Genomic DNA, 57,277 nt, shown 5'->3' with positions numbered 1-57,277 from the left:
AACTGATCGGCAACACGCCGCTGGTGAAGCTGAATAACGCTTCGAACGAAACGGAAACGACGCTGCTGGGCAAGTGTGAGTTCATGAACCCTTCGGGGTCGGTCAAGGACCGTATCGGGAAGAACATGATTACGCGGGCGCTGGAGAGCGGCCTTTTGAATAAACAGAGTGTGATCATCGAGCCGACCAGCGGCAATACGGGAATCGCGCTCGCGTCGATCGCGGCGGGGCTGGGTCTGAAGCTGATCCTTACGATGCCGAGCTCCATGAGCATCGAGCGCCGGAAACTGCTCTTGGCACTCGGGGCGGAACTCGAACTGACCGACCCCGCTGCCGGAATGGCCGGCGCGGTGGCACGGGCCAACACGCTTGCGGCCACGATCGAGAACGGGGTGGTGCTGCAGCAGTTTGAGAACCCGGCCAATCCGGTCGCGCATATGGTGACGACGGCGGAGGAGATCTGGCGGGACACCGCCGGGAAGGTCGATATCTTCGTCGCCGCCGTGGGCACCGGCGGTACGATCACCGGGGTGGGATCGATCCTTAAAGCGTACAACCCGAACATCGAGATCATCGCGGTGGAACCCGAGGACTCGGCGGTCCTATCCGGCGGCCAGCCCGGGCCGCACAAAATCCAGGGGATCGGGGCAGGTTTCGTGCCCAAGGTACTCGACACCTGGGCCTACGGCGAGGTATTGACCGTGGGCAACGACGAGGCCATGGCGTCGTCGCGGAAGCTGGCGCGTGACGAAGGGCTGCTTGTGGGTATCTCTTCAGGCGCGAACGTGCTTGCCGCCCGCAGGGTGGCGGCCCGGCGGGAGAACCGGGGAAAGATGATCGTGACGATGCTGTGCGATACCGGCGAGCGCTATCTCTCGACGCCGCTGTATGACATTGCGGAAGCCGAGTAGCGGCGATAACAACAGAAGGGCCGATATACGACGGCCCCACGAAAAGCGTGGTGACATTATGCAAGAAAAAGCCTATCGGAGTGCGGTGAAAACCCTCTCCTGGCGCGCCGTCGGCACCCTGGACACGATGGTGATCTCGTTCCTGATTACGGGCAGCCTGGCGATGGCCGCCTCGATCGGTTCGATCGAGGTCTTCACGAAAATGGTCCTGTACTACCTGCACGAGCGGGCCTGGACGAGGGTCGGCATCGGCCTACACCGGCCGACCGGCGACGATTATCAGATTTAGGAGATCGCATGCAAAAGCACATTGAAACATTGAACCGCCGTCTGGCGGGAAGCAGCGCCGATGAGGTGCTGGCGTATTTCGCGCAGCAGTACGGCGGACAGATCGCGCTGGCATCGAGTTTCGGGGCGGAGGACCAGGTGCTGACGCATCTGCTGCAGCCGCACCGCGAGCAGATCGGGGTTTTTACGATCGACACGGGCCGGCTGCCGTATGAGACCTACGACGTCATGGACAGAACGAACCAGAAGTACGGGATGAACATCGACGTCTATTTCCCCGACCCCACCGATGTGGAGGTGCTCTACAAAGCGCAGGGGATCAACGGCTTTTACGACAGCGTCGACAACCGAAAACGCTGCTGCCATGCCCGGAAAATCGCGCCGTTGAAACGCGCGCTTCAGGGGATGGAGGTCTGGATCACGGGGCTGCGGCGGGAGCAGTCCCCGACCCGCGAGTCGATGCGCCTGGTCGAACACGACGAGGCCAACGGCCTGCTGAAACTCAACCCGCTCATCGAATGGAGCGAAGCGGAAGTGTGGGCGCATCTCCAGGCCAACGGCGTGCCCTACAACCGGCTGCACGACCACGGGTACCCGAGTATCGGCTGTGCGCCGTGTACCCGGGCCGTCGTCCCGGGCGACGATATCCGCTCGGGACGCTGGTGGTGGGAGTCACCCGAACACAAAGAGTGCGGACTGCACCGAAAGGAGTAAACAATGATTGACAGACAACGTCGCACCCACCTGAGGAAACTGGAGGCAGAGGCGATCCACATCATGCGCGAAGTCGCAGCCGAGTTCGACAACCCGGCCATGCTCTACAGCATCGGGAAGGACTCTTCGGTGATGCTGCACCTGGCGCTCAAGGCGTTTTACCCGGCCAAGCTGCCTTTCCCGCTGCTGCATGTGGATACGACCTGGAAGTTCAGGGAGATGATTGCGTTCCGCGACAGCCGGATCGACGCGCTGGGGCTGGAGCTGCTGGTCCACGTCAACGAAGAGGGCGTTGCCCGCGGCATCGGCCCCTTTACCCACGGCAGCGCGGTACACACGGACGTGATGAAGACCGAGGGGCTGAAGCAGGCGCTTGAGAAGTACGGGTTCGATGCCGTCTTCGGCGGCGCGCGCCGCGACGAGGAGAAGAGCCGCGCGAAGGAGCGGATCTACTCCTTCCGCGACGCGAATCACCGCTGGGACCCGAAAAACCAGCGCCCCGAACTGTGGAACGTCTACAACGGCAGTATCCGCAGGGGCGAGAGCATCCGGGTCTTCCCGCTGTCGAACTGGACGGAGCTGGATATCTGGCAGTACATCTACCTTGAACAGATTCCCATCGTCCCGCTCTATTTTGCGCAGGAGCGCCCCGTCGTGGAGCGCGACGGCGTGAAAATCATGGTCGACGACGACCGGATGCCGCTGCAGGAGGGGGAAGAACCCCGCCTGGAGAGCGTGCGCTTCCGGACGCTCGGCTGCTACCCGCTGACCGGCGCGGTCGCTTCGACGGCGACGACGCTGCCGGAGATCATTCAGGAGATGCTGCTGGCGAAGACCAGCGAACGCCAGGGGCGGGTGATCGACAGCGATCAGGCCGGTTCCATGGAGAAGAAGAAAATGGAAGGATATTTCTAATGGAAGCACAAGAGAGACTGATAGCCTCGGACATCGAGCGCTACCTGCGTGAACACGAAAACAAGGAGCTGCTCCGGTTCATCACCTGCGGCAGCGTGGACGACGGGAAAAGCACCCTCATCGGCCGCCTGCTGCACGATACGAAGATGATCTTCGAAGACCAGCTCGCGGCGATCACGAAGGAGAGCCGCAAGTCCGGAACGACGGGCGAGCGGGTCGACCTGGCCCTGCTCGTCGACGGCCTGCAGAGCGAACGCGAGCAGGGGATTACCATCGACGTCGCGTACCGCTACTTTGCCACCGACAAGCGCAAGTTCATCATTGCCGACACCCCGGGGCATGAGCAGTACACGCGGAACATGGCGACGGGCGCGTCGACCGCCGACCTGGCGATCATCCTGATCGACGCCCGTTACGGTATCCAGACGCAGACACGGCGCCATTCATTCATTGTACGGCTGCTGGGGATCACCCGGGTGATCGTCGCGGTGAACAAGATGGACCTCGTCGATTGCTCCGAGGGGCGCTTCGAAGCGATCCGGCAGGAGTATATGGCCTTCGCGGCGGGCCTGGACATCGCCGAGGTGTCGGTGATCCCGCTCTCGGCGCTGGAGGGGGACAACGTCGTGGAACGTTCGGCACGCATGCCGTGGTACGAGGGCGCGACGCTGCTCGAACTGCTTGAGACGGCTGAACTGGACACGCAGGTCGACGGGGCGCCTTTCCGGTTCCCGGTGCAGTACGTTAACCGGCCGAACTCCGACTTCCGCGGCTTTGCCGGGACCGTGGCCTCCGGATCGATCCGCAAGGGCGACACCGTCAGGGTAGTGCCGTCGGGCAAGCGGTCGCGGGTGCATTCGATCGTCACCTATGACGGCGAACTGGCGGTCGCAGAGGCGGACAACGCCGTAACGCTGACCCTTGAAGACGAGATCGACATCAGCCGCGGCGACATCCTCATCGGCGGCGACGCCGAGATCGCGCTTGCCGGGAAGCTCATTGCGGAGCTGGTCTGGATGGACGAGACGCCGCTCGAGATCGGCAGGACCTACACGCTCAAGCGCGCGGCGACAACGGTGGCTGCACGGGTGGAGGCGATCGACCACCAGTACGATGTCAACACCCTTACAGAGCATGAAGCATCCGCCCTCGGGCTCAATGGGATCGCACGGGTGCGGCTCGCCCTGGGGGCCCCGATCGCATTCGATCCGTACGAAGCGAACCGCTGCACGGGCAGTTTCATTTTGATCGACCGCGTCAGTAACAACACGTCGGGTGCCGGCATGATCGTTGCGGCGGCGGAGGAGCAGGCACTGCCGGAAACGGCGGCTGCATCGTTCGAGGTGGAACTCAACGCCCTGATACGCAGACACTTCCCGCACTGGGAAGCCAAAGCGATTGCATAGGGGGTGATGCATGGTATCCGAAACGAAAGCGCAGCGCGTGGAGCGCATCAAGCGCGAGAAAGACGGCCTGGACGTCATCGGCGCGATAGCAGAGTATGCCCGAAGCGGCAGCGATCTGCATCCCGACGATATCGACCGGTTCAAATGGTATGGGCTTTACACCCAGAACAGGAACCTCCAGGACGAGGAGGACCCGACGCTCTATTTCATGCTGCGGGTCAAGCTCGAGGCGGGAGAGGTGACGACCGAACAGCTCAAAACGCTGGGGTACATCTCAAACAGCTATGCGCGGAGCACCGCCGATATCACGACGCGCCAGGATCTGCAGTTCCACTGGATCGAGGTGCGGCATCTGCCGGTGATATTCGCCCTGCTCGAGCATGTCGGCCTCAGTACGAAGATGGCCGCGGGCGACTGCCCGCGCAACGTCGTGAGCTGCCCGGTGGACGGCATCGACCACGGGGCGGTCTCAGACGTGCGCCCGCTGGTTAGAGCGGTCAACGCGCTGTTCCGCGACAACCGTGATTTTTCGAACCTGCCGCGCAAGTTCAAGATCGGTATCAGCGGCTGCCGCAACCACTGTATCTCCCACGAGATACAGGACCTGAGCTTTACGGCGGTCGACCATCCGTCGGGCCGCGTGCTCTTCGACGTCAGCGTCGGGGGCGGGCTGGCAAAGAACCGGCGCATCGCCTCGCATATCGGGTATGCGACGGCGGAGCAGGTCGTCCCCATCGCCGAAGCGGTGGCGACCCTGTACCGCGACGAGGGGAACCGCGAAAACCGTTCCAAGGCCCGTCTGGGGCACCTTGTCGACGCCTGGGGGCTCGACGCCTTCGTCGCGCAGCTGCATGCGCTGCTGGGATTCGAGCTGCTGCCGCCGCAAGTACAGGCCTATACGCCCTACGCCCTGCGGGGCCATTTCGGCGCCCATGCGAGCAGCGTCGAGGGCAGGAGCTATATCGGCTGTGCCGTGACATCGGGGCGCATCGGCGGGGGCGGGCTGCTGCGGCTGGCCAAGGCGATGCAGCGCCACCGTGCCGAAAGGGCAAAGTTCACGACGACGCAGAACCTCGTCGTGCTTGACGTCCCCGAGAGCCGGGTCGGCGCCATGACCGGGGAGCTGGAACTGGCCGGGCTGTCGCCCAACCCGACCCCTTTCAAAGCGCGAACGCTGGCGTGTACGGGGCTGAACTTCTGCAAGTTCGCCATCAGCGAAACGAAGGAGCTGGCGCGGGAGATCGTCGACTACCTGAATGCACGGTTCCCCGACTTCACCGAGCCCGTCTCGATCAGCGTCAACGGCTGTCCGAACGCCTGTGCGCATCCGCACATCGTCGACATCGGGTTCGTCGGGACGGTGCTCAAGCGCGGGGAGCGGCGGATCAGCGGTTTCGAGCTGATCTTCGGCGGCCACCTGGAGGGGGAACGCAGTGCGTTCGGCGAAAAGAGCGGCATCAAGGTGGCGCCCGAAGAGGCGGCCGGGATCATAGAACGCCTGCTGCTGCAGTATCTGGACAGCGGGTACGAAACATTCGGAGCATTTTTACGGGAGCAGGCTTATGACACAAGCGCTATTTCGGCCGTTGCTTAAGCGGGGGAACCGCAAGACCTTCGTGGGAGAGCAGACCATCGGCCGCCACAAGAGACACTATTTTGACTACACCGCGTCGGGGCTGGCGTTCGAACCGATCGAGTCCCGGCTGCGGGAGGTCCTGGAGACCTATGCGAACACCCATTCCAAAGAGGCGTCGATGGCGGCGGTGACGGAACACTATTACAGCGGGGCCCGGGAGCAGCTCAAAACGCTGCTGGGACTGGACGACGCCTTCGCTGTCCTGCCCTGCGGCTGCGGTGCGACGTCGGCGATCAAGCGCCTGCAGGAGATCCTGGGGGTCTATATCCCGCCCGCGACGCGAAAGCGCTGCATCGTGCGGGTACGGCCCCAGAAGCGGCCGCTGGTCATCGTCGGCCCCTACGAGCACCACTCGAACGAGATCAGCTACCGCGAAGGGATCTGCGACACCGTGCGCATCGGCTTCAACGCCGAGGGGGAGATCGACCTGGAGTACATGGAGATGCTGCTGAAGGCGAACCGCCACCGGGAGGTGATCGGGGCGTTCTGCATCGCGTCGAACGTGACGGGGATCATCACCCCCTATCAGCACATCTCGCGTCTGCTGCGCCGTTACGGTGCCATGGTCTGTTTCGACGCGGCCGCATCGTCGCCGTATATGAACGTGCCCAGCAAACTCTACGACGCCATGTTCCTCTCCCCGCACAAGCTGCTCGGGGGGCCGGGATCGTGCGGGCTGCTGGTCATACGGAAGTCGTTCATCGACGAGGAGGTCGCGCCGACGTTCGCCGGCGGGGGTACCGTGACGTACGTGAACCGCAGCGAGCACCGTTTCATCGGCGAGAAGGAGGCCCGTGAGGATGCGGGGACGCCGGGGATCCTGCAGCTCATCCGCGCCGCGCTCGCCTACCAGCTGCGCAACGAACTGGGGTTTGCCTGGATCAAAAACCGCAAAAAGCAGCTGACGGACTATCTGCTCTCCGGGCTGACGGCGGTTCCGGGCTGTACGGTATACGGGGACCTTGAAAAAGAGAACCTGGGGATCGTCTCTTTCAATATAGAGGGGATCGACCCGTATGCACTGTGCGCCGGGCTCTCGGAAACGTGGGGGGTCCAGACCCGTGCGGGCTGTTCGTGCGCGGGCCCATACGGGCACGACCTGCTCGGGCTGCCGGATGATGCGGAGCTGGAGACACGCCCGGGATGGGTGCGCATCAGCATTCACTATTCGCAGGAGATCGCCGATATCGACTACCTGCTTGCATCGATCCGAAAAACAGTTCGGAGTTTGGGAGAGAAACATGAAAACGGCATCGCTTCCGGTACTGCTTAAACCGAAGGAGGGCGGGGTCGTCCTCGTCGGTGCGGGAAAAGTGGGGCTGCACAAAGCGGAAGTCCTGGCGGCCAACGGGATTGTGGCGACGGTGATTGCACCCTCCGTCCATGCCGGCTTTGCAGGAGTGCCTTTGCACAGAGTGTTACGCAAAAAAGTGACAGCAGGCGATTTGAAGAGGGCATCGGTGGTCATTGACGCTACCGGCAACAACGCCGTGACGAAGATGCTGACCGATCTGAAAGCTGCAAGGGGCTTTTTACTTAACGTTGTCGACGTCCCGTCGCTGTGTGACTTCTACTTCGCTTCCCTACTGCACTACGGGCCGCTCAAGATCGCCGTCTCGAGTGACGGGGCGAGCCCGACGCTGACGCAGTGTGTCCGGGACAAGATACGGCGCGTGCTGCCGCTGCAGCTTGAACAGCTCGCACGGGAGAAAGCCGGTGAACGTTCCGGGGGGATGGTCGATGCCGTTGCGACGCGCAAAGCAGCCGGCCGTCTGCTCGCCGGCGTCTCCCTGGTAGGGTGCGGTCCCGGGGATGTGGAACTGTTGACGCTCAAGGCGTACCATATTATAAAAGAGGCTGATGTTGTCCTGTATGATCATCTGATCAGCGAGGAGATCCTGGCACTGATCCCGACAAAGAGCATTAAGATCTATGTGGGCAAGCGTAAGGGGTGCCACAGCCGTACGCAGGATGAGATCAACCAGATGATCGTGCAGTATGCGGAGAAGGGGTGCAGCGTTGCCAGGTTGAAAAGCGGCGACCCCTATATCTTCGGACGCGGGGCGGAGGAGGCAACCTACCTGGCCGAAAAAGGCTTCCGCGTCAGTGTGGTGCCGGGCGTATCATCCGCAGTCGCGGGACCGGCGGGGGCGGGCATCCCCGTGACCGCCCGGGGGCATGCCTCCGGCTTTTCGGTCGTGTCGGCCCATGTGGAAGGGGGAGGGACGGAGCTGTCGTGGATCGGACTGCTTGGACTGCCCGGCCACACCACCGTGGTTCTGATGGGCTTGACGCTGGCGGGGGCCATACGCGATGCCGCATTGGCGCGCGGGCTTGATCCGGCATTGCCGACGGCGATTGTCTCCAATGCGACACGTCCGAACCAGCAGACACGCGTGACGACCCTCGGCGGACTTGCCGAAGCCGCCGAGGCGATAGAAGGTCCGGCCATCATCGTTTTCGGCAGTGTCGTGGCGCTTCAGGCGCTTCTGCCGGGCTATCCGGAGGCTTTAGAGAAAATGGTGCCCGAAGAAGCGCACGTCGCCTGACCCGGCGGGAATGCCGTACGGCAGGGCCTTTTCGAGGGTTTATGGCGGTCGGGATCAGTCCGTAAAATATATAGGAAATTCGGCGGGAAGGGCGCTATAGCCCAACTTTAGATAAGTTTAAGTTATTGACACATAGAATGGTGAATGATCATTCACTTATGAGGAGGAAATGATGGCGGAACGAATTGATGGGGTGCGGAAGCTCTTCACCTCGAAAAGTGCCAGGGTAGATACGAACAGAGGGGATCTCTATTATCAGCAGCTGTTCGATACGTGTCGGGCGCGTCTGGACGCGCTCCGGGAACAGCCGGCGGTCAACCGGCTCGACTTCGATTCACTGCTCACGGACGAGGGGCAGGATCGCCGTGAATTCATGAAGTGGGTCAGTGCGGTGACGGCGATGCTGATGCTCCCGCCGATGTTCACCCCGCTCGTCGCGGAAGCCGCCGAACTGATGAACCGTCTGCCGGTCGTCTGGCTCGAGCTCCAGGACTGCGCGGGCAACTCCGAGGCGCTGCTTCGCAGCGATGGGCCGAAGATCGACGAGATTGTTCTCGACATCATTTCCCTGGAGTTCCACGAGTCGCTGATGGCGCCGTCGGGACACCAGGCGGAAAAGCAGCTCGAAGACGCGATGGAGCACTTCAAAGGGAACTACCTTCTCTTTGTCGAGGGCTCCATCCCGGTCGGTGCGGGGAGAGACTGGTGTACCATCGGTGCTTCAGGTGAGACTTTCCTGGATCACCTCAACCGTGTCGCGGAAAATGCCGCCGCCGTCGTGGCGGTCGGTGCCTGTGCGACCTTCGGCGGTATTCCCGCCGCAGCGCCGAACCCGACGGGTGCCGTCGGGGTGATGGATGTCGTCAAAGGCAAACCGGTCATCAATATCCCGGCCTGCCCGGCGAACCCGGCGAACATGGTCGGTGTCGTCCTGCACTATGCCCTCACCGGGCAGGTGCCGGAACTTGATTCCCTGCTGCGTCCGAAATTCGCATTCGGATACCGCATCCACGACAACTGTGAACGCCGCGCGCATTTCGACGCGGGCGAGTATGTCGAAGAGTGGGGCGATGAAGGCGCGAAGAACAACTTCTGTCTCTATAAGATGGGATGTAAAGGACCGATGACTTTCAACAACTGTTCCATTGTCCGCTACAACGAAGGGGTCAACTGGCCGATCGGTGTCGGTCGCGGCTGTATCGGCTGTTCCGAACCGGACTTCTGGGACAAATATGCGTACGAACGGCCGATGGCCAACGCGAACATCAAGGCACCGACCGGCGGTGTCGAAAAGACCGTGGACCAGTTCGGTCTGGGTCTCCTGACGGCGGCGGGTATCGGTATCGGTATCCATGCGGTCGCCAGTGCAGTAGCCGGTAAGAGAGAAGAGGGAGGAGAAGGATAATGAGCAAGAGACATATTGTAGTCGACCCGATCACAAGGATCGAGGGGCACCTGCGTATCGAGGCGGTGATCGACGAGAATAACACTATCGTGGATGCCTACAGCTCCTCGACCATGTTCCGCGGGATCGAAACGATCCTCCAGGGGCGCGACCCGCGTGACTGCGGTCTGCTGGCCATGCGTATCTGCGGTGTCTGTACCGGTACCCACTATCAGCGTTCCATCGAGGCCGTTGAGGATGCTTTTGACATCACTATCCCGAAAAATGCACGGATTGTACGCAACCTGATTCAGGGTGCGCTCTATGTGCATGACCACCTCGTGCACTTCTATCACCTGCACGCGCTGGACTTCGTCGATGTCGTCTCTGCGCTGTCGGCCGATCCGGCCAAAACGGCGGAAGAGGCGCGCAAATGGGCCGGTGTGGCCGGCGTTTCCCCCTATACGGACGGGGAGAGCGAGTTCAAGGCGATCCAGGAGCGTGTCGCGAAGTTTGTCAAACAGGGACGCCTGGGGATCTTCGGTAACGGTTACTGGGGCAACAAGCACTACAAGCTGACCCCGGAGCAGAACCTGATCGGTGTGGCACACTACCTCCAGGCGCTGGATATCCAGCGCGACCTGGCGAAGATGCAGGCGATCTTCGGCGGGAAGAACCCGCACCCGCAATCCATCGTCGTCGGCGGGGTCACCTGTGTCCAGGACATTCAGAACCCGGCGCGTATCGCACTGTTCAAGCAGCTGCTCAGCGACGGAACGAAGTTTGTCAAGCAGGCGTATCTGCCGGACGTCTACATGGCCGGTACGATGTACGCCGACGAGGCGACGGACTCCAAAGCGACGTTTACGGAACTCATCGGCGGCAAAGGCGTCGGCGGGACCGGCGGCGGACTGCTCAACTACATGAGCTACGGTGACTTCCGCCTGGATGATACCGGTTTCTACAAAGCGAAAACCCTCTTCCCGAGCGGGATTGTCTACGGGGGCGACCTGAGCAAGGTTGAAGCGGTCGACCATGAGAAGATCGCCGAGGACGTCACGCACTCCTGGTACGAGGGGAGCGAACCGCTGCACCCGTACAACGGGCAGACGATCCCGAAATATACGGGCCTCGACAAGCGTGATGACGGCATCGCCTACCTGAAGACCGGCGAAAAATACAGCTGGATCAAGACGCCTATCTACAACGATACCCGTGTCGAAGTCGGGCCGCTGGCACGGATGATCGTCGGGGTCGCGAGCAAGGATGAACGTATCACGAAGTACGTGACGAACTTCCTCAAGCGCGGTAACCTGCCGGTATCGGTGCTCTTCAGTACGGTCGGTCGTACGGCGGGCCGGGCCATCGAGACCGAGCTGATGGCGGATGTGATGATGGAGTGGGTCGACGAACTTGCCGCCAACGCGGCGGCCGGCGACCTGCGCACCTGGACGGAGTTCGACTTCGACCAAGTCAGTGTCAAAACCAAGGGGATGGGCCTGGCCGAAGCGCCGCGCGGTTCCCTGGGGCACTGGGTACGTGTCGAAAACGGCAAGGTGGCAAACTACCAGGCCGTCGTCCCCTCCACCTGGAATGCCGGTCCGCGGGACTACAAAGGACGGATGGGTGCCTATGAGGCGAGCCTGATCGGGACGAAAGTGGCCGATCCTGAGCAGCCGCTTGAGATCATCCGTACCATCCATAGTTTCGACCCCTGTATCGCCTGTGCGGTGCACGTGGTCGACACCAAGGGCAAATCGCTGGGAGTTTACAAGCTCGACAGCCAGTGCAGTATCTAAGGAGGTCCCATGAAATCCGGACGTAAACAGGTAAAGCGGATGACCGGCGCGATGCGCATCATCCACTGGGCCAACGCGATTTCGATGGTGGCTGCCGTGATCACCGGGCTCTATATCGGACACCCGTACTACCAGACGCTGATCGCGGACGGTGCGGTGGACAAATACGTGATGGCGTGGAACCGCTGGGGACACTTTATCGTGGCGATCATCTTTGACGTCACCTCCATCGTTGTCGCCTATCTCTATTTTTTCAGCCGTTTCGAGAAGCCGTACAAGAAGCTGATCCCTACCGGCAAAAACGTTGCCGAGTTCGGCGAGGTTCTTTTGAACCTGGTCACGCTCAACCGTCGTAAGAAATTCGACTCGACGCACAGTGACAGTTTCAATACGGTCTATTTCACGATCTTCCACGTGCTGCTTGTGTGGATGCTCTTTACCGGACTGCAGCTGTATGTCCACGGACTTGAATCCGGCGAGAGCTCGATCGGGGCATGGTGGCCGGCACTGCTGCACCTTGCCACCGACTGGACCATCCCGGTGACGGGCGGAACATTGATGGACGTGCGCATTTCGCACCACGAGACGATGTGGCTCATCGTCACCTGGGTCGCTTTCCATATCTACTACCAGATATGGCGGACGATCTTCTGGAAAGAGGGCGACATCGCCATTGTCTTCGGCGGCAGCAAGTTCGCCAAAGAACAGGAATCCTGAACCGCGGGTTTCCCCACGCGTTCCGGGGACCCCGGGACGTTTTCAACCTCCCAAACTATGCTAAGATAACAAGGTTTCAGCCCCGCAGCGGGTATGACAACCGTTCAAAGGACCCCGATCATGGCCTTCGTATTGGAACTGCAGAGCAGCTCGTCCCAGTTTTACCTTCGCAACTGTATCGCCGGCATCGCCCGGGAATTCGGCATACCGGCCGACATCGTTCAGTCCAGAGGGACGCTCTCCTGTGCATTTGCATCGGACCACCCTGATCTGGAGGCCTGTATCGCTGCCATCGCGGAGCGGCTGCCCGCCTCGTGGCACCTCAGCGGCAGCCGGCATTATGAAAAAGAGGGTGAGCCGCGTGCTCTCCCGGAGCTCATCGACGCGCCGCCGCTGGGCCTCGGGCTCTGCCCCTCGTGCCAAAAAGAGCTGTTCGACCCCTCGTCGCGCCGCTACTACTACCCCTTCACCCATTGCGCGCAGTGCGGCGGGCAGTACGCTTTTTTCGAAGCCTCTCCCTATACCCGTGCCAACAGCGCCTTCTCCTACGTACGTCCCTGTGCGGCGTGCGAATCGGAGCAGGAAACGCACGGGCGCCGGGAGAAGGACCACCTCAACAGCTGCCACGCCTGCGGCGTCCCGGTGCGGCTGGAGAGCGGCGGGCACGAACGCTATGCCAATGACGCCGGAAGTTTCCGCACCATGTTCGAAGTGGCGGCCAAAGCCGTCAAAGACGACAAGTCCCTTCTGGTCAAGACGACGATGGGCTACCGCCGGTTCCAACAAAGCGCAGCGGGGCTGCAAAACCCGGTCATGCTGATGATCGATGCGGGGAAGATCACTGACAACCTCGCGCTGATCGGCGAAGAGTTCAACGCGCTGTTGGGCATCGAACGCCCCGTGCTGCACGTCGCGGTCAAATCGGCGGCGCTGCAGTCGGTTGTAGGCCGGACAGCGGACGTCAAGTACCCTGATGAGGGGTTTACGATCCTGCTGGCGACGGAGCTGCAGCGCCTCGGTGTGGCGTACGTCTTCTACGAGGAGACGGATGCGCAGTGCGAAGCGGAGCTGCGGATGGAGTACGACCTGGAGCTCTCCGCCCAGAGCGACCAGCGCCTCTTTATCAACAAGGATGTGCGTTTCGTCGCCGCCGGCGAACGGGTGAGTTTCCCGTTGCGCATGATGCCGGCGTCGCAGACCCTCGGCATGGCGCACGGCCTGGTCGGCGTCCCCGAAGGGGGGAGCGTGCTGTTCGATCGGCCGGAGCACTTTGACAGCGTGACGGTCGAGAATGCCGTCGTCCTGGAAGGGGAGACCGAGGAGCAGTGGCACACGCACCAGCGCCCCGCGGCGCAGGACGAGGCATCCTTCATGTCCGTCGTCGCAGAGCATGGGCTTTTCGGGCATAAATGCGTCGGGGCCCACTTCGACGAAGAGCCCTCCTTTCTCTATTACGACGGGCGCAGGGTGATCCGCATCGTCCCGCCCATCGCGTTTACGCCCGAGGGGCTGCTGGCGAAGATCGCGTCCCTGCGCGAGGGCTCCGACAGACTGGTCCAGAACTTCCAGAGTCGTCTGCCGGGTGCCTATGAACGCCTCGAAGCGCTGCAGGCCCGTTCAGCGCCGACGCTTTTCGAAGCCGCGGCCGCCGTTTTGGAGCTGGAAGAGGAGAGTTTTGCGGGCATCAGCAAAGCGGCGCTTGGCTATTACGGGAAGGGCGGGGTACAGGTCGATACGCACGTCAAGGACAACCGTTTCGACCATGCGGCGTTCCTCGCCAGTCTGGTCAGCTACCGCCTGGCCGGAGTGGAGACAGAGATGATCGCCTACTCCATCTTCGAGTCTTTCGGCGACTATTTCAACGACCTGATGCAGCAGATCAAAGAGAAGACGAAGTCGGAGCACTTCATTCTCTGCGGGACGGGCTTTGCCCAGCAGTCGCTCTTCAGCCGCATGCAGCGCAACCTGAAAGCCACGCCCCCGCGGATGAATATCAACTACCCCATTGGCAGAGAGAATGCCGTTGTCGGCTGCGTCTACCTCTAAACGCTTCCGGTTTCGGATACGCGGAATCGTTCAGGGCGTCGGTTTCCGCCCCTTCGTCTACCAGCTCGCCGTGCGCGAAGGGCTGGGCGGGCACGTCCTCAACGACGGGGACGGCGTCGTCATCGAGGTCGAGGGGGCGCCGGCAGCACTGGAGACCTTTGAACGGGCGTTGAGGGGGGCACCGCCCCCGCTGGCACGGATCGACGAGGTCGCGTGCGAGCCCCTTGCGCCGCAGGGGGAGGGCGCATTTGTTATCCGTGGATCGGAGAGCACGTCGGCGAAGACGATGGTGTCTCCGGACATGGCCGTGTGCGACGCCTGCGCCGCAGAACTCCGCGACCCCGCCAACCGGCGCTACGGCTACCCGCTGATCAACTGCACTGACTGCGGCCCGCGCTACAGCATTATCCGCGCGCTTCCCTATGACCGGCCGCAGACCTCGATGGCGCCTTTTGCAATGTGCCCCCGGTGTGCGGCCGAGTATAACGACCCGGCTAACAGGCGTTATCATGCCCAGCCGATCAGCTGTTTTGAGTGCGGCCCGACGCTTTCGCTGACCGACCCCTCGGGCGCGGCAATCGCCGAAGAGGAAGCGTGTGTTGAAAAAGCCTCGGCACTGCTCGCCGAAGGCCGGATCGTCGCCGTCAAGGGGATGGGGGGCTTTCACCTGATGTGCGACGCGACGGACGGCGACGCCGTCCAGCGCCTGCGCGACCGCAAAAGGCGCCCCAGCAAACCGCTGGCCGTGATGTTCCCCTCGCTGACGATGATCAGGGAGGCGGCGGAGCTGAGCGAGGCGGAGGAGCGGCTCATCCTCTCCAACAGGCGCCCGATCGTCGTCGTGAAAAAAAAGGCGGATGCCCTGTGCGCGGAAGCCGTCGCCCCGGGCATCGACCGGATCGGCGTTTTTCTCCCCTATACGCCGCTGCACCTGCTCATGATGGAACAGTTGCAGCGTCCCGTCGTCGCGACGAGCGCCAACATCAGCGAAGAGCCGATTCTCACGGATGCCCGGCAGGTGCGTGCGAAACTGGCGCATGTCGTGGACGCCGTCCTGGATTTTGACCGGGAGATCGTCAACGCCTGCGACGACAGCGTGGCGACCGTGGCCGGAGATCGGACGCTGATGCTGCGGATGGCGCGGGGGTATGCCCCCCGAAGTATGCCGCTGCCCTTCGAAGCACCTGGCAGGATCCTCGCCGTCGGGGCCAACCAGAAGAGTACGATCGCACTGGGTTTCGACAAAAATATCGTGCTCTCGCCGCATATCGGGGACCTCGTCTCTCTTGATGCCTTCGAGTACTTTGAACGCACCCTCGAAACCTTCAAACGTTTTTACGCCTTTGAACCCGATATCGTCGTCTGCGACCTACATCCGGGGTATGAAACGACCAAGTGGGCGGAAGCGTTCCACGCGGCGCACCCCGACACGGCGCTGGTAGGGGTACAGCACCACTATGCCCACGCCCTGGCCTGCATGGCAGAGTATGGCCTGGAGGAGCAGGTGCTGGCGTTCTGTTTTGACGGCACCGGTTACGGGAGCGACGGGACACTGTGGGGCGGGGAGGTGCTCCTGGCCGATCCGCAGTCGTATGAGCGGGCCTACCATCTCCGCCCTTTCCGGTTGCTCGGCGGGGAGCAGGCTGTGAGGGAGCCGCGGCGGGTTGCGTTATCACTGTTATTCGAATGTTATAGCTTTGACGAGGTGCTTTCCATGGCGCATCCCGCCGTCCAAAGCTTCAGCGCCGCGGAGCTTAAAACGCTTCACACCATGTGGCAGCGCGAGCTGAATGCGCCCGTGAGCAGTTCCGTCGGCCGGCTCTTTGACGCGGTGGCTTCGCTGACGGACACGGCGCAGATGCTGGGATACGAAGGGGAGAGCGGGCTGCTGCTGGAGGCGGCTGCGGCAGCACAGACGCCGGAGCCGTTTGCGTTTGACCTGCACGACGGGGTGATCGACTGGGAACCGCTGCTGCGCCGGATGTTGGAGGCGCCCACTGGCGCGGCGGCCGGGTTCCACGCGGCGCTCACGGAGCTTATCGTGACGATCGCCGCCCGTCATCCCGGCGTGCCGGTGGTGCTCAGCGGCGGGGTCTTTCAAAACAGGACATTGACGGCCATGGCCTGTGCGGCCTTTGAACGCCGGGGAATCCGCTATTATGTCCAGCGTGAAACACCCGTCAACGACGGCAGTGTCGCGCTGGGTCAGCTTTACCATGCATTGTACCGACAAGGAGGGAGAAAATGAACCGAATTGCACTGATCGGCTCGGGGAACGCGTTTTTCAAAGATGAGGGGATCGGGCTTTATGCCGCCAAATACCTCAAAGAGAACTTTACGTTCGAACCGGGCGTCGACATCGTCGACGGCGGGACGCTGGGGTTCGGCCTGATGCCGCTGCTTCAGGAGTATGATGAGGTGCTGATCGTCAATACCGCTTCGGACGACGATCTTCCTGCCGGCACGGTCACCGTGCGTGACTGCGACACCTTCCTGGAGGGGTCGCTCATCAAAAAAACGGCCAACGAGGTGGAAATCGCGGAGATGCTGCAGATCTGTTCGCTGACGGGGAATATGGCCGAAACGGCCGTCATCAGTATCGTTCCCGAAGACATCATCTCCGTCGAGGTCGGGATTTCAGCCCCGCTGCAAGCCGGCTGGGACCGTTTTATCGAGACGATCACGGCACGTCTGGCCGCTGCTGGGGTCGTCTGCCAAAGGCGCGAAAACGGCATGACGCTGGAGACGATCCTCGAGAACTTCGCGGCACCCAGCATGGCGCTCGGACGCGGTTTCTAGGAGATGCCCGGGGCCTGAAAGGCGCCGATAACCTCCTGCAGTGTACGCCCCGGCTCACGCCGGCTGGTCCGGATGCCCGCGCCCTGTAATATGTTGAGCGCGCTCTCCACATAGCGTTCAAAGGCCCCCTCGAGGGGTTCTGAAAGCCCGATACGCACCTCCACGCGTTCGGGAACGATCCCCAGTACACTCGATTCGGGCTGGGGTTTTCCCATCAGTTCAAGCATATCGAGGCACTGGATCACCCCCACTTCATGCGCCCCCCCGTTGCCCAGGCCGTAGCCGGTCAGTTCGCAGGCGGGGATATGGTAGATGCTTCCCGCCTCATCCTCGATATCGATCGCATCAAGGATCAGGACGCGCTCGTGCTCGATGAAGACGTCGAGGAGATTGATCCCCTCGACGCCGCCGTTGATGATCCGCACCGGCGGCTCGAAAGCGTAGTTGGCGTCAAGGTAGGCCGCGGCGTAAACGGCGATGCCGTCGTCATTTTCGAGAATGTTGCCGACCCCCAGGACGGCGGTAGTAGGTTGAATCATGCAAGTTCCTTGAAGTAATAGTCGGCTAACAGCCGTTCCCGCTCGGGGACGGCGTGGTTGAATTTGAACTCCATCTCTTTGAGATAGAGGGGGAAGCTTTCACTGCTGACCCCGCGGTAGCGCAGGATACTCACTTCGAAATACTCCCAGAAGCGGACGATGTTGTTATGCCGTGACGAGATCTTGATCAGGCGGCTCTGGCGCCGGAAGCGGGCGAACTCCTCCGCGTAGACGGACTCGAGGTCATCTTCGATGAACTGGTTGCGGAACTGCTGCAGGGAGGGCATGACGATGGTGTAGAGATGCCCCTCGTAATCGAAGGTCAGGAAGTTCTGCGCGTCGAAAACGGCATTTTTACGCCGCTTTTTGGCCCGTTCGAGGTAGAAGTACTCTTCGTATTCGCACGAAAGGTGCCGCCTTGCCTCATACTCATCCTCGCAGATGCGGGCGCACAGCTGTCTGAACTGCCCGAAATAGCGGTGGACGGAGACATAAGAGAGTCCCTTTGTATCGGCGGAGACACTGGCGTTTTCATCCCGGGCAAAGTCGGCGATGAGCGCGCGTATCTTTGCGACACGTTCGGGACTGACCTTTTTTCGGCAGCGTCCGCACTTGTACCTGCCGTCCCCGAGACGGTAGACGCTTCCTTGACAGTAGGGACATTGTTGCAGCGAAGACATCCTTTTCCTTTCCCGGTTCCAAAGGTATATAAGAGTGACGACTTTTTAGGTTAATTTTACATAACAAGACTATAATTTATCTAAAACTGAATAGTTATTCATTTGTAGAAAGCGAGAGACAATAAACGGCCAAGACCTCCGAACTCCGGAGCGTCTGTCGGTACGACACTCAACGTCGGCAGTGAAACGGTGTATGCGGGGAGACGCTCTCATGCATTTTTTCCGGTTTCCGCGGAATACAGATGTTTTAGACCCGGTATTCCCGGGCACGAAGGAGAAATTATGTGCAAAGATTGCGGCTGCAGTGTGACGGAACATTCACACGGACACCATCATCATGATCACGACCACGACCACGACCACCACCATGATCATCATGGACACTCGCACGCCCATCAGGCGGCGCACGAGACGCTGCACCACAATCCGCAGCTCAATGACAAGAAGACGATCGATGTCATTACAAAGATCCTGGACAAGAATGACCACGAAGCGGGCCACAACCGTGCCCATTTCGATGACCACGGGGTGCTGGCGATCAACCTGATGAGCAGTCCCGGCAGCGGGAAAACGACTCTGCTGGAGCAGATGGCGGAGCGTGCCCCCTTCCGGTTCGGCGTCATCGAGGGGGACCTGGAGACGAGCCGCGACGCCGAGCGCATCAAGGCCAAGGGCATCCCCGCCTACCAGATCCAGACGGGCAGCGCCTGCCACCTCGATGCCTTTATGGTACACGAAGGGCTGCACGATATGCCGCTGAACGACCTGGATATCTGTTTCATCGAAAACGTCGGCAATCTTGTCTGTCCGGCCAGCTATGACGTCGGTTCGCATCTGAACATCGTGCTTGTCTCCGTCCCCGAGGGGAGCGACAAGATCGAAAAGTACCCTGTCATGTTCCGCCAGGCGGACCTCGTGCTGATCACCAAAACCGACCTGCTTCCCTATTTCGACTATGACATCGAACATGAAAAAGCGGAGGCGCGCAAGATCAAACCGGGGGTCGATATCCTGGAAGTCAGCACCAAAGACGAAGCGTCCGTGCAGCGTGTCATCGAGTGGATCGAATTCAAACGCAGGATGAGGAGCTGATATGTGTCTCTCTATCCCTTCAAAGGTCGTTTCCGTCGACCGTGAGAAAAATACCGCCGTGGTCGATACGATGGGTGTCAAGCGCGAAGCGGGTCTGGATCTGATGGAAGAGGGCAGCGTCAACGTCGACGACTATGTCCTGATCCATATCGGATTCGTCATGAACAAGATCGATGAGGAGGATGCCCTCGAATCGCTCAAGGTCTACCACGAGATCCTGGCGAAGATGGACGAAGAGGAGCGCTCGCGTGTCGTCCTGGAGGATGACAACTGCGAGAACAGGGGTACACCATGAGCGAACTGAAACTCAAAGACCTCTACGACGGCTTCAGAGACCCCGCGACGATCCGGATGCTGTCCGCCCAGATCGGCGAGGCCGCGAAAGCGCTGCACGAACCGCTGCGGATCATGGAAGTGTGCGGGGGGCATACGCATACGATTATGAAGTACGGTCTGCCCCAGCTGCTGCCGGACAACATCGACTTTATCCACGGCCCCGGCTGCCCGGTCTGCATCATGCCCAAAGAGCGGATCGACCACGCCATTGCGCTTGCACGGATGGACGATACGATCCTCGTGACCCTGGGGGATATGATCCGCGTGCCGGGATCGCAGAGCTCCCTAGCCGTTGAACGGGCTGCGGGGCGGGATATCCGCCCGCTCTATACGCCGATGGACGCGCTTAAGATCGCGAAAGAGCATCCCGATAAGCGGGTGATCTTCTTTGCGATCGGGTTCGAGACGACGACACCGATGACGGCGGCGCTGCTGCATGCGGCGATCGCCCAGAAGGTCACGAACCTCTATTTTCATATCAACCACGTCCTCGTTCCGCCGGCGATCGATGCGATCATGAGCGACGGGCGGGCGAAGATCAACGCTTTTATCGGGCCGTCGCACGTCAGCGTCATCACCGGGGCGAAGATCTACGCCCCGTTGCCGGAAAAGTATGGCACCCCCGTCGTCGTCTGCGGTTTCGAGCCGGTCGACGTCATGCAGGGGATTTTGATGGCCGTACGGCAGCAGGCGGAAGGCCGGGCCGAACTGGAGATCGAATACTCCCGTTCGGTGACGATGGAGGGCAACGTCAAAGCCCAGCAGCTCATCGACACGTATCTGCGTGCGCGCAGCCATTTCCGCTGGCGCGGGATCGGGGATATCCCCGATAGTGCGCTGGAACTGAAACCTGAATTCGCGCATCTGGATGCGGAAAAAGTATTTGCTGAGGTGCTGCCGACGGAACCCATCGATGACCATAAACTCTGTATCTGCGGTACGATCCTCAAGGGGCTCGCCAAGCCGATGGAGTGCAAGGTCTTCGGGACGGCCTGTACGCCGAATACGCCGCTGGGCAGCTGTATGGTCAGCTCAGAGGGGGCGTGCAACGCCTACTACCGCTATGCGGGGGTGCTCGGATGAAACAGGTACAGCTGAGCCACGGCGGGGGCGGGGAGGAGACGAACAAGCTCATCCACGACCTGTTCTACCGCCATTTCAAAAACGACATCCTGATCAAGGCCGAGGATGCGGCGGTGCTGCAGACCGAGGGGAAGATCGCGTTTACGACGGACAGCTTCACGGTCAGCCCGCTCTTTTTCGAGGGGGGCGACATCGGGAAACTGGCGGTCGCCGGCACCGTGAACGACCTGGCGATGATGGGCGCGAAACCGCTCTACCTCAGTTCGGCGTTTATGATCGAAGAAGGCTTCCCGTTCGAGGAGCTTGAGCGTATCGTCGGGAGCATGGCCGCTGAGCTGGAGAAATCCGGGGCGAAGATCGTCTGCGGGGATACGAAGGTCGTACCGCGGGGGAGCGTTGACAAGCTCTTTATCAACACGGCGGGCATCGGCCAGATCATGCGCGAAGGGATCTCCTCGCAGACGATCCGCGAAGGCGACGTCATCATCGCGTCGCGCGATATCGGGCGCCACGGGGCGACGGTCTTGATGGCCCGCGAGGGGCTGGAGGTCAGCGCCGATCTCGGCAGCGACTGCGAAACGCTCTGGCCCGCCGTCGAGGCACTGATCGATGACAAGATCTCCATCAGTGCGCTACGCGACGCGACACGGGGCGGCCTGGCCGCCGTACTGAACGAGTGGGCGGAGAACAGCGGCGTCTGCCTGGAGATCGAGGAGTCCGCGATCAGGGTGAGCGATGAGGTGCAGGGGATCTGCGAAATGTTCGGTTTCGAGGCAACGGACCTGGCCAACGAAGGCACCTTCGTTGCCGCCGTCGCCCCGATGCACGCCGCTTTCGCCGTGAGCACGCTGCAGCGGTTCGGTTTCTGCGGCGAGGCGGCGGTCATCGGCCGCGTGACGCAGCAGTACCCGGGCAAAGTGGTACTGCACTCCGCGTTCGGCAGCCGCCGTTTCCTCGACCTGCCCAAAGGCGAACTGTTGCCGAGGATCTGTTAGGAGATTGCTATGCATGAGTATTCCGTTGTACAGGCTTTATTGGAACAGGTGGAGAAGCATGCCGCCGAGAACGAAGCGGAGCGGGTGACGAAGGTGGTCGTCAAGATCGGGGTCATGAGCGGCGTGGAGCCGCATCTGCTGGAGATTGCCTTTAATACTTTCAAAGAGCGGACCGTGTGCGACGGGGCGGACTTCGTGATGAATATACAGCCCGTCACCCTGACCTGCCGCCAATGCGGCAGCCGGAGCGAGCTGGAGAAGGTCTGGTACCGCTGCCCTGAATGCGAAAGTCTGGAAGTCGACGTCGTCGACGGCGAAGAGATGTATCTGATGAGTTTGGAAATGGAGTGACCATGCAGGAGATCTGGGAAAACTATATGAAACCGGTTGACGGACGCCCGGCGACCATCGCCTTCAATGCCGAAGCGGCGGATGCCCTTCCCAACGATACGCTGGGGGTTGTAAGTTTTATCAAGCTGCGGCTGCGTTCGGCGACGGAAGAGGGGTTCGTCGCCGAAAGCGAAGCGGACATGATCAAGGAGATCGAGGACCGGCTGGAGATGGAGGCCCTGCGCTACCGCGTGGGGAAGTATATCGGCCGGATCGTGACAGGGGGCGAGGTTCATTTCATCTACTATCTCAAATTCGACTTCGAGTGGCCCGACGTGGTTGCCGTCACGATGGCGGCTTTCCCGGACTACACCTATGAGTACGGCTCCCGTCTGGACCCGGAGTGGGAGGTGTACCGCAAGCTGCTCTTCCCGACGGACCGCGAGTGGCAGCTGATCCAGAACCACCATACCTGCGACCGGCTCAAAGCCGCCGGCGACAACCTGCAGATCCGGCGGGCGATCGAACACCGGGCCTTTTTTTCGAAACATGAGGGGCGCGAGCGCTTTGTCGAGCGTATCAGTGCCGAGGGCTTCAAAGTGCAGGCTGACGCTCCGCCGGAGGAGGTCAGCCCGCCGTTCGGGGTCCAGTTTTACCGCATCGACGCGCCGTATTACTACGACATCGATGCCGTAACGCTGCAGATTATTGCCTGGGCCGAAGCCTTCGAGGGGCAATATGACGGATGGGAAACCAGTCTGGTAAAACAGTAAATTATTTCGTCGAATAGACGGAAATGTCATACAATAGGACAAAAAGAAGGAGCTACGATGGAACGCGAAGAGTTGTTTGAACAGCGCGAAGACAATGCGCTGCTGACAAAAACAGGTATGAGCCGACGTGATGCGCTCAAATTGATGGGGATCTCCCCGGTAGCGGCGTCCGTACTTGCATCGACCGCACCTGCGGCCTCTGCAGAAGCCGTCGATGTGAAGGGGAAGATTGTCATCGTCGGCGGCGGATCGGGTGCGATCATGGCCCTGGTACGGCTGCACCGTGCCATTTCGGACCCGGATATCACGATTATCGCCCCCAACGAGGTCCACCTCTACCAGCCGGGACAGATCTTTATGGCTGCGGGGCTCTATACGCATGAGGATATTGTCAAGCCCAACAGCGACTTCATCCCTGACGACGTGACGTGGATCAAGGATGAAGTGGCCGTATTCGATCCGGATAACAACCGGGTAACGACCCGCGGGGGCGAAGAGGTCGCGTATGATTACCTCGTTGTCGCGACGGGTATCGTCTGCCACTACGACGCCATCAAAGGGCTCACCGAGGCGGATATCGGTACCAACGGTATCTCCAGCGTCTACCTGAACAACCCCGAAGCGGGGACTGCAAAGGGCGGGGAGATTACCTGGGAGTGGTTCAACGATCTCAAAGAGGCGGCGAAAAACGGGAAACCGAAGGTCATCTACACCCAGCCCAACACGCCGATCAAATGCGGCGGCGCACCGCAGAAGATCCTCTATCTCAGCGCCGACTACCTGAAGAAGGAGGGGCTCTCCGCCGATTACGCTTTTACGACATCGTTCCCGAACCTCTTCTTCCTGAAGCCGATCGCCGATGCGCTGGGTGAGGCGCAGCAGCGTTACGACAGTATCACCAACTACTTCAGCCACCACCTCGAATCGATCGACGTAAAGGGCAAGGTCGCCACCTATGTCCATGCGTATGACGAGCAGGTGTATGACGAGGATCTCGAAGAGTACGAGACGGTGAGCAAATCCGACCGCATCGAGATGCCGTACGACTTTATCCATATCGTACCGCCGATGAGCCCGCCGGATGCCGTCGTCAATTCCCCGCTGGCCGGCGGCGACGGCTGGCTCGAAGTGGACAAATATACGCTGCAGCATCCCCGGTTCCCGAACGTCTTCGGTATCGGTGACGTCTGCGGCATCCCGATGGGGAAAACCGGAGGTTCGGCACGCCACCACGGTCCGGTGCTGCAGGACAACCTGCTGGCGGTCATGCAGGGCAAAACGCCCAAAGAGAAGTTCGACGGCTATACGGTCTGTCCGCTCAAAACCCAGTACGGCGAAATCATTATGGCCGAGTTCAATTACGAAGGATTCGCACCGACGATCCCGTTCCTGGCGCCGGAAAAACCGCGCATGCTCTGGTGGTATTTCGACGTGTACATGCTCAAACCAATGTACTGGTACCTGATGCTGAGGGGGCTTATGTAGCCGCTGCCCCCGGCACCCATGCAAAGTTAATGGAAATTGATGTATAATGTGCCATGAATAACACAAAGATTGTGGCCAAAAAACAGTTCGGCCAGAATTTTCTGAAAGATCAGAGCGTTTTGCGCAAGATCATCGAAGCGATGCCCAAGAGCGACAGACACGTCGCGGAGATCGGGCCTGGCTTAGGTGATTTAACTAAGTTTTTAGTTGATGTCAAAAGCGTCGATGCTTTTGAGGTCGATACCGATCTATGCAAGCACCTGAATGAAGTTTTCACGGATGAGATCACTACCGGTCGACTGACGCTGCACTGCGGCGACGTCCTCGAGCACTGGAAGAGTGAGCTGCTTGATGTTCCTTACGAGTTGGTGGCCAACCTGCCATACTACATCGCGACGAACATTATCCTCAAAGCCCTCGCCGATACGAAGTGCGAATTTCTGCTTGTTATGGTACAGCGTGAAGTCGCGGAGAAGTTCTCCGCTTCACCTGGAGAGAAAAACTTTGGTGCACTGAGTGTGATAGCCCAGAGCGTGGCAGAGGTCAGTATCCTCGTCCATGTCCCGCCCGAAGCGTTCACCCCGCCGCCCAAAGTCGATTCCGCCGTCCTGCTCATGAAAAAAACGGCGAATCGGGCGTCAGACGCGTTTGAACAGATGCTCAAAACCGCATTTGCCCAGCCGCGCAAGACGTTGCTCAAAAATCTCTCCACGCGCTACGGTAAAGATGAGGTCCTGGCCGCACTATCCTCTCGCGGTTATCCCTCTACCGTTCGTCCTCACCAGATCTCGACAGCAGACTATCACCAACTCTATACACAATTACATTAACAGTGACGCCCGAGGGGCGTACTGCAAGGAGTTAGGATGTCAGAAGAAACACAAGCCCCTGTCGCAGAAGCGAAACAAAATACAGAGAACAAACCGGCACAGAACCGCGACGGCTCACAGCGCCGCCGCTCTTCCAGCCGCAGCCGCAGCCGCAGCCGCCAGAAACCCAAAGAGGGTGAAGCGAAAAAAGAGGGCGAAGGTCAGAGCCAGAACCGCAACCGCGGCGGCCGCGGCGGCAACCGCGGGGAGAACCGGGGTGAAAACCGTGGAGAGAACCGTAGCGAAAACCGCGGAGAGAGTCGTGGGGAAAACCGTGGCGAAAACCGCGGTAAAACCGGCGGCGGACGTTCCGGCGGCAGCCGCAACCGCCGCCGCAACGCTCCGGCACCGACGGAGCAGAGCCTGCTGGAAAATGCACGCCAGAACGAGGCGTCTCAGCGCGTCCGTATCAACCCGCATATGAATATCGACACGGAAGTGAAGGCGAAGGTCCGCATCACTCCGCTGGGCGGTCTCGGCGAGATCGGCGGGAACATGATGGTCATGGAAACGGATAACGAAGCGATCCTGATCGACGTGGGAATGAGCTTCCCGGACGAAGAGATGCACGGCGTCGATATTCTCGTCCCGGACTTCACCTATGTCCGCGAGATCAAAGACAAGATCGTCGGTGTCATCATTACCCACGCCCACGAAGACCACATCGGCGCGGTACCCTATCTCTATAAAGAGATGCAGTTCCCGCTCTACGGTACGGCGCTTCCGCTGGCGATGATCGGCAACAAATTCGACGAGCATCACCTCAAAGAGTTCCGCCGCTACTTCCGCCCGATTGAAAAGCGCGTCGTCTACCAGATCGGGAACGATTTCCAGATCGAGTGGATGCACATGACGCACTCCATCATCGACTCCTCTTCGATCGCGGTGACGACGGAAGCGGGAACGATCATCCATACGGGTGACTTCAAGATCGACCATACCCCTGTTGACGGTTTCCCGGCGGACCTGCACCGTCTGGCGCACTACGGCAGCCAGGGTGTTCTGGCACTGCTTTCGGATTCGACAAACTCGTACAACAGCGAGGTGACACCGAGCGAGCTCTCCGTCGCCCCGGCGCTCGACCGCGTCTTCTCCAAGACGAAGGGTCGTATCATTCTTTCGACGTTCAGTTCGAACATTCACCGCGTCTTCCAGGCGATCCAGGCGGGGATCAAGTACGGGCGCAAGGTCTGTGTCATCGGCCGCTCCATGGAGCGCAACCTCGAAGTGGCGATGCAGTACGAATACATCAAGCTGCCGAAGAACATCTTCGTGGATGCCGACGATGTCAGCCGCATGAACGACAAGGACGTTCTGATCGTCACGACAGGTTCACAGGGTGAGCCCAACTCGGCACTGTTCCGCACGGCGATCGGCGAGCACCGCCATATCAAGATCAAGCCGAACGACCTGATCATTCTCTCTTCCCGCGCGATCCCGGGGAACGAAGGTTCTATTTCGCAGATGCTCAACCACCTCGAGCGTGCCGGTGCCAAAGTCGCGCGCGACCGTGACCTCCACGTTTCCGGTCACGGCGGCGCGGAAGAGCAGAAACTGGTGCTGCGCCTGGTGCAGCCGAAGTTCTTCCTCCCGATCCACGGCGAATACAACCACGTTATGCGCCACAGAGATACGGGGATCGCCTGCGGGGTACCGGAGCGCAATATCTACCTGATGAGCGACGGCGAATGCGTCGAAATCGCACCGAAGTACATGCGCAAGGTCAAAACGGTCAAGTCCGGCAAGACCTACATCGACAACCAGAGCAACAACCTGATCGAAGACGATATCGTCATTGACCGCCAGAAGATGGCGACGGAGGGGATGGTGATGATCATCGCCCAGGTCAGCAAGGCGGATTCACACCTGATCTCCAAGCCGAAGGTCAGCAGTTTCGGCCTGGTGCCGGACAAGCAGGACAAAGCTTTCGCTCAGGAGATGGAAGACGTCCTCGAACACTTCCTCACCAACCTCAAACCGGGGATCATCGAAAACCCCAAAGCGATGGAGAACGATCTGCGCCAGGTCGTACGAAAGCATATCTATCGCAAAATGAAAAAGTACCCGCTGATTACACCGACCATCTTTGTGATGTGAGCACCGTAAAGAAAACGCCAACTGCTTGGCGTTTTTAGGTGCGAAACCATAGGCGATGTCCGAAGGACCGCCGAAGGCTTCCAATCGATGGAGTCAGCTGCTTGGTGTTTTTAGGTGCGATGCAGCAAAGCGAAATTCCGCACAAACCAAAGCCGTTGTGCAAAGCACCGCCGAAGGCTTTCAATCAATAGTGAAAACTCCATAGACGTTCTACGAAGCAACGTCGAAAACTTGCAGTCAACAATCGTGACGAAACAACCGCTCCGTATACTTTCCCCTTACTTTACCAAGCCAGAGACAATTGCGTGATAATTAATAAGCAACTCATGACCGAAGAAATACGGTCTGAGGTTATATTGCAGATACTTTTTTGAACAGCCATTGAACCCGTTTCCCCAAATTTATCCGTCGTCGACCGATGAAAAAACACACAGGTTATTCACAGTGTGAAGTATAAAAATAATTGATTATATATAATTCTATATAGGAGCAGAAAAGGACTTAAATAAAGCTTTTTTTTAAGGGCACGGAAAAAGAAATTTCCGGGCGGGGAGAGGGGCGGTCAGTTCCCGCGCGAGCCCGGCTTGATCGCTTCGCTGCCGGCGGCACAGAGCGGGCACTCCTCGGGGGCGTACATCTCGAAGTCGAAGTCCGCCAGGGCGAAGAAAGGGAGGTCGCCGGGGAGCTTGCAGTTCGGTTTTGCTTCGATACTGCTGTGCTCGCGGCGGCAGAAACCGCGGTTGGCCAGGGCGGCGAAAGCGACGACCTTCGCGCCGAGCCCTTCGACGGCAGCGGCCGCTTCCATGGCAGAGCCTCCGGTGGTAATGATATCTTCGCAGATGAGGATGGTTTCACCCTCTTTGACGTCAAAGCCGCGGCGCAGCGTCATTTCACCGCCGACGCGCTCGGTAAAGATATAGCGGGCATCCAGGGCCTGTGCCAGAGCGAAGCCGGCAATGAGGCCGCCGATCGCCGGGGAGCAGACGGTATCGATCTTCACCCCGCTGGCCTTGATCTGCTCGGCCAGGGCATTGGCCAGTTTCATGGCCGTTTTCGGATCCTCGAGTACTTTGGCGGACTGGAGGTAGAACTGCGAATGGTTGCCGGAGCTGAGCTTGAAGTGGCCTTCAAGCATCGCATCGGCATCGAGGTAGATCTGTTTGATATCCATACCGTTACACCGTCATGATGGCTTGTTCTTTTTGTTTGATGATATCATCAATCTTTGCCACCATTTTGTCCGTGATCTTCTGGATGTTGTCCTGGGCGCGTTTGGAGTCGTCCTCGGTGATCTCTTTGTCTTTCTCAAGCTTTTTGATCGTGTCGTTTGCTTTGCGGCGGTCGTTGCGGACGGCGACTTTCGCGTCTTCACCCATTTTCTTCAGCTTTTTGGCGCTTTCCTGGCGCTGTTCGACGGTCATCGGCGGGAAGAAAAGCTTGATCTGCTCGCCGTCGTTGTTCGGGTTGACACCGATATTCGCCTTGGCAATGGCGGATTCGATAGCGCTGAGCAGCGGTTTTTCCCACGGGGAGACGGTGATAGTCGTCGCATCCGTTGCCAGGACCGTCGCCACCTGGGAGAGCGGGGTCGCCGCCCCGTAATAATCGATCTTGATCCCGTCAAGGACCTGCGTCGTTACTTTCCCCGTACGCAGGGTCTTGAACAGGTTTTGCATGTGCTCGAGCGCACCTTCCATATCCATTTCGCATTCTTGATAGATTTCGTCAAGCATTCTCACTCCTTTACTAAGATGATACTTTCTTGTTTCTGACCGACCCTGATAAAGACCCGGCTACGCGGCAGTGCGAGCTTTACATCGGTTTTGACACGAATTTCGCCGTTCTCAACGGGAACACGCACCCATTCATGGCCGCTGATATAGTACTCCGCCGTGCGGTATGTCGGTGCAATTTTAGCGTGTATTTCTTTTAATCTGCCATCTTCGGGCCACCGCAGGGGGGCGATCCACTCGGTGTCCAGGCGTTCGATTTTCAGTTTCTGCGCGATGAGATTATCCCCGGTCAGCGCCGTCCGGTCGAGATCAAGCGGGTCGCTGTCCACGTTGACCGCGCCGCTGTTCTGGTTGAGGATCAGCTCGAACCCGTAATCAGCGATCCCCGCTTTGACTTCGGGGTTGTATTCGCCGTAGGGATAGGCGTAGTAGCGCGGTACGCGGCGGAGCTCCTTGGCGAAGGAACGCAGCCCCCTGTCGGTGTCCTCTTTGAGTCTATAGGGCTCGAGGTGGCACTCATGACTGTGGCCGTAGCCGTGCAGGCCGAGTTCGCCGTACTGTGCCGTATCGCGGATCTGATCCCAGGTCATGAAATCGCCGTAGTTCTTGTCCGCCGCCGCGACATAGACAAAGAGGGTAAAAGGGTAGCCGTACTCTTTGAAGAGGGGCAGGCCGTTTTCATAGAAGCTTTTGTAACTGTCGTCGATGGTGAGGACGACCCACTTGTCGTCAATGGCTTCACCCTCTTTCAGGGCTTTGGCCAGGCGGGAGAGGGGGATAACCTTGTAGCCGTTCGTCTTGAGATAGTCGAATTCAGCACGGAGGGTCTCAATGGCGGTGCTGGTAGAGGCATGACGCACATCCCCGAAGCGGTGAAAAACAAAGATGTGCGCGTCCGCGAAGAGTACCAGCGGCAGCAGCGCAGTCAGCAGGAAGCTGCGCATGGCGGGATTAGTTGGAGGCGTTGGCTTCGGCAGCCGAGGCTGCAGGGGCAACCGCACTCTCCGCAGCAGCCGGAGCTGCCGCCGTCACCGGTGTGACGATCTCATCGACGACGGACTTGTTGGCGGCCTGCGCATAGAAGTAACCCAGGGCAATCGTATTGGCAACGAAAAGGAAGCCGAAGAAGAACGTTGTTTTTGCCAGGAAACTTCCCGGACCCTTGGCACCGAAGACGGATTCATTGGAACCGCTGTAGGCTCCCAGGCCGATGCTGGAGCTCTTCTGCAGCAGTACGACGATGGTCAGCAGGATCACCAGCACAACCTGGACGATCAGCAAGAAAGAAGTCATTGTTATCCTTAATCATTCGCTTTAAAGTGGCGAATTATAGCGAAAAAAACCCCATTCTTTAATGGGACGGGAAGCTTCGCTATAATTCGGGGAAGAAAGCCGTGGAGAGATTTTGAAAAAAGCGATCATTGTTTTGCTGGTACTGTTAATCGTTTTGGTGGTGACCCTGGTGGTCGCCGTGCCCGCAAAAAAGGTGCAGGCTGGCAAAGCGGATGTCGTCGTGACGACGTTTGCGCTCTATGATATCGCCCGCCACCTGCTGGAGCAGGATGCTGAGGTGGCAATGCTGATCCCGTTCGGCCGGGATGTCCACACCTTTGAACCGACGCCGCAGGATATGATCCGGGTAGAGAAGTGCCGGCTGTTTCTCTACAGCGGTGCCGGCCTCGAGCCCTGGGCCGAACCATTTGAATCTTTCGGCAACGCGAAGGATATGAGCCGGTACGTCCGGCTGCACGAAGGGGGGCATGCGCACCACGACGAAACGGCAGAGATGCACGACGACGATCATCACGGTGCCGATCCGCACTACTGGCTCGACATCGACAACATGATCGCGCTTGTCAAAGCATCAGAACAACTGTTCACTTCGGCGTTTCCGGCGCTGGATGCCGGAAAACTCCGGGAGCGCGGTGCTGCCTATATCAAACGACTTGAGACGCTTGACACCCTTTACCGCAAACGCCTGAGCGGCTGCGGGCTGGACACGATCGTCGTCAGCCACAACGCCTTCGGCTATCTTGCCGAGCGGTACGGATTCCATGTAGAGGCCGTTACCGGACTCTCTCCGGATACGATGCCCAATGCGAAAACGATGGCGCAACTCACCGATACGGTACGCGAACACGGCATCAAGACCCTCTTTTACGAGTCGTTTGTCAGTGACAAGCTGGTGGCGTCGCTCGCTGCGGAGACGGGCGTGCGGGTGGATGTGCTTCAACCGCTGGCGAATATTACCGCCGACGAGATCGGCGCGGACTATTTTCGCCTGATGAATGCCAACCTCCTGAAACTGCATGACGCATTGGAGTGCCGATGACCTTCGAGCCCGCCGTGTTCGAGGTGGAACACCTGGGATACAGTGTCGGCGGGCAGACGATTCTCTCGGACGTTTCATTGAAGGTACTGCAGGGGGAGTATTGCGCCGTGATCGGTCCCAACGGCGGGGGGAAGACGACCCTGGTCCGCCTGCTGCTGGGCCTGCAAAAACCTTCCGAGGGAACGATCCGGCTCTTCGGCGAACCGCAAAAGCAGTTCCGCCGCTGGAAACAGGTGGGCTATGTTCCCCAGCAGGTGACCCAGACGGACCGCCTCTTTCCCGGTACGGTGGAAGAGGTCGTCAGCATGGGGCGCATCTCCGGGATCGGATGGGACAAGCGCTGGCACGATGACGACCGCCGCCATATCGAGCATGCCATGGAGCGGATGGAAGTGTCGGACCTGCGGGGGAAGCTGATCGGCGAGCTCTCCGGCGGACAGCGCCAGCGGGTGATGATCGCCCGTGCGCTGGCTTCGGAGCCGAAGGTGCTGATTCTCGATGAACCGAACACCGGGGTTGATCAGCCCTCGCAGCAGCGTTTTTACGCCCTGCTGCGCCAATTGAACCGGGACGAGCGTTTGACGATCCTTTTCGTGACCCACGACATCGGTGTCATCGCCGACGACATCGCGCGGGTCTTTACGGTCAACCAGCGGCTCTCAACCTGCAACGACCCCAAGACGCTGCTCAGCTGCGAGGGCATGAGCGAACTCTACGGCATTGATGCGCACCTGCTCAGCGCGCACCACCGGCACTGACGAGGAGTAGGCGATGCTGGAACTGTTCCAATACCAGTTTATGGTCAATGCGTTTCTTGCCGGGATCATGATCGCGCTGCTGGCCTCTATCAGCGGGGCCTTCGTCGTCCTGCGCCGCTACGCGCTGCTGACGGAGACCCTGGCGCATTCGGCGCTGGTCGGGGTCGCCGTCGGGATCCTGACCGAGACCAACCCGGTCTGGATGGCGGTGGCGGCGGCACTGCTCAGTGCATGGACCATCGAATACCTGCGCAGTTTTTTTCACCTCTATTCCGATGCCGTCCTGGCGATCTTCCTTTCGGGTTCGCTTGCCCTGGCCGTGATCATCGTCTCCCTGGCGGGGGCATTCAACAGCTCGCTTTTCAGCTACCTCTTTGGCTCCATCCTCTCCGTCTCGCGGGAAGAGGTCTGGACGATCTTCGCCGTCGGTGTCCCGGCCCTGGCACTGTTGGGGTACTTCTATAAAGAGCTCTACTTTATCGCCTTCGATGAGGAGGTTGCCAAAACGGGCGGCATTCCGGTGACGCTGCTGAACTTTATGCTAGTGAGCATTGTTGCAGTCATCATCGCCCTCTCCATCCGCATCGTCGGGACCCTGCTGATCGGTGCTTTGATGGTTATCCCCACCGTCGCGGCCCTGCGTTTCCGCCAGGGCTTCTCTGTCACGGTCGGCCTTTCGGTTCTTTTTGCCCTCTTTTCGGTGACCGCCGGTATGCTGCTCTCCTACGCCTTCGCACTTCCCAGCGGCGCGACCATCGTCATGTGCGTACTGCTGATCTTTGTCATCTCCCTGTTGATCAACCGCCGATGAACGTTCAGAACGAATTTTCCCGTTACGCCGACCATTACGGCAGCTACAATGTTATTCAGAAGAAGGTGGCGCAAAGACTGGTCGCCGGAGTAAAGGATGCACCGCAGCATCTGCTTGATATCGGCTGTGGGCGCGGTGCTGTCGCCGAACGTATCGATTGGCCTTATCAACAACTTGTCGGCATTGATTTTGCGCCAGGGATGCTGGTGCTGCATCCCCAGGGGGAGCATATTATGTGTCTCCAGGGCGACTTCGACGATCCAAAGCTCTACGCTTCGCTGAAAGCAGCACACTTCGACCGTGTCTTTTCCGCCTCCGCCCTGCAGTGGTCGCCGGACCTGGCGCACACCTTCGCATTGATCCGTTCACTGAATGCACCGGTCTCCCTTGCGATCTTCACGGCAGGGACCTTCGGAACCCTGTTCAAAACGGCGGGGCTGCCACCGCTACTTCGGAGTGCTGATGAAGTGGAACGGCTGGCAAAGCGTTTTTTCAATGCATCGTGCGAAGTGGTCCGCTACTCGCTCGCCTTTGACAATACACGCGACATGTTCCGTTATATCAAGCGCAGCGGGGTCAGCGGGAACCGCAATGTCCTCACCTATAAAGAGACGAAACAGCTGATGCAGAATTATCCGTCAGACCGCTTGGAGTTCGAGGTGCTCTTTATTCAGAACTGAGCAGGTGCTCTTTTTCCAGTGTATAGAGCTCGTAGCGGATCTGCTTGAATGTTTCAGAGAGGGCAGGGTCGACGATCTTATACATCTCCTCCAATACCCGTGACGACTCCTGGGCCCGTTTGTAGTTGGCGATGAGGATGCTCTCAATCGAGGAACGGTTCAATTCGCTCTCTACCGTCGGACGCAGCACGTCATTGACGCTGTCCCGGGAAGAGAGCAGGTTTTGCAGATCGTTTATTCTGCTGCGGTGGCGAAGGGCTTTGAGACTGGAAGCGGTTGTTTTGTCGTTTTGGAGATAGCGGGCGATATCCTCGATGACGCGGATGCCCTCTTTGAGGCGGTTCAGGTTGGCGTCGATCACCCGAAAGAGATCGGGTGAAAGAGCGTCAGTCTTCGTTGCCACCGAAGATGCCCAGGAGCTGGAGCAGGTTGACGAAGATATTGAAGAAGTCGAGGTAGAGGGCAACGGCGCCCTCGATCGGTGTTTCAAACACCCCGCGCATGATCGCCTGCGTGTCGTAAACGACAAAGATGCTGAACAGGAAAACCGCTGCGGCGGAGATAATGACGGCCATCAGCGGGCTTCCGAGGAAGATATTGACGATCGAGAAGCCGATGATCACCAGAAGGGCGATAAAGAGGGGCTTGCCGAAAGAGGTGAAGTCTTTCGTCGTACGGATGGCGTAGAAGCTCATGGCGCCGAAGATGACTGATGTCATTGCAAAAGCGTTACCGACAATGGTCGCCCCGCCGGACATACCGAGGATGACGGAGAGCAGCGGTGCGATCATCATACCGGTTGCAAACGTGAATGCGAAAAGCAGGATCAGGTTGAGCCCCTGCTTGTGCTTGGCAAAGTGCAGGCCGATCAGCAGACCGATGACCAGGAAAAAGAGCGGCCAGTGCATCGCCTGAAGGGTCCCGGCGATAGGAATCCCCACGTACGAACCGACAGCCGCAGCCATCAGGGAAGCGGCAAACAGTTTGTAGGTCTCTTTTACAAAGGAAACGATCTGTGTTTCACTGCGGTTGGCTGCGTAGTGATCCGCTGCCCTGCCGCGTGCATATTCTCTATCATAAAGTCCCATAGTCTATACCTCTATATATTGGAGTTTGATTTCTGAACTATACAAGGTCCATGTCAAACAGATAGTAAATAAATTCAGAGGGTTTGGCGTGAAAATAGTTCTTATTGCTGGCGACACTTCCACTTGTGTATATTTTCGTAACAAAAATGGGGTGAAAAAGGGTCAAAAAAAAGAAATTTGACATATTTTGCAATTCCTCTCAAAAACCTCTTGACATTGCTTTTGAAATCCCCTATAATTCCCGTCCACAAACGATGAGAGGCATCGAAAAGAGGCCTATCTAGCGGGACTTCGGGTTGAAGATCGCGAAAGTTTGAGATCATTGAAAACTAAGCAAGTGGGATGGACAGACAAGGTCTGGAAGTCTTACTTAGATAAGACACAATAACCGTCTATTACTTGGGAAACTAAGTATAGACACTATACAGCCAATGATTTTATATCTTGGGCTGGATCAGTAATCGCTTCATTTATGAAGTGTCTTTTCAATTATGGAGAGTTTGATCCTGGCTCAGAGTGAACGCTGGCGGCGTGCTTAACACATGCAAGTCGAACGGTAACAGGAAGTAGCTTGCTACTTTGCTGACGAGTGGCGCACGGGTGAGTAATGTATAGGTTACGTGCCCCATAGTCTGGGATAGCCACTGGAAACGGTGATTAATACCGGATACTCCTGTTCGCAGGGAAAGTTTTTCGCTATGGGATCGGCCTATATTGTATCAGCTAGTTGGTGAGGTAAGAGCTCACCAAGGCGATGACACATAGCGGGTTTGAGAGGATGATCCGCCACACTGGTACTGAGACACGGACCAGACTCCTACGGGAGGCAGCAGTGAGGAATATTGCACAATGGGGGAAACCCTGATGCAGCAACGCCGCGTGGAGGATGACGCATTTCGGTGTGTAAACTCCTTTTATTAGGGAAGAAAATGACGGTACCTAATGAATAAGCTCCGGCTAACTCCGTGCCAGCAGCCGCGGTAATACGGAGGGAGCAAGCGTTACTCGGAATCACTGGGCGTAAAGGACGCGTAGGCGGGTTTTTAAGTCAGGTGTGAAATCCAATGGCTCAACCATTGAACTGCACTTGAAACTGGGAACCTAGAGTATGGAAGGGGCAGATGGAATTAGTGGTGTAGGGGTAAAATCCGTAGATATCACTAGGAATACCGAAAGCGAAGGCGATCTGCTGGGACATAACTGACGCTGAGGCGTGAAAGCGTGGGGAGCAAACAGGATTAGATACCCTGGTAGTCCACGCCCTAAACGATGAATGCTAGTCGTCGGGGTACTCGTTACTTCGGTGATGCACTTAACAGATTAAGCATTCCGCCTGGGGAGTACGGTCGCAAGATTAAAACTCAAAGGAATAGACGGGGACCCGCACAAGTGGTGGAGCATGTGGTTTAATTCGAAGATACACGAAGAACCTTACCTGGCCTTGACATTGATAGAATTCTGTAGAGATACGGAAGTGCCAGTTTACTGGAGCTTGAAAACAGGTGCTGCACGGCTGTCGTCAGCTCGTGTCGTGAGATGTTGGGTTAAGTCCCGCAACGAGCGCAACCCTCGTCCTTAGTTGCCAGCAGTTCGGCTGGGCACTCTAAGGAGACTGCCTTCGCAAGGAGGAGGAAGGTGAGGACGACGTCAAGTCATCATGGCCCTTACGGCCAGGGCTACACACGTGCTACAATGGGGCGTACAGAGAGTTGCGATACCGCGAGGTGGAGCCAATCTCATAAAGCGTCTCTCAGTTCGGATTGTACTCTGCAACTCGAGTGCATGAAGCTGGAATCACTAGTAATCGTAGATCAGCTAAGCTACGGTGAATACGTTCCCGGGTCTTGTACTCACCGCCCGTCACACCATGGGAGTTGATTTCACCCGAAATCGGGAAGCTAAAGTAGCTACCGCTTACGGTGGAATCAGCGACTGGGGTGAAGTCGTAACAAGGTAACCGTAGGAGAACCTGCGGTTGGATCACCTCCTTTCTAGAGTAACCGGGCACCATTCGTTTGGTGGCCCGAAGAGAAAATCTCACATTTCAGATTGTGTCTGTCCGCTTGCTTGCTTAGTTTTCAGTGATCTGTGTTCTATTGAATTAGAAATGCCGAGAAGGGGCCTATAGCTCAGCTGGTTAGAGTGCACCCCTGATAAGGGTGAGGTCGGAGGTTCAAGTCCTCCTAGGCCCACCAGGATCACTATGTGGGGAATTAGCTCAGCTGGGAGAGCGCCTGCTTTGCACGCAGGAGGTCAGCGGTTCGATCCCGCTATTCTCCACCACGAAGCCTAATACGAGTACTTTTAGAAGTACTGATATTAGACTTCTTAGTGTATAAGAGTCTAAAACGTTCATTGAATTATCATTGTTAAAGTCAACAAATATTTATGAAGATTACTTCGTAAGTATTGCAACTACAATTAAATATTACAGTCTTATTCATATTGAGTAAGGCAGTAAGCGCTAATTAGAATAAAGATATTAAGAGCTATAGGTGGATGCCTAGGCTGGTAGAGGCGATGAAGGACGTACTAGGCTGCGATAAGCCTCGGGGAGCTGCCAAGAAGCTTTGATCCGGGGATTTCCGAATGGGGCAACCCGGCACGGCGAGAGTCGTGTCACCCTGCGGGGAGCGAACCAAGGGAAGTGAAACATCTCAGTACCTTGAGGAAAAGAAATCAACCGAGATTCCCAGAGTAGCGGCGAGCGAAATGGGACTAGCCCTAAAGCGTGTAGTGTGTTAGCAGAATCCTTTGGAAAGAGGAGCCATAGAAGGTGATAGCCCTGTAAGCGAAAACTATCTGCATGTTATTCGAGTAGGTCGGGACACGTGTTATCTTGACTGAACATGGGGGGACCACCCTCCAAGGCTAAATACTACTACCAGACCGATAGCGAACCAGTACCGTGAGGGAAAGGTGAAAAGAACCGTGGTGAACGGAGTGAAATAGAACCTGAAACCTATAGCTTACAATCATTCGGAGCCCCATTCTTTATGAGGGGTGACGGACTGCCTTTTGCATAATGAGCCTGCGAGTTGTGGTATCTGGCAAGGTTAAGCGAACGCGAAGCCGTAGCGAAAGCGAGTCTTAATAGGGCGATTAGTCAGATGCTGCAGACCCGAAACTGAGTGATCTATCCATGAGCAGGTTGAAGCCGGTGTAAGAGCCGGTGGAGGACCGAACCGATGGGCGTTGAAAAGCCCCCGGATGACTTGTGGATAGGGGTGAAAGGCCAATCAAACTCAGTGATAGCTGGTTCTCTCCGAAATATATTTAGGTATAGCCTCGAGCATTAGCATACAGGGGTAGAGCACTGACAGGGCTAGGGCTGCTCACCGCGGTACCAAACCCTATCAAACTCCGAATACTGTATGTGTAACCTCGGGAGTCAGGCGGTGGGTGATAAAATCAATCGTCGAGAGGGGAACAACCCAGACTAGCAGCTAAGGTCCCTAAGTTACATCTAAGTGGAAAAGGATGTGGAGTTGCTGAAACAACCAGGAGGTTGGCTTAGAAGCAGCCATCCTTTAAAGAAAGCGTAACAGCTCACTGGTCTAGCGATTCTGCGCCGAAAATATAACGGGGCTAAGATGTACACCGAAGCTCTAGACTTAGTTTTACTAAGTGGTAGGAGAGCGTTCCATTCAGCGTTGAAGGTATACCGGCAAGGAGTGCTGGAGCGGATGGAAGTGAGCATGCAGGCATGAGTAGCGATAAAAGCAGTGAGAATCTGCTTCGCCGTAAACCCAAGGTTTCCTACGCGATGCTCGTCATCGTAGGGTTAGTCGGGACCTAAGTCGAGTCCGAAAGGGGTAGACGATGGCAAATCGGTTAATATTCCGATACCGACTGTAGAGCGTGATGGAAGGACGCATAGGGCTAAACGAGGTCACTGATGGAATAGTGGCTCGAAGGATGTAGGTTGTAAGGCAGGCAAATCCGCCTTACATGAGACCGAGATCTGACAGGCTGTCGACGCTCTTCGGAGCAGAAACAGAATCGTTGATGCCGTCGTGCCGAGAAAAGTTTCTAAGCATATCTACAGTCGCCCGTACCGTAAACCGACACAGGTGGGTGAGATGAGTATTCTAAGGCGCGTGGAAGAACCCTGGTTAAGGAACTCTGCAAACTAGCACCGTAACTTCGGAATAAGGTGTGCCCGTTGTACGTGAAACCCCTGCGGGTGGAGCGGAAGCGGGTCGCAGCAAAGAGTCCCTCCCGACTGTTTACCAAAAACACAGCACTCTGCCAACACGTAAGTGGATGTATAGGGTGTGACGCCTGCCCGGTGCTCGAATGTTAAAAGGATCCGTTAGCTTTGCGAAGCGGTGAATTGAAGCACGAGTAAACGGCGGCCGTAACTATAACGGTCCTAAGGTAGCGAAATTCCTTGTCGGTTAAATACCGACCTGCATGAATGGCGTAACGAGATGGGAGCTGTCTCAACCAGGGATCCAGTGAAATTGTAGTGGAGGTGAAAATTCCTCCTACCCGCGGAAAGACGGAAAGACCCCGTGCACCTTTACTATAGCTTGACACTGCTATTGGGATATTCATGTGCAGGATAGGTGGGAGCCGTTGATTTAGTGACGCCAGTTGCTAATGAGGCACCCTTGAGATACCACCCTTGAATATTCTGATAGCTAACTGCGCAGAGTTATCCTCTGTCAGGACAATGTCTGGTGGGTAGTTTGACTGGGGCGGTCGCCTCCTAAAAAGTAACGGAGGCTTACAAAGGTTGGCTCAGATGGGTTGGAAATCCATCGTAGAGTATAATGGCATAAGCCAGCCTGACTGTGAGACATACACGTCGAGCAGAGTCGAAAGACGGTCATAGTGATCCGGTGGTTCTGTGTGGAAGGGCCATCGCTCAAAGGATAAAAGGTACGCCGGGGATAACAGGCTGATCTCCCCCAAGAGCTCACATCGACGGGGAGGTTTGGCACCTCGATGTCGGCTCATCGCATCCTGGGGCTGGAGCAGGTCCCAAGGGTATGGCTGTTCGCCATTTAAAGCGGTACGCGAGCTGGGTTCAGAACGTCGTGAGACAGTTCGGTCCCTATCTTCCGTGGGCGTAGGAGAGTTGAGGAGAGCTGACCCTAGTACGAGAGGACCGGGTTGGACGAACCACTGGTGCACCGGTTGTCCTGCCAAGGGCACCGCCGGGTAGCTACGTTCGGATGTGATAACCGCTGAAAGCATCTAAGCGGGAAGCCAACTCCAAGATGAACTCTCCCTGAAGGACGCATGAAGACTACATGCTTGATAGGCTGGGTGTGTACGCAGAGCAATCTGTTTAGCTGACCAGTACTAATAGTCCGTTCGTCTTTTTTCCCTAAAATTAGTGTCTTACTGCCTTACTCAGTATGAGCTGTAATAGCCGTAGTTGCAACCGTTGACTTTAACAATCATATTTTATGCTAACACTTGGCATAAAACATACATAATACCGACACGCAGTCGGATCCAAGAGCTCACCGGAGCTTTTCGATCCGATTGTCCAGGTGGCTATAGAGAGAGGGAAACGCCCGGCCCCATTCCGAACCCGGAAGCTAAGCCTCTCATCGCTGATAATACTGACCCTTGCAGGGTTGGGAACGTAGGTCGCCGCCTGGTTCTCGGATTTACCCCTCTACTTATTAAAACAATCCTGACATTCTTACTTACAAACAAAAACAATATATCAACCAAATGACCTTATTACTGCCTCTACTCCAGATCTCTGTTTCTCTTTAGTCACATCTTATTCCTGTGCTTAGAATAATGTGCGTTACGTATTCCTATGAAATAAAAGTGGCTTTTCACAATGTCTTGTATGCAATTTTAAACGCTTTTAGAAGCCCGAAGAGCATCAAATGTTTAGGTGGTAGAATGTATATATGAGGCACTAAAACATATGATTATACGGCATATATGATCCTGTATCTATTCCTTCGTCTTATATATGCATTCCTTCATTGTACATGCAATTCTAATGTACTATTGAACACATGTATTTGCTGGATGTTGTAGGGTAATGAACGTAGAAATATTAATAATACATGTAAGAAATAACAAGAAACGTAAAAAAAACTGTTTCCAAACGTAACATTATGATAAAATTCTCAAAAAAATCTCTCTTTTGTATCAAAAACGGAAATGGCCGTAAATAACTGTATTTAGGGGTAAAAACGGCCATTTCAATAAGATTTATATATAAATATCTTTTATTTTCTTCCATTTCATCAAACTGCTTAAAATAATGATAAGATCCTGTGATATTTCATTTTTTCTATTCAGATTCAATTTATTTTTGCCTATCTATAATGATCCGAGTTGAAAGCACAGGCTTTCTGTCGAATTACTGTGTTCGTAGGAGTATAAATGACACGTACAATTAAATTGGCTGTGGCTGCGGCATTGGCATTTGGAACGACATCCGCATTTGCAACAAACGGCGACCACCTGATCGGACTGGGTGCCAAATCACGCGCGATGGGCGGTGTGAGTATCGGGATGCCGTTCGGTGCCGAATCGGGGATTAACAACCCCGCGTTGTTGAGTTCTGTCAAGGGGACTCAGATTTCATTCGGCGGTACGCTTTTCGCACCGAATGTCAAATACGATGCCAAAGACGGTAACGGTAAACAGGATAGCGCCGCGGATCTGAATGTCATCCCTGAAGTTTCAGTAGGGAATAAGGTCGGTGACCACTTCTTCTGGGGTATCGGTATTTGGGGGACTGCCGGTATGGGTACGGATTACCGCAGAGAGAATACTCAAAGCACTATGAATATGGTCACTGCGCTCCAGCTCATGCAGCTGGGTGTGCCGCTCGCTTATGAAATGAACGGGTTCAGCATCGGGTTTACACCGATCGTCCAATACGGGGCGTTGGACATTAATTACAATGCGATGGGAACGACTGTCGGTGAAGGCCTTGCGCAGGATCTGAAACTGACATGGAACGCCGGTCTCGCGTATACTGTAGGAGCCTTGACTGTCGGTGCCGTTTACCGTGCTGAAATTCCGATGAAGTACCGGGGCCAGATTTCTGGTGCAACAGGGCCTTTCGCGGGTCTGGGCATACTGCCTGCCCCGTTTGGGGATGAATTGACGCAGCCGGCCGAAATTGGTGCCGGTTTCTCTTTCAAGTTGACCCGCAACAACACAATTGCTTTTGACTACAAGCAGGTGAAATGGGGCGATGCGAAAGGGTATAAACAGTTCAACTGGAAAAACACGGATGTTTATGCTGTCGGGTACCAGTTCGAGGTAGACGGGTATGCCCTTCGTGCCGGTTTCAACCACGGTGCACAGCCGATCGAAGAGGCGGACGGTACGACACTCGAAGGTGCCGCAATCAACGTCTTCAACCTGCTTGGTTTCCCGGCAGTCGTAGAAAACCATATTACTGCCGGTGCTTCTGCACCGTTGACAGACCAGCTTTCCGTGGACCTGGCGGTCGGCTATGCAATGAAAACGAAGGTTTCATTCGATACATCCGCACTTGACGGTATGATGACAGGACCGAGCAACGAAGTGACACACTCACAGCTCGGCGCCACATTCCAGCTGACTTACGACTTCTAATCAAGCAAATCTTCTGCTTACTTTTCCGCCTCCGGGCGGGACCCTGACAATCTTGATGCTATGACATAGAACGGCAGCAATGCAATATTGCCGTGCCGAATTTTTTGTTCTATACGGATGGAAGAAAAGACAATAACTCAAATGCGCATGAGGTTTGTCGATTGAAAAAGGAGAAACAATGAAAAAAGTAATGATCTATTTCGCATTGATGTTTTTGGCGTTGAACGGCGCTGCCGCTACAGAACCGGCAGGCGGAGATGTCAATGCGTACTATTATGCTGCCTATCTGGATCCGTCAGAAGCGGAGAGCAGACTCAAAAGTGCCGGTTTCGAAATCATCGGACACTATGCAGCTACGGAAAAGAGCGAGACGCTCATCATCACGAACAGTGCGCTTCAGACGGCTGCCGGGAAACCCGGGCGCGGTTTCGGTGCGATCCTCCGGATACTTGTCGACGGCGAGCATCAGCGCATCGCCGTGACAAACCCGGTCTACTTCGGTAAAGCTTTTTTACAAAAAGATTATGACCCCGTCCTTGCCGAGCAGCTGACGAAGTCCCTGGCAAATGCTTTGGGTACGATGAGCGTTTCGGAAGACACTTTCGCCTTCGACAAACTGGAGGGGTACCACTTTATGATAGGTATGCCCTATTACGAGGACGTTTACGAATTGGCCGAGGATGATACGGCGGCACTGCTCTCCAAACTCGACGCTTACAACGGCGGGAAAAATATCGTCTTCAAGCTTTCCATGGGGGAGGGAAAGACACTTGTAGGTTTTGCCCTCAGCGACGACACAAAGGCATTCGTCGAGACGATTGGTCGGCAGAACGCCGAGATCCTGCCCTATACGATCCTTGTCGAAGAGGGTAAAGCGACGGCCCTGGCGGCAAAATACTACATCGCGATCAGCTATCCGATGCTGACGATGGGTGAGTTTATGCGTATCGTCAATACGCCCGGTGCCATCGAAAAAGAGCTTTCAACCCCTTTCAAATAACCATGCAGCCATTTGGCTGTATGGCTTCATTATCCTTACAGCTTCATACAAGACTTTCCCGTTTGGACCGATACTGTTTACTGATTTTATGCCATTTTACATAGCGCTGTACCTGAGCGGCTGCGAGAGTTGAGAAGGATGCTGGACCGGTACGGCAATGCCGTACCGAATGCTATTCCGTGATACCGTTGACGGTGTCGATAAAAAGATTCTCCGCTTTGATCAGAGGGTCGAGTGAGGACTTGTCGGCGATGTCCGTGGATGCAATCCAGTTTTGTACGGACGGGAAGCCCATGTGGACAACGCTGTCGTTTTTTTGTTTGTAAAGAAAGAAGGTACAGGGTGCGAAGGCTCCGACTTCCGGATGCACTTTGTGGATGGGAAAGATGACGTCGAGTTTACAGACGGAATAGGTGTCGTAAAAGTCAAAACCGTCATTTCCGCGCTCCTGGAGTTCCTCGTTGACGTCGATAAAACCTGGAAAGAGAAAGCCTATCGGCTCCATCTCCGCTTCGAATTCCGCTTCAAAATCATCTTTGGCATCGAGGACGGTGCCGTCTTTCGGCGCCTCAAACGTGGCCTGGAACGTGACGGAAAGCGGCATGGAAGCATCCGCAACCTTCTGGTAGGCCAGGGGCTTGAAATGGCCGCTGGGGAGTGCTGTGGTTAACGCATTGCCCATTTTGTCCGCCAGGGCGATGAGATCGGGATTGTTCATCGGGATCCGTGTCATACGCGAAAGACCGCGGAGGGAAAGAATGGAAACGTTCATATTGCCCTCGAGGTCTTGCCAGATGGACATGGAGAGGGGTGTCAGCAGCCCCATCAGCGGATTAACGGCAATCAGTTTGGCGGAGAGGTCGGGATCATGGATAGTGGCGAGACGGTAGACCGGAAAGTGCGTTGCACCGAACCGGGCCTGGAAGGGCTTGTTCATGTCATTGTTGCCGTCGATCAGGAAACCGGCCGTTTCAAAGGCTTTTTCTATGGTGGCACCGGTAATTTTGCCTGCAGGGTTGTTGACGGTAAAGATACGGATATCCTGTTGGATAGCCGTTTCCGATGCGGCGGTGCTTGAGAGCAGCGTCAGGGACAGAAAAGCCCAGAGAAGGGCGTTCGCGAAGGGATTCATCTCACTCCTTTGTGATAAGTTCGTGAGACTAGTGTAGCGGCAGTGCGCTTAATTCAGAGTATAGTGACTGTATCACCTTTTTTTATCTTACCGCCCTGAACGGTTTTCGCGAAAATGCCCCGGTCGTTTTTGAGAAGCTCCGGGAGTCTTTCGTCAACTTTGCCGAGGCTGCTGCAGAGGGTACAGTTCTGCGTAATGGCGACTACCGTATCGCCGATTTGCAGCTGCTGGCCCGGCTGGAGGTGATAGGGGTTGATATCGATGACGATATTCTCCCCCAGGGAGCCGTATGGCATGGTGATACCTTCTGCAGCCGCCATGACATAGCTGGCCTCTTCGGAGGTGATCAGAATGGTACGGTTGAGGTTTTTACCGTAGTATTTATCGCCCAGGATACCCTGATCGTCGATTTCGATCTCTTCATATTCATGACGCCCTTCAACCCCTTTCAGGGCATGATAAAGGCCAAGTACCTTACCTTCGTGCTTACTCACTTTCCTGCTCCCGTCTTCTTATAGCCGTCATAGTTCATCGATTTGTATGCACCGCTGCTGACATAGCCGAGCATGTTGAAGAAATCCTTCTCCTCGACATAGCCGGGGGCGGCAAAGATGAGCGCTGCGTCCGCATTCAGGAAAAGCGATGAGGGGTAGAAATTGTACCCGACATGTTTGGCGAAGTCGTGTCCGCTGCCCTTGAAGCCATTATAGGTCACTGTATCATTGTCGTTGATGTTGATATCGACGAGCTGAAATGATGATTCAAGTAAAGCGGCGACTTTCTCGTCCCCGAGGGTGAATTCATACATTGCTTCACAGTAGCCGCAATCCTTTTTGTGAAGCCATACCAGGAGGGTCTTCTTCTGCTTGGCCGTGTCGAGTGCTATGCGGTTGAGATCGATATCGCGTGCGGACAAGGAGAAAAAGAACGACATAAAAAGTAAGAGGGTGATGATGCGGTGTTTATACACGGTTGGTACCTTGGGGAGAAAACGGTGAGGCGCCGAAGCGCCCACCCGGGGATTACTTGATTTTAGCTTTGGAAGTCTTGGTGTTGCCCTTGAGGTCAACCCAAGTCATGACGAGTTCGTCACCCGCTTTGAAGTCGCCTTTGAATGCGAACTTGAAGATCGGGTTCTTGGAGAGGAACTGGCTGACAGACGCGTCCATAACGGTTGCAGCGCCGACTTTTGCGTCGATGTGCGTGATGAAGTTCGCGTTGTTGCGGTCGCCGGTTTTCTTCTCAGCGATATCGTATGTCCACATGTCGTGCTTCGCCATCGCTTTTACAGAAACGACATTACCTTTGAGTTTTGCTTTGATTCTCATGATATAACCTTTCTATTTCTTTGTTCTATAGGCGAAGGCGATCAGCCCTCACAACCACCGAGTGCAACGTCGAGTGTTTTGGAGCCGCTGTAGAGCTTGCCGTCTGTACCCTGTACGACTGCTGTGATCGTACCGGAAGCCTTCATCTTGATCTTGATGGAGAAGTCGATGATGCTGTACTCGTTGAGGTCGTAAACGATAACCGCTGCTTCCGGGTTGACGTTCTGGACGATGATCATGGATTTCGCAGCGATGTCGGATTTGACATCGACCGGTACCGCGCCGCCGTTGCTTGCAACGTCCGGAGCGACGACAGTGACGCCCTGTGCAACAGTTGCAGTCGTGCCGTACATTGCTTTGAGGGCATCGTCAACAGTTTTTGCCGTCCATACTGTCGGCTTGGATTTACGGAAATCTTCCGCACGGACGCTTGCCGGTACAGCAGCCAGGGCGCAAGCGCCAGCTGCGAGAGAGAGGAATGTTCTTCTTTGCATATGTTTATCCTTTGGTTGAGATTTACTTGCTCTGGCCGATCATGTAATCGACCACTGCCTTGAGTTTGTCGTCAGACAGATCCGTGCCGCCCTTCGGAGGCATGCCTGCGTCGGTACCGTTGATGGCGCGAGCATAGACCTGGTCCATACCCTTGCCGACAACAGCGGCCCACGCTTTCTTGTCGCCGACCACCGGAGCACCCATGCCCGCAGCACCGTGACATACGGCACAGCTGGATTCATAAGTGTTTTTCGCTTCGAGGTCAACGCCTGCAGTGTTTTCAACTTCCGGCAGGTCACGTACCTGGGAAAGCGGCGGGATGAACTCTTTCTGCTCGATAGAGATCGGAACGACTTTGGCCGTCTCTTTCTGACAGTTGCTCATACAGCGCTCGTCCGCAGTAGCAATTTTCTGCGCGCCGAAGTTTGCCGGGTCCGCGAAATAGGTACGGACATTTTCGAGACCGTTTTCACCATCGATGACCGGTTCGAAACCGTCTTTGTTCGGCATGACGATCTTCGCGAATTTCTCCTGATCGAGAACGTACTCGGAATCAACTTCCTCGCCGTCGATTTCCATCTCGTTGAGGTTCAGGATATAGGCAACGAGTGCGTAGACTTCATCATCTGTCAGCGTGCGTGTATCCGGGTGCGGCATACCTTCCATGATGTACCACCACAGGGTGCTCGCTTCCGACCAGTAGTTACCGAAGACGCGGATCGGACCTTCGGCATCCGGCGTGACGCGCTGGAATTTGAGGGTTTTTACGTTGTCGTAAGCATTTCCTTTGGAGAGTGCCGGGTATCCGCCGCCGCCGGAACCGAAGTCACCGTGACACATGACACATTTTGCTTCGTAGATAGCTTCACCCTCTTCAGCGGTACCTTCGCCTTTCGGCGGCAGACGCCACGGTGTGACCGTCGTGTTCCATGCTTCGAGTTCGTTTGCCGTCGGTGTGCGCCCGTAAGTGTAACCGCCGTTTTCCGCATCGGTATTTACATAGTACGGTCCGCTTTTGCCGTTGACGGTCGCATAGTAACGCCCACCGTCGATGACGCGTTTGCCGTTTGCATAGGTAAGGACATTGTCGCCGTTGGATGCAGACGGTGCCGCAGCGTCACCGCTCTCGACACAGCCCGTAGCGAGCATAGCGACCGCTGCCGCTGCGGAAGCACCAAGAATAAATTTACGATCGAACTTGAACATTGTTTACCTTCCCTTCTGCAGTGACTTCCCATGTGGCGATACCGTTTCTGTGGTAAACAGATTCGACACCCATCACTGCGGTTTCTTGATCGATTGTCGGCTGGATATAGCCTGCGTCATCGCGTGCGCGGCTCGCGAGGATCAGCGGCTTGCCTTCGTATTTGTACATAAAGCTGAAGCGTGTCCAGGACTTCGGAAGGACAAGACCTTTGAGTTTCGCTTCGACCCAGTTGTTTCCGCCGTCGAAGCTGACGTCGACACCTTCGATCGTACCCATACCGCTCCATGCGAGACCTTCGATCTCGACCATGTCGCCGGCTTTCAGATCCGTCCACGGTTTTTCCGGGCACGGAGAGGTGATGATGGAGTTGACTTCGTTCGCATAGAAGTGCTGGATCGCTTTGCCGGACGGCTTGAGCGCCGTATATTTCGCGGTTTCTTCTTTCGCGTAGAACGGTTCAGCAGCGAATTCGAGGCGTCCGAGCCATTTGACACAGAGGTTGCCTTCCCATCCCGGGAGGAGGAGGCGGACAGGATAACCCTGCTCCGGACGGAGGGCTTCACCGTTCTGACCCCAAACGATCATCGCATCGTCGAGTACTTTGTCAACCGGGACGGTACGGCCCATGTGCGAGCTGTCGATACCTTCCGCGAGCATCCATTTTGCACTCGGCTTGAGGCCGAGGTCTTTAAGGATGTCTTTGAGGTAGACGCCGGTCCACTCGGCGTTACTCATCATCCCTTTGGCGAACTGGATGGAGTTGAACTGCGGTCCACGCCATTCCGGGCCGCCGTTTGCCGGACACTCGACGAAGTGAATGCGGCTGACGTTCGGGTAGCGCTTGAGCTGCTCAAGCGTCAGAACCAGCGGCTTTTCGACAAGGCCGTGGATCATCAGGCGCCACTCGTTCGGGTTGATGGTCGGGATACCACCGTGGCAGCGGCTGAAGAAGAGGCCGTTCGGCGTCATGATACCGCTGAGGTCCTGGATCGGACACATCGCGATAGATGCCTGCCAGTTTCCTGAAGAGAGGAGCTGCGCGTTGCGGCGAGTGATGTTGTGCTCGTACGGTGAAGGCATACCGTAGCGGTTTTTTGTGACCGGATAGCCGATCTTGTGACCCCAGTCCGGTGTGTTCATAATGACAGGATCATCTTCGGCCATCGCACGTGTACCGGAGAGCATTCCGGCACCGGCGATCGCCGTGGCTGAGAGTGCGGCGGTTTTTTTGAAGAAGTTTCTTCTTTCGGCCGACACGTTTTCAGCATCGTGTTGAGAATATTCGTTTCTCATTCTTCCTCCCTTTTTATTAATAACTTTACTAATTACTATTTCGATAGTCATAAGACCAAAACAGCACATCAACCATCGGCAACTTTACGTTATTCGACTGTTGATGTGCTGTCTTTACAGGCGCTGAACCCAATATCACGATCTTATCAAACGTAAGTATACAATACGAAACGTGTATTCAGAGTGAATGCCAAACCGCTACGCCGGATATCGTTACGAAATGAAACAAAAATAGCGGTAAGTGTATGACTTAAAAATATTATTATAACAAATGTATAAAATTTAAATAAGTATAGCTTAAAATATCTGCCGCTTTCATACTAGTAATAAAAAATCAAAATCCGTTAAGTTTTATACACGATTGTCAATAATTCCCAAAAGCACGCAGGCGGACGCAGCAGTGTCATAATAAAATGGAATAGTACACCCCTGGTGTTCGATATCCCGCACATTCGTGTCATTTATATAGATAGAGGGCTTGTATTTCTGTGCTTTGCTCGGCAGGTTGAGCAGAATGGTATCGAGGTAGAGCTTGAAGCGTTTCGCCTCTTCCGCATCGGTTTCGGTCATGGTCAACAGCAGCGCTTTTAGCTGCTCGGAAAAGCGTGGAGTCGCGACGACTTTCATGAAAGCTGCTCCGCAAGCCATGTATCAATGTCGGTGATGGTTTCGTGGTAGATCGTAACATCTTCGGGGGATGTCCGGTACTCTTCCAGGGCGATCCGAACCTGGCAGCGGAAGCTGTCGTACCGATCATCGAGGATCCAGGCCCTGTCGTTTGGAAGCGACTGTTTCAGTGTTTCGGCATAGCTGTCATCCACGAGCAAAAGCAGTGTCTGCATTGCAACTCCTTTTGTACGATTGTAACACGGGGGAGTTGAATTACTCGCTTTCGCTTTCCGCTTACCCGCTGATGACCCGGACCCGCTTCGAAAAGGCTGCCGACGGTTAAGGCAGTGGCCATGCAGGTCTCAAGTTGCCGTCATAATCTTCTGTATCCCATAGTGTCGCCTTGGCAGGGGGAAGCGGGAGGTCGCTTGTCCGGTTCAGGAAAGGAACTATTTTACAGTGAGCAGGGTAAAGCAGGATGAAAACGGTTGAGAGAGAAGGAAGTGATTGTATGGGGGTGGGCTCCGCTTCCATCACGGAGGATGGAAGCGGAAAGAACGCTTAAGTGTGCAGCGTCGCTATGTTGACTATTCTAATTCAAAAGCCGCTTCGGTTGCCCAATCCGTGAGGACTTTTTTATCCGCATCACTCAGTTTGGCATCTGCGTGCATGATCAGATAACTTGGAAGCGGCATTTTGCTTTTGATCGCCTTGGGGATCTTATCAAGGTAGCCAGCCTTTTTGTCATCATCATAATTCGCCCATGTCGAGAAGTTCATATGTTCTCTACCCTCTTTGACATGCATTTTGGTAAACCATGAAACCGGTGCAACCGAGCTATACCATGGGTAAGTGGTATGGTTCGAGTGACAGTCAAAACAGGAACGTTTGAGAATGGCGAGTACCTCTTCTGGTGCCTCCAGTTCATCTTCAGCCTTCGTCGGCACCTCTGCGGGAACATTCATCGGAATGAATTGAATCCCTACTACAACCAGTAATACAATTATCAATACCTTTTTCATGCGAATCATTATAAGTTATTATTCTTCGCTTTTTCTAAATTTTTGAAAGTATTCGTTTGTTTCAATTGGAATGCATGCTCCATGGGTGAGTGCTAATATTTTTTCGTTGAATTTGATGGGGGAGTGTACGCGTAGACACTGCCGTACGCGTGCAGGGAAGGCAGTTCAGACAGGAACTATTTTTTGTCGATCTTTCCCTTGGCGTTCTGCAGGGCGCCTTCGAGGGCCGTTTTGGCCGAGCGCCAGGCGGAGATGCCGACACGCTTGGCCTCTGCGGCGGTTTTTGAATTGAGGACCTGCGAACGCGAGATAGCCTGGCTGAGCTGTGTGCGCATCAGGTCAACCGTCTCTTTGGAGACTTCGACGAGCTCCTCGAGGTCGTAGCGGATCTCTTTGGCGAGTTTTTCGAGCAGGGCGCGGCTTTCACTGCTGCACTGCAGCGCTTCGTCCTGCAGCACCTGGGTAAAGAGGATGTCGGTCCGCAGAAGCTCTGTCTGCATCGATGCCGTCAGCTTCAGCTCTTCGGGCATGTAAAGGAGCTGCTTCTTGAGACGGCGGATGGCTTTGATGAGACCGCTGCGCACCCCCCGGAGGGTTCCGAGCAGAATCGCTTCCGCCTGGTTCGGAGTGGCTTCGCCGACTTCGACGGCACTGTGGAGAATGCTGCCGATAACGAGGCGGATGCGCCCGGTCTCCAGCGGCCCCTCTCCCAGTGTCTCGTAGGTGATCTCTTTACAGATCTCCTCGATGGTTTCTTCGATATCGTGGTTTTTCTCGAGGGTCGTGATGATGGCGGATTCGACGACCTCCTCGAGCATATCAAAGAGGTCGATGGACTGCAGCTTGATCTGGTGCAGTTTTGCCTGGGCTTCACCGGGGGCGTCGCCGAGGATTCCCTCGAGGGTATTGAAGATCTGGTGTTTCTCTTCCTGGATCCGTTCGCTTTTGCGTTCGATCTGACGCTCGATGCGCTCTTTCTGTACCAGCAGTGCTTCCAGCTCCTCCTGCAAAGCAGCCGTCTGCCCCGCAAGGATCGTGTTGACGACCAAGCGGATCTCCGGAAGCGTAAGATCCGTTTCGTCCAGCCCGTATTCGCTTCCCAGGTAGCCGATGAGGTCGGCGATGCGAGCCTCGAGGCCCATCGGTTCTTGGTTCTTGTAGTGGTTGCGGATATCGCGCTGCAGTTGTTCCAGGTCCAGCATCAAAGGCTCCTATAAAACGATTTTGACGTGTTGGTGCGCTTTGAGCGCATCGAAGATGAACTGACGGTCATCTTCGTTGTGCACAAGCAGTTCGAGATCCAGGCTGATATATTTCCCGGTACGGCTTGTATTGGAGTGGGCGAGTTTGTGTTCGCGCTCCTGAATGACTTCCCGGATGGCGTTTTCCAGCTTTTCGCGCTCTTCGCCGACGACTTTGTAACACCAATTACAGGGGTATTCCAGTTCAAGTTTTTGATCAAGATCGTTGATATTCACCACTTTTGCCTCCTCGTTTCGTTTCGAGTTGTACGTCAGAGATTACCATCCCTTTGTCGATGGCTTTGACCATATCGTAGATGGTCAGCAAACCGATGCTGACCCCGGTCAGCGCCTCCATCTCCACCCCGGTCTGCCCGGTCAGCTTGGCTGTGACGCTGAGCCTGAAGCCCGGCAGCTCCGGCAGCTCTTCCACGTCGCAGTTGATGCCGCTGAGGTTGAGGGGGTGGCACATCGGGATGAGGTCCGAGGTCTTCTTGGTCCCCATGATCGCGGCGATCACGGCCGTCTGAAGCACCGGTCCCTTTTTGGTCCGCTCCTCGACGATGGCGCTGTAGGCATCCGGGCTCATCGTGATTTTACCGCTGGCGACCGCCACGCGTTCCGTTGGGGCTTTGGCGGAAACGTCGACCATCTTCGGCCGGTCTTTTTCATCCAGATGGGTCAGCTGCATATATTGTATCCCGTTTTTAACGCTATCTTATAGTAAAGCCGATTAGAAGGAACTTGATGGCGAAAAGTAGAGTATGGGCAGGTGATTGTTTAATAATTAATCATCATGCTGGATTAATTGTGGATAATTTGTTCTATGATTTGAGAGTGCAACAGGGACCAGACCTTTTGCCTACGAAGTTTTCAAAGCCAAACACGCATCTTTGGGCACTATAGCCGCCTACTATAGGTAAGCCCCATGATTGATGTATCATTAAAAAACGTTTCTCCTCTCCTGCCGCCTTCCGGCGGCGCCTTTTCTTCCGTAATCTACGTTGTTTTGTCCACTCTTTTCAATGCCGCTTCGTATTCGTGCAGATGGTTGAGATTGCTGAAAAGCTGCTCCTCGTCAAAATCGACATAGCGGACCCGGCGCTCCGAGAGCATCCTGCCCAGTTTATGATCACCGGTCGCGGCCATCGTTTCGAAGCGTGCCAGCAGGCTGCGGTGGTAGATGCCGCAGAGCGGGTGCGTGCCCCCCTCTGTTCTGGCGATCACGGCATCAAGTTCATCGCTGTCATGGGAAAGCAACGCACGGATGACGGCGGCATCGACGAAGGGGGTGTCGACGCTGAGTGCAAAGATGCGTTCCGCCCCCAGACTCCGGAACGCGGTGATAAAGCCTGCGGTCGGTGCGGAATCCGTTATCGACGGATCGTCGGGGAGATAGGGGAGCCTTTCCGGATAGCCCTCGGTTGTTTTGACGGAGATGAAGGTGGCGTCGAAGAGGGGAAAGAGACGGGCGTACTGGTACTCGGCGAGGGTGGCAAAACCGTCAAAGGGGAGCAGGGCTTTGTTGCGGCCCATGCGCGAGCTTTTCCCGCCGGCAAAGATGACGCAGGGAAGCGGGAAGGTGTTTTCAGGCATGGCGGCGCTCCTTTGGTGAACCGGGCAGCCAGTCAATTCCGGCCGCAGGCAGTGACGGCGAAGCGGTCGATGCTGATGTCGCGGCCGACGAGCATGACGCGGACATGGCTGTTATGTACCAGCTGCTGCAGCAGCGACGGATCATCGGGAATGTGAAAGACGAACACCGGGAGATTCCCGAGCTGTTTTTGGGTATTCTCCCCGTAGATCGGCTTGTCAACGCTGCCGTAGTTCATCGCGATGCCCGTAATATTGAACGAAGCGAAGAGCAGTTTGTAGGCACTGACGACAATGGAAGCGAACGGATTGCTATCAGGCAGCGGGAAGGTACCGAGGAGCGTTTTGAAACCGGCGTCGGTATAGAGGGAGAGGCGCAGGGGGTTGGAGCCTTCGATGTAGAGACGGTCGTGCACGCTGCCGTTGACGGCGATGGTCTCGAGCCGCCGGATCGCTTTTTGCGTCTCTTCGACGCTCAGATGATCGAGGTTCTTGTAATCCAGCCAGAAGGCGTGCCCTTCACCCAGTTCCCGGAAGAGGAGCTCGAGGGTGAAGAGGCCCCCCTCTTTTTCCGTGTAGATGGGCTTGCCGTCCGGGCCTTTACGGGGGTGGCCGTGCCCGATGATGAAGCGGTCGGTGGCCGTGTCGTAACTGAAGTCGACTTCGACGCCATGCGCACCGGCGTCAAAAGCGCGGCGGAAGGCCGTCAGGGAGTTGCGCTCTTCTTTGGTGTCGTAGAGCCCGCGGGAAGACCAGACCTTGTGGCAGCTGTCGTAGACACCGTCGTACTGCTTTGTTTCAAGCTGGCGGTCGGCGAAATAGACCGCCGTGTTCCAGGCGACCGCGATGACGAGAACCGTGCCGAGCGTGATCGCCTTCCAGGACATGGCGTGACCTAGTCGATCGTTGCCGGGTCGGTGATGTAGCCGGTGATGGCCGAGGCGGCGGCGACGGCGGAGTTGGCCAGGTAGACCTTGGAAGAGCGTGAACCCATCCGGCCGACGAAGTTGCGGTTCGTGGTGGAGATGGCGACTTCATTGTCACCGAGGATCCCCATGTATCCGCCAAGGCAGGCGCCGCAGGTCGGGTTGGAGACGACGCCGCCGGCATCGACGATGGTGTCGATGTAGCCCAGTTTCGTCGCTTCGCGCAGGATGCGCTGCGTTCCCGGCGTGACGATGAGGCGGACGTCCTCGTGTACTTTCTTGCCTTCCAGGATCTTCGCGGCGATACGCAGGTCACTGAGGCGGCCGTTGGTACAGCTGCCGATAAAGGCCTGGTCGACCTTGATATGGTCGCTGACGGCCTGGCTCAGGCTGTGGCCGTTGGACGGCAGGAAGGGATAGGCGATAACCGGTTCGAGTTTGTCCACGTCGATCTCGAGGACCTGGACGTACGTTGCATCCGGATCGGAGTAGTGGATCTTCGCCGGGCGTGCCAGCGTTTTGTCGGCCAGGAAGGCTTCGGTGATCTCGTCGACGGCGACGATCCCGCTTTTTGCGCCTGCCTCGATCGCCATGTTACACATGCTGAAACGGTCGTCCATGCTGAGGTGAGCGATGGTGTCGCCCGTGAACTCGAGGGTGCGGTAAAGTGCGCCGTCGACCCCGATCATGCGGATCACTTCGAGGATGATGTCCTTGCCGGTCGTGAAGGGACCCGGTTTTCCGGAGAGCACGACTTTGATGCTCTCGGGGACTTTGAACCAGTTGCCGCCGGTGACCATGGCAAAGGCGAGGTCAGTGGAGCCCATCCCCGTGGAGAAGGCACCCAGTGCGCCGTGGGTACAGGTGTGGCTGTCGGCGCCGATGATGACGTCACCCGGGACGACGAGGCCCTTTTCCGGCAGCAGCGCGTGCTCGATGCCCATATCCTTCTCGTCGAAGAAGTGCTTCATCTTGTGCTTCTTGGCGAAGTCGCGGCTGATGCGTGCCTGGTTGGCCGAAGCGATATCCTTTGCGGGGATGAAGTGGTCCAGGACGATGGAGAAACCGTCCGGGTTCGCCAGTTCGGTCGCGCCCGCGTCCTCGAATGCCTTGATGGAGATCGGCGTCGTAATGTCGTTACCGATGACCATATCGATCGGCACCCGAACGATCTCGCCCGCATAGACGGTTTTGCCGGCGTGCTCGGAGAAGATTTTTTCGGTGATAGTCTGACCCATAATTGTTTGCCTTGTCCGGCGGAGATAGAGTTTCCGCGCAAAAATAGTGCCGCGATTATACCATTTTTCGCTCCCCGGCCCCTGACGCCATTTTTTAGGCAGCGGAGCGTTTACGCTGTTGTTTGCTGTGGTATACTGGCTAAACTCTATAACGGGAGGCTCCAAATGGAAGCTTATCTGGATCCGGAAACGTACGGTCCCTATCTTGACCTGGCCCTCGGCTACGCGCTGCAGCTCCTGGGTGCCCTGCTTATCTTCCTGATCGGGAAAAGGGTGGCGAAGGCGCTGGGCAACGTGACAAACAAGGCGATGTCGAAATACGGTGTCGACGAGACGCTGACGAAGTTTGTGTCGAGCAGCGTCTATTTTGTCCTGCTGGTCGTCGTCATCATGGCGGCGCTCGGACAGCTGGGGATCGAGACGACCTCGTTCATGGCGATCCTCGGTGCCGCCGGCCTCGCGGTCGGCCTGGCATTGAAAGACACCCTGGCCAATGTCGGCGCTGCCGTCATTATCCTGATCTTCCGCCCCTTCAAGGTCGGCGACTTTGTCGAGGCCGGCGGCGCAACGGGGACGGTGGAGAGCATCAGCCTCTTTACGACGACCATCAGCCCGGTCGACAACCGCACCATCATCGTTCCGAATGCCGCAATCACGGCCGGGAACATCGTCAACTTTTCCAACAAGCCGGTGCGCCGTGTCGACCATGTCGTCGGCATCGGTTACGGGGACGATCTCAAAAGAGCCAAAGAGGTGCTGTACGGCGTGATCCGTGATAATCCCCGCACGCTCGACGAGCCTGCACCCTTGGTCGCGGTGAGTGAACTCGGCGACAGCAGCGTCAACTTTACCGTCCGCGCCTGGGTCAAATCCGAGGAGTACTGGGATGCCTACTTCGGCATCATCGAGGAGGTTAAGCTCGCGCTGGACGCCAACGGCATCACCATCCCCTATCCGCAGATGGACATCCATCTCGATTCCACCGAAAACGAGGAGCCCAAGGCATGAAACGTTTTCTGACCCCGATCCTGGCCGTTTCGGCCCTTTTCGCCGCCGAGACGGCGCCGAAACCGAACCCTCTTGTCACCCACACGGAGCTCAGTTACGTCCAGACCCAGGGGAATACCGATACGACCGCCTTCTCGCTTGATTTCAACGGGAAAAAGAGCTGGGGGGCGCACAGCCTGAAGCTCCACGCGGATGCGCTTTACGGCACGGAGAACAGCCAGGAGAACAAGAACAGGCTTTTCGGCGAGCTCAACTACGACTGGCAGTTCGCCAGGCATCTTGCCTTGAACTACGTGGCCGGCTATAAGGATGACAAGTTCTCCGGTTTCGCCTATCAGTTCTACACCGGTCCCGGTGCGAAGGTGATTGTTTTGGATGAAAAGCCCTACGCTCTGGAGTTCCAGGGGAACGTGCTCTACAGCATCGACCAGGGGATGAACAAGTATTACGACATCAACGGGACGGAGGTCCCTTACCCCTACCCGAACGGTACGGCCGGCCTGACCAAAGTCGACGGCACCTATAACGACTACTGGGGTTATATGCTCAAAGGGGCGTTCAGCTGGATCATCGTCGAGGGGTTCAAGTTCATCGAAGAGGCGAGCTACCGCAGCGGTTTTGACAATGACCAGAACTATTTCGTCGCCTCGAAAACGGCGCTCGAGAGCAAGATCAACAGCACCTTTTCGATGGGGATCAGCTACAAGGTCGATTACACGAACCTCCCTCCGGCAGGGAACGAACGCACGGATACGACCTTCATGA

Annotated in this window: 55 protein-coding genes, 2 tRNA genes and 3 rRNA genes (2 of these 60 cut by a window edge); 36 read left to right on the top strand and 24 right to left on the bottom strand. The window is 56.6% G+C overall.

The annotated features are described in order from the left end of the window. From cysK to WCX18_RS12680, 14 genes are all read left to right on the top strand, one after another. Window positions 1-911: the 3' portion of a cysteine synthase A gene (gene cysK / locus WCX18_RS12745; protein ID WP_345988421.1), read on the top strand. It extends 25 nt beyond the left edge of the window; only the last 911 of its 936 coding nucleotides appear in the window; the start codon falls outside the window, past its left edge; the stop codon is at window positions 909-911. 58 nt (window positions 912-969) lie between these two features. Further along, the gene (locus WCX18_RS12740) at window positions 970-1,200 is read left to right on the top strand and encodes a DUF2061 domain-containing protein (RefSeq protein WP_345988419.1); all 231 of its coding nucleotides are present in this window, start codon (window positions 970-972) and stop codon (window positions 1,198-1,200) included. An 8-nt stretch (window positions 1,201-1,208) separates the two neighbouring features. After that, on the top strand, window positions 1,209-1,913 hold the full coding sequence (locus tag WCX18_RS12735) for a phosphoadenylyl-sulfate reductase (RefSeq protein ID WP_345988417.1): 705 nt from the start codon (window positions 1,209-1,211) through the stop codon (window positions 1,911-1,913). Between the two features lie 3 nt (window positions 1,914-1,916). Next, a complete protein-coding gene (cysD, locus tag WCX18_RS12730; RefSeq protein ID WP_345988415.1) occupies window positions 1,917-2,828 on the top strand; it encodes a sulfate adenylyltransferase subunit CysD in 912 nt (303 codons plus the stop codon). Beyond that, window positions 2,828-4,234, top strand: coding sequence for a sulfate adenylyltransferase subunit CysN (cysN, locus tag WCX18_RS12725; protein ID WP_345988413.1), 1,407 nt, complete (start codon window positions 2,828-2,830; stop codon window positions 4,232-4,234). Before cysD ends, cysN begins: the two co-directional genes overlap by 1 nt. Window positions 4,235-4,244: 10 nt before the next feature. Then, a complete protein-coding gene (locus tag WCX18_RS12720; RefSeq protein ID WP_345988411.1) occupies window positions 4,245-5,828 on the top strand; it encodes a nitrite/sulfite reductase in 1,584 nt (527 codons plus the stop codon). Further along, complete coding sequence (locus WCX18_RS12715; protein ID WP_345988409.1) at window positions 5,797-7,143, top strand: aminotransferase class V-fold PLP-dependent enzyme; 1,347 nt, start codon at window positions 5,797-5,799, stop codon at window positions 7,141-7,143. Before WCX18_RS12720 ends, WCX18_RS12715 begins: the two co-directional genes overlap by 32 nt. Continuing rightward, window positions 7,112-8,419 carry a uroporphyrinogen-III C-methyltransferase gene (gene cobA / locus WCX18_RS12710; RefSeq protein WP_345988407.1) on the top strand — a complete coding sequence of 436 codons (1,308 nt, stop codon included), beginning with the start codon at window positions 7,112-7,114 and terminating at the stop codon, window positions 8,417-8,419. The genes WCX18_RS12715 and cobA overlap by 32 nt, the downstream gene beginning before the upstream one ends. A 172-nt stretch (window positions 8,420-8,591) precedes the next feature. After that, the gene (locus WCX18_RS12705; RefSeq protein WP_345985497.1) at window positions 8,592-9,824 is read left to right on the top strand and encodes a hydrogenase small subunit; all 1,233 of its coding nucleotides are present in this window, start codon (window positions 8,592-8,594) and stop codon (window positions 9,822-9,824) included. Beyond that, on the top strand, window positions 9,824-11,602 hold the full coding sequence (locus WCX18_RS12700) for a nickel-dependent hydrogenase large subunit (protein WP_345988405.1): 1,779 nt from the start codon (window positions 9,824-9,826) through the stop codon (window positions 11,600-11,602). The genes WCX18_RS12705 and WCX18_RS12700 overlap by 1 nt, the downstream gene beginning before the upstream one ends. Before the next feature lie 9 nt (window positions 11,603-11,611). Next, entirely contained in the window at window positions 11,612-12,319 is a 708-nt protein-coding gene (locus WCX18_RS12695; protein WP_345988403.1) for a cytochrome b/b6 domain-containing protein, read from the top strand. 120 nt (window positions 12,320-12,439) lie between these two features. Next, window positions 12,440-14,365, top strand: a complete 1,926-nt coding sequence (locus tag WCX18_RS12690) for a hypothetical protein (protein WP_345988401.1) — start codon at window positions 12,440-12,442, stop codon at window positions 14,363-14,365. Next, window positions 14,325-16,613, top strand: a complete 2,289-nt coding sequence (gene hypF, locus WCX18_RS12685) for a carbamoyltransferase HypF (protein ID WP_345988399.1) — start codon at window positions 14,325-14,327, stop codon at window positions 16,611-16,613. The genes WCX18_RS12690 and hypF overlap by 41 nt, the downstream gene beginning before the upstream one ends. Further along, window positions 16,610-17,164, top strand: a complete 555-nt coding sequence (locus WCX18_RS12680) for a hydrogenase maturation protease (RefSeq protein ID WP_345988397.1) — start codon at window positions 16,610-16,612, stop codon at window positions 17,162-17,164. Before hypF ends, WCX18_RS12680 begins: the two co-directional genes overlap by 4 nt. Here WCX18_RS12680 and WCX18_RS12675 read toward each other — a convergent pair. Then, window positions 17,161-17,703: a HyaD/HybD family hydrogenase maturation endopeptidase gene (locus WCX18_RS12675; RefSeq protein WP_345988395.1), complete on the bottom strand. Its 543-nt coding sequence runs from the start codon at window positions 17,701-17,703 to the stop codon at window positions 17,161-17,163. The genes WCX18_RS12680 and WCX18_RS12675 overlap by 4 nt on opposite strands. Further along, window positions 17,700-18,383, bottom strand: a complete 684-nt coding sequence (locus WCX18_RS12670; protein WP_345988393.1) for a hypothetical protein — start codon at window positions 18,381-18,383, stop codon at window positions 17,700-17,702. The genes WCX18_RS12675 and WCX18_RS12670 overlap by 4 nt, the downstream gene beginning before the upstream one ends. Window positions 18,384-18,665: 282 nt before the next feature. On the opposite strand from WCX18_RS12670, the gene hypB reads away from it, so the two are divergent. The 9 genes from hypB to WCX18_RS12625 are packed head-to-tail and all read left to right on the top strand — an operon-like array spanning window position 18,666 to window position 27,443. Next, on the top strand, window positions 18,666-19,475 hold the full coding sequence (gene hypB / locus WCX18_RS12665; protein WP_345988391.1) for a hydrogenase nickel incorporation protein HypB: 810 nt from the start codon (window positions 18,666-18,668) through the stop codon (window positions 19,473-19,475). 1 nt (window position 19,476) lies between these two features. After that, a complete protein-coding gene (locus WCX18_RS12660) occupies window positions 19,477-19,770 on the top strand; it encodes a HypC/HybG/HupF family hydrogenase formation chaperone (protein WP_345988390.1) in 294 nt (97 codons plus the stop codon). Continuing rightward, window positions 19,767-20,894 carry a hydrogenase formation protein HypD gene (hypD, locus tag WCX18_RS12655; protein WP_345988388.1) on the top strand — a complete coding sequence of 376 codons (1,128 nt, stop codon included), beginning with the start codon at window positions 19,767-19,769 and terminating at the stop codon, window positions 20,892-20,894. The genes WCX18_RS12660 and hypD overlap by 4 nt, the downstream gene beginning before the upstream one ends. Beyond that, entirely contained in the window at window positions 20,891-21,889 is a 999-nt protein-coding gene (gene hypE, locus WCX18_RS12650; RefSeq protein ID WP_345988386.1) for a hydrogenase expression/formation protein HypE, read from the top strand. The genes hypD and hypE overlap by 4 nt, the downstream gene beginning before the upstream one ends. 9 nt (window positions 21,890-21,898) lie before the next feature. Next, entirely contained in the window at window positions 21,899-22,240 is a 342-nt protein-coding gene (hypA, locus tag WCX18_RS12645; RefSeq protein ID WP_345988384.1) for a hydrogenase maturation nickel metallochaperone HypA, read from the top strand. Window positions 22,241-22,242: 2 nt separating this feature from the next. After that, complete coding sequence (locus WCX18_RS12640; protein WP_345988383.1) at window positions 22,243-22,992, top strand: DUF695 domain-containing protein; 750 nt, start codon at window positions 22,243-22,245, stop codon at window positions 22,990-22,992. A 57-nt stretch (window positions 22,993-23,049) separates the two neighbouring features. Beyond that, window positions 23,050-24,477: an FAD/NAD(P)-binding oxidoreductase gene (locus WCX18_RS12635; protein ID WP_345988381.1), complete on the top strand. Its 1,428-nt coding sequence runs from the start codon at window positions 23,050-23,052 to the stop codon at window positions 24,475-24,477. Between the two features lie 53 nt (window positions 24,478-24,530). After that, complete coding sequence (rsmA, locus tag WCX18_RS12630; RefSeq protein WP_345985484.1) at window positions 24,531-25,307, top strand: 16S rRNA (adenine(1518)-N(6)/adenine(1519)-N(6))-dimethyltransferase RsmA; 777 nt, start codon at window positions 24,531-24,533, stop codon at window positions 25,305-25,307. Between the two features lie 36 nt (window positions 25,308-25,343). Beyond that, on the top strand, window positions 25,344-27,443 hold the full coding sequence (locus WCX18_RS12625; RefSeq protein WP_345985483.1) for a ribonuclease J: 2,100 nt from the start codon (window positions 25,344-25,346) through the stop codon (window positions 27,441-27,443). A 562-nt stretch (window positions 27,444-28,005) separates the two neighbouring features. Here the strand turns inward: WCX18_RS12625 and pyrE are convergent. Genes pyrE through secG form a run of 4 tightly spaced genes read right to left on the bottom strand, consistent with a single transcriptional unit; the run spans window position 28,006 to window position 30,469 of the window. Then, entirely contained in the window at window positions 28,006-28,614 is a 609-nt protein-coding gene (gene pyrE / locus WCX18_RS12620) for an orotate phosphoribosyltransferase (RefSeq protein ID WP_345988379.1), read from the bottom strand. 4 nt (window positions 28,615-28,618) lie between these two features. Next, window positions 28,619-29,176, bottom strand: coding sequence for a ribosome recycling factor (gene frr / locus WCX18_RS12615; RefSeq protein ID WP_345988377.1), 558 nt, complete (start codon window positions 29,174-29,176; stop codon window positions 28,619-28,621). Window positions 29,177-29,178: 2 nt separating this feature from the next. Further along, the gene (locus WCX18_RS12610) at window positions 29,179-30,120 is read right to left on the bottom strand and encodes a polysaccharide deacetylase family protein (RefSeq protein WP_345988375.1); all 942 of its coding nucleotides are present in this window, start codon (window positions 30,118-30,120) and stop codon (window positions 29,179-29,181) included. 7 nt (window positions 30,121-30,127) lie between these two features. Then, window positions 30,128-30,469, bottom strand: a complete 342-nt coding sequence (secG, locus tag WCX18_RS12605; protein WP_345988373.1) for a preprotein translocase subunit SecG — start codon at window positions 30,467-30,469, stop codon at window positions 30,128-30,130. A gap of 112 nt (window positions 30,470-30,581) precedes the next feature. On the opposite strand from secG, the gene WCX18_RS12600 reads away from it, so the two are divergent. From WCX18_RS12600 to WCX18_RS12585, 4 genes are read left to right on the top strand one after another with little or no spacing between them, the layout of a single operon-like run. After that, complete coding sequence (locus WCX18_RS12600) at window positions 30,582-31,508, top strand: metal ABC transporter substrate-binding protein (protein WP_345988371.1); 927 nt, start codon at window positions 30,582-30,584, stop codon at window positions 31,506-31,508. Further along, entirely contained in the window at window positions 31,505-32,266 is a 762-nt protein-coding gene (locus WCX18_RS12595) for a metal ABC transporter ATP-binding protein (protein WP_345988369.1), read from the top strand. The genes WCX18_RS12600 and WCX18_RS12595 overlap by 4 nt, the downstream gene beginning before the upstream one ends. Before the next feature lie 13 nt (window positions 32,267-32,279). After that, the gene (locus WCX18_RS12590) at window positions 32,280-33,077 is read left to right on the top strand and encodes a metal ABC transporter permease (RefSeq protein ID WP_345988367.1); all 798 of its coding nucleotides are present in this window, start codon (window positions 32,280-32,282) and stop codon (window positions 33,075-33,077) included. Further along, window positions 33,074-33,757, top strand: coding sequence for a methyltransferase domain-containing protein (locus WCX18_RS12585; RefSeq protein ID WP_345988365.1), 684 nt, complete (start codon window positions 33,074-33,076; stop codon window positions 33,755-33,757). Before WCX18_RS12590 ends, WCX18_RS12585 begins: the two co-directional genes overlap by 4 nt. Here WCX18_RS12585 and WCX18_RS12580 read toward each other — a convergent pair. Both WCX18_RS12580 and WCX18_RS12575 read right to left on the bottom strand, forming a co-directional pair. Next, the gene (locus WCX18_RS12580; RefSeq protein WP_345988363.1) at window positions 33,744-34,160 is read right to left on the bottom strand and encodes a thiamine-phosphate pyrophosphorylase; all 417 of its coding nucleotides are present in this window, start codon (window positions 34,158-34,160) and stop codon (window positions 33,744-33,746) included. The genes WCX18_RS12585 and WCX18_RS12580 overlap by 14 nt on opposite strands. After that, entirely contained in the window at window positions 34,144-34,845 is a 702-nt protein-coding gene (locus WCX18_RS12575) for a Bax inhibitor-1/YccA family protein (protein ID WP_345985473.1), read from the bottom strand. Before WCX18_RS12575 ends, WCX18_RS12580 begins: the two co-directional genes overlap by 17 nt. 488 nt (window positions 34,846-35,333) lie before the next feature. Between WCX18_RS12575 and WCX18_RS12570 the strand changes: the two genes are divergently transcribed. From WCX18_RS12570 to WCX18_RS12540, 7 genes are all read left to right on the top strand, one after another. After that, window positions 35,334-36,836: ribosomal RNA gene (locus tag WCX18_RS12570) — 16S ribosomal RNA — on the top strand. Window positions 36,837-36,963: 127 nt separating this feature from the next. Next, window positions 36,964-37,040: transfer RNA gene (locus tag WCX18_RS12565), tRNA-Ile, on the top strand. Between the two features lie 12 nt (window positions 37,041-37,052). After that, window positions 37,053-37,128 (top strand) — tRNA-Ala (locus WCX18_RS12560). Between the two features lie 189 nt (window positions 37,129-37,317). Next, a 23S ribosomal RNA gene (locus WCX18_RS12555) occupies window positions 37,318-40,183 on the top strand. A gap of 165 nt (window positions 40,184-40,348) precedes the next feature. Next, a 5S ribosomal RNA gene (gene rrf, locus WCX18_RS12550) occupies window positions 40,349-40,464 on the top strand. The 16S, 23S and 5S rRNA genes sit together here with 2 tRNA genes alongside, the layout of an rRNA operon. 747 nt (window positions 40,465-41,211) lie before the next feature. After that, window positions 41,212-42,420 (top strand): outer membrane protein transport protein, encoded by a 1,209-nt coding sequence (locus tag WCX18_RS12545; protein ID WP_345988361.1) that lies wholly within the window; start codon window positions 41,212-41,214, stop codon window positions 42,418-42,420. A 178-nt stretch (window positions 42,421-42,598) separates the two neighbouring features. Further along, a complete protein-coding gene (locus WCX18_RS12540; protein WP_345988359.1) occupies window positions 42,599-43,420 on the top strand; it encodes a hypothetical protein in 822 nt (273 codons plus the stop codon). A 172-nt stretch (window positions 43,421-43,592) separates the two neighbouring features. Here the strand turns inward: WCX18_RS12540 and WCX18_RS12535 are convergent, their stop codons facing one another. The 16 genes from WCX18_RS12535 to WCX18_RS12460 form a co-directional block, all read right to left on the bottom strand. Then, a complete protein-coding gene (locus tag WCX18_RS12535; protein WP_345988357.1) occupies window positions 43,593-44,552 on the bottom strand; it encodes a DUF302 domain-containing protein in 960 nt (319 codons plus the stop codon). A 53-nt stretch (window positions 44,553-44,605) separates the two neighbouring features. After that, complete coding sequence (locus tag WCX18_RS12530; RefSeq protein WP_345988355.1) at window positions 44,606-45,046, bottom strand: MOSC domain-containing protein; 441 nt, start codon at window positions 45,044-45,046, stop codon at window positions 44,606-44,608. Further along, window positions 45,043-45,522, bottom strand: coding sequence for a thioredoxin fold domain-containing protein (locus WCX18_RS12525; RefSeq protein WP_345988353.1), 480 nt, complete (start codon window positions 45,520-45,522; stop codon window positions 45,043-45,045). Before WCX18_RS12525 ends, WCX18_RS12530 begins: the two co-directional genes overlap by 4 nt. A gap of 52 nt (window positions 45,523-45,574) precedes the next feature. Then, complete coding sequence (gene soxZ, locus WCX18_RS12520) at window positions 45,575-45,880, bottom strand: thiosulfate oxidation carrier complex protein SoxZ (protein ID WP_231019449.1); 306 nt, start codon at window positions 45,878-45,880, stop codon at window positions 45,575-45,577. Between the two features lie 41 nt (window positions 45,881-45,921). After that, complete coding sequence (locus WCX18_RS12515; protein WP_345988351.1) at window positions 45,922-46,374, bottom strand: thiosulfate oxidation carrier protein SoxY; 453 nt, start codon at window positions 46,372-46,374, stop codon at window positions 45,922-45,924. A gap of 22 nt (window positions 46,375-46,396) precedes the next feature. Continuing rightward, window positions 46,397-47,581: a c-type cytochrome gene (locus tag WCX18_RS12510; protein WP_345988349.1), complete on the bottom strand. Its 1,185-nt coding sequence runs from the start codon at window positions 47,579-47,581 to the stop codon at window positions 46,397-46,399. Beyond that, complete coding sequence (soxC, locus tag WCX18_RS12505; RefSeq protein ID WP_345988347.1) at window positions 47,562-48,875, bottom strand: sulfite dehydrogenase; 1,314 nt, start codon at window positions 48,873-48,875, stop codon at window positions 47,562-47,564. Before soxC ends, WCX18_RS12510 begins: the two co-directional genes overlap by 20 nt. A 351-nt stretch (window positions 48,876-49,226) precedes the next feature. Continuing rightward, window positions 49,227-49,502, bottom strand: coding sequence for a hypothetical protein (locus tag WCX18_RS12500; protein ID WP_345988345.1), 276 nt, complete (start codon window positions 49,500-49,502; stop codon window positions 49,227-49,229). Beyond that, on the bottom strand, window positions 49,499-49,717 hold the full coding sequence (locus tag WCX18_RS12495) for a hypothetical protein (RefSeq protein ID WP_345988343.1): 219 nt from the start codon (window positions 49,715-49,717) through the stop codon (window positions 49,499-49,501). Before WCX18_RS12495 ends, WCX18_RS12500 begins: the two co-directional genes overlap by 4 nt. Window positions 49,718-50,071: 354 nt before the next feature. Then, a complete protein-coding gene (locus tag WCX18_RS12490) occupies window positions 50,072-50,506 on the bottom strand; it encodes a heme-binding domain-containing protein (protein ID WP_345988341.1) in 435 nt (144 codons plus the stop codon). Between the two features lie 176 nt (window positions 50,507-50,682). Next, entirely contained in the window at window positions 50,683-51,708 is a 1,026-nt protein-coding gene (locus tag WCX18_RS12485) for a hypothetical protein (protein ID WP_345988339.1), read from the bottom strand. A 9-nt stretch (window positions 51,709-51,717) separates the two neighbouring features. Continuing rightward, a complete protein-coding gene (locus WCX18_RS12480; RefSeq protein ID WP_345988337.1) occupies window positions 51,718-51,987 on the bottom strand; it encodes a DUF493 domain-containing protein in 270 nt (89 codons plus the stop codon). After that, a complete protein-coding gene (moaC, locus tag WCX18_RS12475) occupies window positions 51,965-52,438 on the bottom strand; it encodes a cyclic pyranopterin monophosphate synthase MoaC (RefSeq protein WP_345988335.1) in 474 nt (157 codons plus the stop codon). Before moaC ends, WCX18_RS12480 begins: the two co-directional genes overlap by 23 nt. Before the next feature lie 308 nt (window positions 52,439-52,746). Then, window positions 52,747-53,343, bottom strand: a complete 597-nt coding sequence (mobA, locus tag WCX18_RS12470) for a molybdenum cofactor guanylyltransferase MobA (protein WP_345988333.1) — start codon at window positions 53,341-53,343, stop codon at window positions 52,747-52,749. Window positions 53,344-53,375: 32 nt separating this feature from the next. Further along, window positions 53,376-54,227, bottom strand: coding sequence for a hypothetical protein (locus WCX18_RS12465; protein WP_345988331.1), 852 nt, complete (start codon window positions 54,225-54,227; stop codon window positions 53,376-53,378). 8 nt (window positions 54,228-54,235) lie between these two features. Continuing rightward, entirely contained in the window at window positions 54,236-55,504 is a 1,269-nt protein-coding gene (locus WCX18_RS12460; RefSeq protein WP_345988328.1) for a 3-isopropylmalate dehydratase large subunit, read from the bottom strand. A gap of 165 nt (window positions 55,505-55,669) precedes the next feature. Between WCX18_RS12460 and WCX18_RS12455 the strand changes: the two genes are divergently transcribed. Both WCX18_RS12455 and WCX18_RS12450 read left to right on the top strand, forming a co-directional pair. Beyond that, a complete protein-coding gene (locus tag WCX18_RS12455; protein ID WP_345988326.1) occupies window positions 55,670-56,512 on the top strand; it encodes a mechanosensitive ion channel domain-containing protein in 843 nt (280 codons plus the stop codon). Beyond that, window positions 56,509-57,277 carry the 5' portion of a DUF481 domain-containing protein gene (locus WCX18_RS12450; RefSeq protein WP_345988324.1) on the top strand. The gene runs 23 nt beyond the window's last position, so only the first 769 of its 792 coding nucleotides appear in the window; it begins with the start codon at window positions 56,509-56,511; the stop codon falls past the right edge of the window. The genes WCX18_RS12455 and WCX18_RS12450 overlap by 4 nt, the downstream gene beginning before the upstream one ends.

This window comes from Sulfurimonas sp. HSL1-2, assembly GCF_039645565.1.
Classification (GTDB): domain Bacteria; phylum Campylobacterota; class Campylobacteria; order Campylobacterales; family Sulfurimonadaceae; genus Thiomicrolovo; species Thiomicrolovo zhangzhouensis.
This window is presented reverse-complemented; position numbering and strand designations above follow the sequence as displayed.

Coding starts and splice junctions, on each gene's coding strand:
- WCX18_RS12540 (WP_345988359.1), top strand. CDS start 42,599: ATGAAAAAAGTAATGATCTATTTCGCATTGATGTTTTTGGCGTTGAAC.
- WCX18_RS12595 (WP_345988369.1), top strand. CDS start 31,505: ATGACCTTCGAGCCCGCCGTGTTCGAGGTGGAACACCTGGGATACAGT.
- WCX18_RS12610 (WP_345988375.1), bottom strand. CDS start 30,120: ATGCGCAGCTTCCTGCTGACTGCGCTGCTGCCGCTGGTACTCTTCGCG.
- WCX18_RS12695 (WP_345988403.1), top strand. CDS start 11,612: ATGAAATCCGGACGTAAACAGGTAAAGCGGATGACCGGCGCGATGCGC.
- WCX18_RS12545 (WP_345988361.1), top strand. CDS start 41,212: ATGACACGTACAATTAAATTGGCTGTGGCTGCGGCATTGGCATTTGGA.
- WCX18_RS12635 (WP_345988381.1), top strand. CDS start 23,050: ATGGAACGCGAAGAGTTGTTTGAACAGCGCGAAGACAATGCGCTGCTG.
- rsmA (WP_345985484.1), top strand. CDS start 24,531: ATGAATAACACAAAGATTGTGGCCAAAAAACAGTTCGGCCAGAATTTT.
- WCX18_RS12515 (WP_345988351.1), bottom strand. CDS start 46,374: ATGCAAAGAAGAACATTCCTCTCTCTCGCAGCTGGCGCTTGCGCCCTG.
- WCX18_RS12590 (WP_345988367.1), top strand. CDS start 32,280: ATGCTGGAACTGTTCCAATACCAGTTTATGGTCAATGCGTTTCTTGCC.
- WCX18_RS12460 (WP_345988328.1), bottom strand. CDS start 55,504: ATGGGTCAGACTATCACCGAAAAAATCTTCTCCGAGCACGCCGGCAAA.
- WCX18_RS12740 (WP_345988419.1), top strand. CDS start 970: ATGCAAGAAAAAGCCTATCGGAGTGCGGTGAAAACCCTCTCCTGGCGC.
- cysN (WP_345988413.1), top strand. CDS start 2,828: ATGGAAGCACAAGAGAGACTGATAGCCTCGGACATCGAGCGCTACCTG.
- WCX18_RS12690 (WP_345988401.1), top strand. CDS start 12,440: ATGGCCTTCGTATTGGAACTGCAGAGCAGCTCGTCCCAGTTTTACCTT.
- WCX18_RS12485 (WP_345988339.1), bottom strand. CDS start 51,708: ATGCTGGACCTGGAACAACTGCAGCGCGATATCCGCAACCACTACAAG.
- WCX18_RS12500 (WP_345988345.1), bottom strand. CDS start 49,502: ATGAAAGTCGTCGCGACTCCACGCTTTTCCGAGCAGCTAAAAGCGCTG.
- WCX18_RS12680 (WP_345988397.1), top strand. CDS start 16,610: ATGAACCGAATTGCACTGATCGGCTCGGGGAACGCGTTTTTCAAAGAT.
- soxZ (WP_231019449.1), bottom strand. CDS start 45,880: ATGAGAATCAAAGCAAAACTCAAAGGTAATGTCGTTTCTGTAAAAGCG.
- secG (WP_345988373.1), bottom strand. CDS start 30,469: ATGACTTCTTTCTTGCTGATCGTCCAGGTTGTGCTGGTGATCCTGCTG.
- WCX18_RS12735 (WP_345988417.1), top strand. CDS start 1,209: ATGCAAAAGCACATTGAAACATTGAACCGCCGTCTGGCGGGAAGCAGC.
- moaC (WP_345988335.1), bottom strand. CDS start 52,438: ATGCAGCTGACCCATCTGGATGAAAAAGACCGGCCGAAGATGGTCGAC.
- WCX18_RS12490 (WP_345988341.1), bottom strand. CDS start 50,506: ATGAAAAAGGTATTGATAATTGTATTACTGGTTGTAGTAGGGATTCAA.
- hypD (WP_345988388.1), top strand. CDS start 19,767: ATGAGCGAACTGAAACTCAAAGACCTCTACGACGGCTTCAGAGACCCC.
- WCX18_RS12720 (WP_345988411.1), top strand. CDS start 4,245: ATGGTATCCGAAACGAAAGCGCAGCGCGTGGAGCGCATCAAGCGCGAG.
- WCX18_RS12675 (WP_345988395.1), bottom strand. CDS start 17,703: ATGATTCAACCTACTACCGCCGTCCTGGGGGTCGGCAACATTCTCGAA.
- WCX18_RS12585 (WP_345988365.1), top strand. CDS start 33,074: ATGAACGTTCAGAACGAATTTTCCCGTTACGCCGACCATTACGGCAGC.
- WCX18_RS12495 (WP_345988343.1), bottom strand. CDS start 49,717: ATGCAGACACTGCTTTTGCTCGTGGATGACAGCTATGCCGAAACACTG.
- mobA (WP_345988333.1), bottom strand. CDS start 53,343: ATGCCTGAAAACACCTTCCCGCTTCCCTGCGTCATCTTTGCCGGCGGG.
- WCX18_RS12510 (WP_345988349.1), bottom strand. CDS start 47,581: ATGTTCAAGTTCGATCGTAAATTTATTCTTGGTGCTTCCGCAGCGGCA.
- WCX18_RS12700 (WP_345988405.1), top strand. CDS start 9,824: ATGAGCAAGAGACATATTGTAGTCGACCCGATCACAAGGATCGAGGGG.
- WCX18_RS12535 (WP_345988357.1), bottom strand. CDS start 44,552: ATGAATCCCTTCGCGAACGCCCTTCTCTGGGCTTTTCTGTCCCTGACG.
- WCX18_RS12670 (WP_345988393.1), bottom strand. CDS start 18,383: ATGTCTTCGCTGCAACAATGTCCCTACTGTCAAGGAAGCGTCTACCGT.
- soxC (WP_345988347.1), bottom strand. CDS start 48,875: ATGAGAAACGAATATTCTCAACACGATGCTGAAAACGTGTCGGCCGAA.
- WCX18_RS12465 (WP_345988331.1), bottom strand. CDS start 54,227: ATGTCCTGGAAGGCGATCACGCTCGGCACGGTTCTCGTCATCGCGGTC.
- WCX18_RS12625 (WP_345985483.1), top strand. CDS start 25,344: ATGTCAGAAGAAACACAAGCCCCTGTCGCAGAAGCGAAACAAAATACA.
- hypE (WP_345988386.1), top strand. CDS start 20,891: ATGAAACAGGTACAGCTGAGCCACGGCGGGGGCGGGGAGGAGACGAAC.
- cysD (WP_345988415.1), top strand. CDS start 1,917: ATGATTGACAGACAACGTCGCACCCACCTGAGGAAACTGGAGGCAGAG.
- hypB (WP_345988391.1), top strand. CDS start 18,666: ATGTGCAAAGATTGCGGCTGCAGTGTGACGGAACATTCACACGGACAC.
- hypA (WP_345988384.1), top strand. CDS start 21,899: ATGCATGAGTATTCCGTTGTACAGGCTTTATTGGAACAGGTGGAGAAG.
- WCX18_RS12640 (WP_345988383.1), top strand. CDS start 22,243: ATGCAGGAGATCTGGGAAAACTATATGAAACCGGTTGACGGACGCCCG.
- pyrE (WP_345988379.1), bottom strand. CDS start 28,614: ATGGATATCAAACAGATCTACCTCGATGCCGATGCGATGCTTGAAGGC.
- WCX18_RS12455 (WP_345988326.1), top strand. CDS start 55,670: ATGGAAGCTTATCTGGATCCGGAAACGTACGGTCCCTATCTTGACCTG.
- WCX18_RS12705 (WP_345985497.1), top strand. CDS start 8,592: ATGGCGGAACGAATTGATGGGGTGCGGAAGCTCTTCACCTCGAAAAGT.
- WCX18_RS12660 (WP_345988390.1), top strand. CDS start 19,477: ATGTGTCTCTCTATCCCTTCAAAGGTCGTTTCCGTCGACCGTGAGAAA.
- WCX18_RS12715 (WP_345988409.1), top strand. CDS start 5,797: ATGACACAAGCGCTATTTCGGCCGTTGCTTAAGCGGGGGAACCGCAAG.
- frr (WP_345988377.1), bottom strand. CDS start 29,176: ATGCTTGACGAAATCTATCAAGAATGCGAAATGGATATGGAAGGTGCG.
- WCX18_RS12575 (WP_345985473.1), bottom strand. CDS start 34,845: ATGGGACTTTATGATAGAGAATATGCACGCGGCAGGGCAGCGGATCAC.
- cobA (WP_345988407.1), top strand. CDS start 7,112: ATGAAAACGGCATCGCTTCCGGTACTGCTTAAACCGAAGGAGGGCGGG.